Here is a 57,671-nt window from a genome sequence, read left to right on the forward strand (position 1 = left end):
CCGATCGGTGAAGCAATGGTGGCGTGCGCCATCGCAGATCATTATCTCAGACATCGCGGCCAGACCGGCCGTATCTAAGCAAAGGGACGCCCATATGGCCTACAATCAAAAACGGGTCGTCGATGCCCTACGCGCCTTCGAACGCGGTGAAATCGTGGTTGTCATGGACGATGACGGCCGCGAGAACGAAGGCGATCTGATCGTCGCCGCAGTTCACTGTACGCCCGAGAAGATGGCCTTCATCGTTCGCCATACTTCAGGCATAGTCTGCACGCCGATGACCCGCGAGCACGCAAAACGTCTGAATCTCGCGCCGATGGTTGCCGACAACGATGCTCCACATTCGACTGCATTTACTGTCACTGTCGACTACAAACATGGCACGACCACCGGTATTTCAGCGGAAGATCGCACGTTGACAGCCAGAAACCTTGCCAATCCAAATGCAGGTGCCATCGATTTCGTGCGTCCCGGTCATATTTTTCCGCTGGTGGCCCGTGAAGGGGGCGTACTGATGCGTTCCGGCCATACCGAGGCCGCTGTTGATCTTTGCAAGCTGGCCGGGCTGCCGCCTGTCGGTGTGATCTGCGAGTTGGTGAACGACGACGGTTCGGTCATGCGCGGCCCCCAGGTTGCAAGCTTTGCCGAAACTCATAAGCTGCATCAGGTAACAGTTGCCGATCTCATTGCCTATCGCCAGCGCAAGGAGACCCTGATCGAACGAATTGGTGAGTACGAGATCGATACCTGCGCCGGACGTGCCAAGGCAATAACCTACGCACTGCCTTGGGAGCCGATGCACCATGCCGCGATCGTCTATGGCGATATTCGGGATGGCGAGGATGTTCCTGTTCGCCTGCAGCGTGAAGATGTGCTGAGCGACGTATTCGGTGCCCGCAACACGCTTGACAGCATCATGAAGCGCATCGCCGAGGAAAAGCGCGGAGTTATTGTCTACCTGCGCGAAGGATCGGTCGGTGTTGGCCGGGATGACGACCGCAATCGTGCAGCATTGCAGGAGCGCGAAGTCCACGCGGAAGCGCGCGTGCGCGAAGAGGAATGGCGTCAGATTGGGCTTGGTGCCCAGATATTGAAGGATCTTGGCATCACGTCGATCCGTCTGTTGTCGTCGCGCGAACGGCACTATGTCGGGCTCGAAGGCTTTGGTATCCAGATCACCAAGACCGATATTATCTGAAGACCGGCTCTCGCTTGTTGCGAAGGCCGCTTCAAAATAGCAAGGAATGGTCGTTGGATTTGCTATAATCTCGCTGGATAGGTTCATCCAGCGAGGAGACTGCCATGACCGCTCCCCACCCTTCCAAAACACATATCGGCAATCATGAACTGCATCCTGAGACGCTGATGCTCAACTACGGCTACGACCCGGAACTGTCCGAGGGAGCTGTCAAACCACCGGTGTTCTTGACCTCGACCTTCGTATTCAAGTCCGCTGAAGAAGGCCGGGATTTCTTCGATTTTGTCTCTGGACGCAAAGAACCGCCGGCCGGTACGGCGGCTGGTCTGGTCTACTCGCGTTTTAATCATCCCAATAGCGAAATCGTTGAGGACCGGCTGGCTGTCTATGAGCGGACGGAAAGCTGTGCGGTTTTTTCCTCGGGAATGTCGGCGATTGCCACGACACTGTTTGCCTTCGTCCGTCCTGGCGACTCGATCCTGCACTCGCAGCCGCTCTATGGCGGCACCGAAACGCTGCTCGCCAAGACGTTCCTCAACATGGGCATTACAGCGGTCGGCTTCGCTGATGGTGTGAACGAAGCTTCGGTACAAGCTGCCGCTGACCAGGCGATGCAGAAGGGCCGGGTCTCCGTGATCCTGATCGAAACGCCCGCCAATCCAACGAACAGCCTGGTTGATGTGGCAATGATCCGCCGTATCGCCGAGGCAATTGGGGAAAAGCAGGGTCACCGTCCGATTATCGCCTGCGACAACACTTTGCTTGGACCGGTATTCCAGCGGCCCATCGAACATGGCGCGGATATCTCCCTGTATTCGCTGACAAAATATGTTGGCGGCCACTCCGATTTGATTGCCGGAGCGGCGCTCGGATCAAGAGCCGTGATGAAACAGGTCAAAGCGCTGCGTGGCGCGATCGGCACGCAACTCGATCCGCATTCCTGCTGGATGCTCGGGCGCTCTCTCGAAACGCTTAGCATCCGCATGGAAAAGGCCGACAATAATGCCTTGGCAATTGCCAATTTCCTTCGCGATCATCCGAAGGTCGAGAAAATACACTATCTGCCATATCACGATGCATCTTCACCCCTGGGTAAAACGTTTGCCGCACAATGCACCGGAGCTGGCTCGACTTTCTCATTCGACATCGTGGGTGGACAACCGGCCGCCTTCAAATTCCTCAATGCATTGCAGATATTGAAACTGGCCGTGAGCCTTGGGGGTACGGAATCGCTGGCCAGCCATCCAGCGACAATGACTCATTCGGGCGTCCCCATCGACGTGCGCCAGCGCATTGGCGTGCTGGATTCAACAATCAGGTTGTCGATCGGTATCGAACATCCGGATGACTTGATTGCCGATCTGACCCAAGCCCTGAGCATAGCTTGACCGTCAATATGTGCGGTAAAATTCGCTGACTTGTCACTTGTGCAACAGCGGGTAGCTGGTGCAATTTGAACGTGACCGCCTGGTCACGCTCATGCCCTTTTGCTGTTGCAGAAAGCTTTCATGGTAACCCGTCTTTATTCGCACCCGATTTATCTGGAACATCTGACACCTCCAGGGCATCCTGAACGGCCGGATCGATTGCGCGCGCTCAATAAGGTGCTGGAGGATAGCACGTTCGATGCACTGGATCGCGTCCAGGCACCAATGGGCGACGAAACAACGATCCTTTATGCGCATCCCCAAACGTTTATTGAACGTGTTCGGGATACCATACCTGAAGAAGGGCTGACCCGAGTCGATTCGGATACGACTGTGAGCCCTAAAAGCTGGGAAGCGGTGTTGACCGCAATCGGCGCCGCCAATGCCGCTGTAGATGACGTGTTTTCTGGCGTCGCGGACAATGTCTTCGTAGCTTCACGGCCCCCCGGCCACCACGCAGAGCGGGACAAAGCCATGGGCTTTTGTCTCTTCAACAGCGCCGCGATCGCCGCCAGGCACGCGCAGAGGTCTCATGGGGTCGAACGCGTTGCAATCGTCGATTGGGACGTGCATCACGGCAATGGCACGCAGGACATTTTCTGGGATGATCCGTCGGTGCTTTATTGTTCGACGCATCAGATGCCGCTCTATCCCGGTACCGGAGCCAAGGATGAAACTGGTGCTGGTAATATCATCAATGCGCCTCTTAGCCCACAGACTGGCAGCGACCATTTCAGAGAAGCCTTCAATACGCGTATTCTCCCTGCTATCGATGAATTTCGGCCGGAGCTGATTATTGTTTCTGCCGGCTTCGATGCCCATCACCGTGACCCGCTGGCGGAAATAAATCTGAACGAGAACGATTTTGACTGGGCGACTGGCGCCCTGATGGAAAGAGCTGGGAGCTATGCGTCAAACCGCCTTGTCAGCCTTCTGGAAGGCGGCTACGACCTCAGGGGTATGTCGCTCTCGGCGGGCGCGCACATAAGACGATTGATGGGAGGATGAAACATGGCCGATGTACAGAACAATTCCGATATCGCTGCCATGAGCTTCGAGCAGGCCCTCGATCAGCTGGAAAAAATAGTCGATGACCTGGAACGTGGTGATGTGCCGCTTGAACAGTCGATCCGGATCTATGAGCGGGGCGAAGCTCTCAAGAAACATTGCGATACTCTCTTGAGCGCCGCTGAAGACAAGGTGCAGAAAATCCGTCTTGGCCGTAACGGTGAACCTGTCGGCACAGAATCGCTCGATCCCGAGTGACGCACAGCAGCGCTGTTCAGCATCGCGATGAGCCGCTATGCTAGCGCCCTGACCCCTTCGGAGTAGCGCGCATGAGTTTTTCCCCCTGCCCAGATCCCAAGATAGGTGACTTGGTAGCAATCGATGCAATCGAGACGCTGATTATCCCGCGCACCAGCGATATTGGCGGCCTCGAAGTTAGGCGTGCCTTGCCGAGCGCCAAGCGCCGCCTTGTTGGTCCCTTTATTTTCTTCGACCGGATGGGCCCGGCGATCCTTCGCCCGACTGATGCCCTTGATGTGCGACCGCATCCGCATATCGGCCTTTCGACCGTGACCTATCTTTTCGACGGGAACATACGCCACCGCGACAGCCTCGGCACGGAGATGGTCATCAAACCTGGCGACGTCAATCTCATGACGGCGGGCCGCGGAATCGTTCACTCAGAACGTTCACCGGAGGAGCTGCGGACCGAGCCGTTGCCGATTTCGGGGCTGCAGACCTGGCTCGCGCTGCCAGATCATCTGGAGGAAATCAACCCGGCCTTTGCCAATACAGGCGTAGGTGAACTGCCGGTCCTGCGGGACGCAGGCATGGAGGCACGGATCGTCATGGGCAAGTTCCATGGCGCCGGTTCTCCCGTCAAACAGCACGCGGAAACGCTTTACGTAGACATTCGGCTTGATCCCGGAAGCCATATTCAGTTGCCTGCCAATATTGCTGAGGAGCGGGCCATCTATACGCTGGACGGCTCGGTAGAAGTTGCAGGCGAGAACTTCCCGGCGGATCGTCTACTGGTGTTCCGCGCCGGTGACGAGATCATTGTCCATGCAGCGCAAGGCGCACACTTCATGCTGTTTGGAGGTGCTGCTCTGCCATCCAAGCGCTATATCTGGTGGAATTTCGTCTCTTCATCCCAAGAGCGGATCGAGCAGGCGAAAGAAGAATGGCGCACGGGCCGTTTCGATATCGTTCCTGGAGACGAGGAAGAATTCATACCGCTGCCCGAAAATCGACCCATGGAGCGGTAAGCTCCGCTTCTTGCTGGTCGGCTGGTTTTCCTTTAGGGAACGGTAAGAATTGAGCTTGGAATTGGAACCTGCGCTTTGGCCAAGAATTTTGAAACACCCCTGCTTGATCGCGTTAAAGTTCCTTTGGATTTGCGCCAACTGCCGGAATCCGATCTGCCTCAACTGACGCAGGAACTGCGCATCGAACTGATCGATGCGGTTTCGACCACGGGCGGCCATCTCGGCGCCGGGCTTGGTGTCGTTGAACTAACCGTTGCACTCCATCATGTTTTCGATACGCCGCATGACCGGATCATCTGGGACGTCGGCCATCAGGCTTATCCGCACAAGATATTAACCGGCCGGCGGGACCGTATCCGCACTCTGCGGCAGGAAGGCGGGCTTTCCGGATTTACCAAGCGCAGCGAAAGCGAGTACGACCCCTTCGGCGCTGCCCATTCGTCCACGTCCATTTCCGCAGGCCTCGGAATGGCGGTTGCCAGCGATCTTTCTGGCACGAAGCGCAACGTGATTTCGGTGATAGGCGACGGCGCGATGTCGGCAGGCATGGCCTATGAGGCGATGAACAATGCTGGAGCTCTCGATGCTCGTCTCATTGTCATTCTCAACGATAACGATATGTCGATTGCACCTCCTACTGGCGCTATGAGCGCTTACCTGGCGCGCCTTGTTTCCGGGCGCGCTTACCGTTCATTTCGCGAAACCGCCAAGCAGCTTGCCAAAAAACTACCGAAATTCCTGCAGGAAAAGGCGCGCCTTTCGGAAGAATATGCCCGCGGGTTCTGGACCGGCGGAACCATGTTCGAAGAGCTCGGCTTCTACTATGTCGGACCGATCGATGGACACAATCTCGATCATCTGCTGCCCGTATTGAAGAATGTCCGGGATACGATGAACGGCCCGGTTCTGATCCATGTCGTTACCCAGAAGGGTAAGGGTTACGCTCCGGCGGAAGCGGCCGCGGACAAGTATCATGGTGTCAACAAATTCGACGTCATTACCGGAGCACAGGCGAAACCGCCCGCCAACGCGCCAAGTTATACGAAGGTCTTTGCCACGAGCCTGATCGAGGAAGCGCGCCACGACGACAGGATCGTTGCCATAACAGCAGCGATGCCGGGCGGAACCGGGCTAGACCTTTTTGGAGAGGTTTTTCCCGAACGTACCTTCGATGTCGGTATCGCGGAACAGCACGCCGTAACATTCGCAGCAGGTCTGGCAAGCGAAGGGTTAAAGCCGTTTGCCGCGATCTATTCGACGTTTCTCCAACGTGGTTATGACCAGGTGGTGCATGATGTCTCTCTGCAGAACTTGCCGGTACGTTTTCCCATAGATCGGGCTGGGCTGGTTGGTGCTGACGGCGCGACCCATGCAGGCTCTTTCGATACGGGGTTCCTGGCTGCGTTGCCGGGCTTCGTCGTCATGGCCGCATCTGATGAGGCCGAGTTGCGCCATATGGTGCGAACGGCGGCCGAGTATGATGAAGGGCCGATCTCGTTTCGCTATCCTCGCGGTGACGGTGTCGGTATCGATTTGCCTGAGCGGGGACAGGTTCTACAGATTGGCAAAGGCCGGGTTCTCCGTGAAGGGTCGACGATTGCATTGCTCTCTCTTGGCACCCGCCTGCAAGAATGTTTGGCTGCCGCAGAAGAGTTGGATGCAGCGGGACTTTCGACAACCGTTGCCGATGCACGATTTGCCAAGCCATTGGACGAGGATTTGATTCGTCGTCTGGCGCGTGAGCACGAGGTCTTCATTACGGTGGAAGAGGGTGCAATCGGGGGCTTCGCCTCCCACGTTCTACATTTCCTCAGCCGGGACGGCCTCCTGGACAACGGGCTCCGTGTTCGCACGTTGACGTTGCCAGACCTCTACCTCGACCATGCCAAACCGGAAGCGCTTTACGTGCGTGCCGGTCTAGATAGTACCGGCATCGTCCGAACGGTGTTTGCTGCGCTTGGGCGCGACCATATGGTTGCACCCGTCCGTGCATGAGACAGGCCGATGCGTCTAGATCAGCTTCTGGTGGCAAGGGGGCTGTTTGCCACCCGATCTCGAGCACGTGATGCCATTTTACGCGGAACCGTGCGGGTGGATGGCGCTGTCGTCACCAAACCCGGTGCAATCACCGGCGAAAGAGTCTTGGTCAGCGTTGATGACCCGGCAAGCCCCTATGTGTCGCGCGCTGCTCTGAAGCTTATTGCCGGTCTTGATCATTTTGCCATCGATGTGAAAGGTTGCACTGCTCTCGACATTGGTGCGTCGACGGGTGGGTTCACGCAGGTCCTGCTGGAAAGAGGCGTAGACCACGTCATTGCCGTCGACGTTGGCCATGGCCAGTTGCACGACAGTTTGCGCCGCAATGCGCGCGTCAGCAACATCGAGACTTTGAATGCGCGGGATCTCTTGCGCAAACATCTGAGCGGGAAATCGGTCGATCTCGTCGTCTCCGACGTCAGCTTCATTTCATTAAAACTTGCGCTGCCACCGGCCCTGGATCTGGCAGAGCCCGGCAGCCGCTGCGTTCTGCTAGTCAAGCCGCAGTTCGAGGCCGGGCGCGAAGCCATCGGGAAAGGTGGCATTTTGCGCGATCCGAAGGATGGTGAACGCGTCGCAAATGATCTAAGGAACTGGTTGGATGGATTGCCGGGCTGGAAAGCCCTTGGGTACTGCCCTTCGCCCATAGAGGGCGGCGATGGCAATCGCGAGTTTCTGCTGACCGGCCTGAAAGCCACGACTGAGAAGTAAAATCTTATGAGTACCCGAGTAACGATCGAACGGATGGGCGCCGGCGGCGACGGCATAGCCTCCACTTCGGCGGGAAGCGCCTATGTGCCGTTTTCGTTGCCCGGCGAGATTGCCAATGTGGCGCTGGAGAATGGCCGTGCTACGCTTGTGGCGCTGTTGCAACCGTCACCCGAGCGAATTGCGCCCGCCTGCCGCCACTTTGAGGAGTGCGGAGGGTGCACTTTGCAGCATTGGCAGGACAGCGCGTACCGTGATTGGAAAAGATCACTCGTCCACGACGCGCTCGCGGGCAGGGGGTTTGCGTTCACGCTCGATCCGCTTGTGCCGTGTACGCCGCAGACCCGGCGCCGTGCAGTCTTTGCCGTCCGCACGAGTGAGAGGGGTGCCGTACTCGGTTTCAACAAACATCTCAGTCACGAACTGATAGATATTGTGGAATGTCCAGTAACAGTGCCGGAAATCGTTTCGCGTCTTGGCGACCTCCGGGAACTGGTTGCGGTTCTTGGTGGCGGCATGAAACCCTTCAAGCTGACAGTCACGTCGACGGCTTCAGGCCTGGATATCATGGCGTCAGGATGTGGCGCACCCGACGCCGCCAAACGTCAGGCGCTGACGGCGCTGGTTGTCAAAAAGGATTTTGCCCGACTGAGCTTTGAAGGCGAAATCATCGTCGAGCCACGAAAGCCAATGGTTCATTTTGGCAAAGTTCCAGTAATGCTGCCCGCCGGTGGATTTCTCCAGGCGACCCTGGAGGCTGAGATCGCCATGTCTGCATTGGTGACTGGGCATCTGGCCAAGGCCAAGAAGACGATCGACCTCTTCAGTGGGTCGGGCACCTTCACATTCAGGATGGCAGAGAAATCAGCAGTCCATGCCGTCGAGGGCGACCAGGCCGCGGTTGATGCGATGGATCGCAGCGTCCGGCATGTTCAGGGTCTCAAACCGGTTACGGTGGAGCGGCGTGATTTGTTCCGGCGGCCTTTCCTGGCAAGAGAACTCAAGCCGTATGCTGGTCTCGTCTTTGACCCGCCGCGTGCTGGCGCAGAAGCACAGGCAATCGAAATCGCGAAATCCACCGTGCCGAAAGTTGTGGCGATCTCGTGCAATCCCATCACCCTCGGTCGCGACCTGAGCATCCTCGTCAAAAGTGGTTATAAAATCGACCGCGTCGTGCCAATCGATCAGTTTCTCTGGTCATCGCACGTGGAAGTTGTGGCTTTGCTCAGCAAAAAATAGCGACCTACGGTTAGACCGCCGTCCCGCCTACGGTCATCTGATCCATACGCAGATGTGGTTGGCCGACACCCACGGGCACCCATTGACCGCCCTTGCCGCAATTGCCGATGCCCGTATCGAGCTGCAGGTCGTTGCCGATCATTGAGATGCGTTGCATCGCGTCGGGCCCATTGCCGATCAGCATGGCGCCCTTGATGGGTGCACCGATCTTGCCATTCTCGATCATGTAGGCCTCCGTACAGCCAAACACGAATTTGCCGGAGGTGATGTCCACCTGGCCACCACCGAAGGAAACGGCATAGATTCCGTTCTTAACCGAGGCGATGATTTCTTCGGGCGTCTTGTCGCCGCCAAGCATATATGTGTTGGTCATGCGCGGCATCGGTGCATGGGCGTAAGATTCGCGCCGTCCGTTGCCGGTTGGCTCCATGCCCATCAGGCGTGCGTTTTGCCGATCCTGCATGTAACCGACCAGAATGCCATCATCGATCAACACAGTCTTGTTGGTTGGCATGCCCTCGTCGTCGACAGTCAGTGAGCCCCGCCGTTCGGAGATGGTGCCGTCATCAACCACGGTAACGCCCTTCGATGCCACCTTCTGGCCGAGCAAACCGGCAAAGGCAGACGTTTTCTTCCGGTTGAAATCGCCTTCAAGACCGTGGCCAACCGCTTCGTGAAGCATCACGCCTGGCCAGCCACTGGAAAGGACGATGTCGAATGTGCCAGCGGGGGCGGGGATTGCTTCGAGATTTACCAGTGCCTGTCGAAGCGCTTCATCGGCAGCATATTGCCATTTATCTGCGACGATGAATTCGCCGAAGCCCTTGCGGCCGCCGGCACCATACGTACCGCTTTCCTGCCGGTCACCATCGCCGACTACAACCGACACGTTGAGCCGAACCATCGGGCGAACATCGCGCACAAAATGTCCATCAGCACGCAGAATTTCCACCTGCTGCCATGAAGCCGCAAGCGAGACCGAAACCTGCCGCACCTTCGGATCCTTTGCCCGAAGATAGCCATCAATCTCCTGAAGGAGTTTCACTTTCGCCTCAAAACTGGGAGAGCCAAGCGGATTTTCGTCGCTGTAGAGACTGCGGTTTGTTCCGGGTGGTGCGGCGGTATAAGTTCCGGCGTAGCCAGTCCTTACCGCCGAAGCTGCATCCGAGGCACGCTTCAAGGCGCCTAGAGACAACTCGCCCGCATGCGCATAACCGACCGAATCACCGGCCACGGCGCGCAGGCCAAAACCTTGATCCTGGTTGAATGAACCGTTTTTAAGCCGGCCATTGTCAAAGGCGAGCCCCTCTGATTCTCTGTATTCGATGAAGAGTTCGCCATCATCCGCCCCGTCGAGACTCTGCTTGACGGTTTCGAGGATTTTGTCGCGCGGCGCATCAAAACTGTCGATGAGACTTTTCATGGGAATGGGTCCGGTTCAAATGGTGTGAACGGGATGTAGGCCTTCACAGCCCTTTCGACAACCGCAAACTCCCTCGAAACTTATGGAAGTGCGTCAAAACCCTCGCCAAACCCATTAAGTTCGACCGGAATGCCGATGCCTTCCTCCGGTGTCTGGAAGACGATGAATGTCGCCGCCTTGCCGGTCTTTAGCGTCTGGACAAGCTGATCTTCCAGGATGACCTCGGCATAGCAACCATCCTCGAAGCAACGAACGAAGTAAGCGCGGCCGATATCCTTACCGTCCACATTGAGGCCAAGGCCGTTGGGCAGGAGTACACCGAGGGGGGCAAGGACGCGCAAGATCTTGGCCTTGTTGTCCGCAGTTTTCAACACGACGACGGAGAGGCCCATTTCCGGACGATCCGCCGCGACGACGTTCTGAATCAGCGCGCATTGTTCCGATTTGGCACCTGCCGGCGTGTCGCAGAGAATCGACCATGCGCCATGGGTGGACTTGACTGTGCCGCTCTGCTGCGCAGCCATTGCGGCACCCGCAACGGCAGTCATTGACAGGGCAAGCAGACCGGCAGCGATGCTGCGTAGCGCGAAAAAGGACATGTAGACTCCAAAGCGAATCATCCAGACGTTAAACCGCTCCGCCCCGGATGAAAAGAATGCCGCTCAAACGCTCCCCAGCATAGCGCGGCTAATGAGATGTGGTGTAGCCGAAAAATGGCCGGATTGTGAGCCCAATGGCCCTGTATGCCGCAAAACAGCTGCAAGAACGAAAAAACTGCTGCTTCGAGCGGTCTGGGGCTTGCGGCTGGAAAGCCGCGCGCAAAAATGCCGCATGAGATCACGTTCGCCTTCCTTGCGATGTAAGCTAATGTGTGGTTTGAACGCGCCATACATCGGGCCATCACGCTGCCCAGTCTTATTCTATGGAATCAATGCTTCATTCGGGAGATTTCTAGGTGAAGAAGAATATTGTCACGCTGATGGGTATCCTGAGTGGCCTGCTCGGTGCCGGCACTGCTTATGCAGCCCAGCCGGAGCCTTGGCAAATGACTTTCCAACCAGCCGCCTCTGCCATTATGGAGCAGATCGAATGGTTTGAACGCTATACATTGTGGTTCATCGTTCCCATTACGCTTTTCGTGATGGCGCTGCTGGCCTGGGTGATGTATCGCTATCGTGCCAGTGCCAATCCGGTGCCGTCAAAAACCAGCCACAATACGGCGGTTGAGATTATCTGGACCGTAGGCCCCGTCGTCATTCTTCTCTTCCTGGCAATTCCCTCCTTCCAGTTGCTGACGGCGCAGTATTCGCCCGAAGAGCCGAAGCTGACGATCAAGGCCACTGGCTATCAATGGTATTGGGGTTACGAATATCAGGCGGGCGAAGCCCCAGTTTCATTCGACTCCGTCATGTTGAAAGAGACTGACCGTGCTGCGACCGGGAAGGAAGACAAAAATGCCTACCCGCGCCTGCTGGCGGTCGACAATGAAATGGTCGTCCCTGTCGATACGACCGTACGTCTGCTCGTCACCGGTGCTGACGTCATCCACTCGTTCTCCATGCCTGCCTTTGGCGTGAAGATGGATGCCGTTGCTGGCCGCAGCAACGAGACTTGGTTCAAGGCGAACAAGGAAGGCATGTACTACGGCCAGTGCTCGCAGATTTGCGGCAAGGATCACGCCTTCATGCCGATCGCGATCCATGTCGTTTCACAGGATCAGTACAATGCGTGGTTTGCTGCCGCCGGGAAAGATCTTCCGGGTGCCTACAAGACGCTGACCGCAGCAATTGACGCAGACAAGAATGTAAGCGTGGCTGGCAACTAAGCCGGCTTTACGCGATTTATTGAGGAACGGGAGCACTTTGATGGCAGGTTCTGCAGCTCACGAAGCACACGACGCCCACAAGCCTACAGGCTGGACGCGTTGGGTTTATTCGACCAATCACAAGGACATCGGTACGCTGTATCTGATCTTCGCGATCATAGCGGGCCTTATCGGTGGTTCGCTTTCGATCGCCATGCGCGCCGAGTTGCAACAGCCGGGCATTCAGATTTTCCACGGTCTGGCTTCCATGGTTTACGGCTTTGAAGGCGATGCGGCTATCGACGCCGGCAAGCAGATGTACAACGTGTTTTCGACCGCGCATGGTCTGATCATGATCTTCTTCATGGTCATGCCTGCACTGATCGGTGGTTTCGCCAACTGGATGGTTCCGATCATGATCGGTGCCCCGGACATGGCCTTCCCGCGCATGAATAACATTTCGTTCTGGCTTCTTCCGCCTGCACTCCTCTTGTTGATACTGTCGATGTTCGTTCCGGGTCCTGCCGGTGGCTTCGGCACGGGCGGTGGCTGGACGATCTATCCGCCATACTCGACATCAGGTCAGCCTGGCCCGGCGATGGATTTTGCCATTCTCGCGCTTCACATCGCCGGCGCGTCGTCGATCCTTGGTGCCATCAATTTCATTACTACGATCTTCAATATGCGCGCTCCAGGCATGACATTGCACAAGATGCCGCTGTTTGCCTGGTCGGTTTTGATCACTGCATTCCTGCTGTTGCTGGCGCTCCCGGTTTTGGCGGGTGGTATCACGATGCTTCTGACCGACCGCAACTTCGGCACGGCGTTCTTCGCGCCCGAAGGTGGCGGTGATCCAATCCTGTTCCAGCACCTGTTCTGGTTCTTCGGTCACCCTGAAGTTTACATCATGATTCTGCCGGCGTTTGGCATCATCAGTCACATCGTCTCGACATTCTCGCGTAAACCGATCTTCGGCTATCTCGGAATGGCCTACGCCATGGTTGCTATTGGTGTCGTCGGGTTTATCGTTTGGGCGCACCACATGTACACCGTGGGTCTGTCACTCGATACGCAGCGCTATTTCGTCTTCGCTACGATGGTCATCGCGGTTCCGACTGGCGTCAAGATCTTCTCCTGGATCGCCACAATGTGGGGTGGATCTATCGAGTTCAAGCCACCAATGGTCTGGGCGATCGGCTTTATCTTCCTCTTCACCGTTGGTGGTGTGACGGGCGTTCAGTTGGCAAATGCCGGTCTCGATCGTTCATTGCATGACACCTACTATGTGATTGCGCATTTCCACTACGTGCTGTCGCTGGGCGCAGTGTTCGGCATCTTCGCCGGCTGGTACTACTGGTTCCCGAAAATGACGGGCTACATGTACAATCATAAAATTGCCCACACGCACTTCTGGGTGATGTTCATTGGCGTCAATCTGGTTTTCTTCCCGCAGCATTTCCTTGGTCTCGCCGGCATGCCGCGCCGCTACATCGATTACCCGGATGCTTTTGCAGGCTGGAACGAAGTTTCGTCGATCGGTTCGTACATCTCAGGTGTTGGCGTTTTGATCTTCCTCTTCGGCGTATTCGAGGCATTCGCCAAGAAACGGGAGGCTGGAGCCAATCCTTGGGGTGCGGGCGCAACGACACTCGAATGGCAGCTGTCATCTCCCCCGCCATTCCACCAGTGGGAACAGCTCCCGCGCATCAAGTAAATACTGCAATGCCGGGACTACCACAGGTCCCGGCATTGTATAAAACAAGACGGATCAAATGGCACTAATTGAGAAAAACGCAAACCTTGATGCGAGCATTGGCCTCTCGGAAGCCAATGCGTCGGATTATATTGCGCTGCTCAAGCCACGCGTTATGTCCTTGGTCGTTTTTACCGGCTTTGTTGGAATGATGGCCGCCCCCGGCCAGATCAATCCTGTCTTGGCGGCGATTGCCATCCTCTGCATTGCCGTCGGGGCAGGTGCTTCAGGTGCGCTCAACATGTGGTACGATGCCGACATCGACGCCATTATGAAGCGCACCTCCAAGCGGCCGATCCCGGCCGGACGTATCTCGCGGGGCGAGGTGTTGACATTTGGTCTCCTGCTGTCGGCGTTTTCAGTCGTAACGCTTGGCCTCTTCGTCAATTTTCTCTCGGCATTTCTGCTGGCATTCACCATCTTCTTCTATGCTGTCATTTATACGATGTGGCTGAAGCGTTCGACGCCGCAGAACATCGTTATCGGAGGCGCAGCGGGTGCGTTTCCGCCCATGATCGGCTGGGCGGCGGTCACGAATTCTGTAAGCATGGAAAGCGTCGTCCTTTTTCTTATTATCTTCCTGTGGACGCCGCCGCATTTCTGGGCCCTGTCGCTCTTCATGTCGGATGACTATGAGAAGGCGAAAATCCCGATGATGCCTAATGTGGCGGGAGCCGCGTCGACGAAGTTTCAGATTTTTCTCTATACTTTGCTGGTAGCACCAGTTGGTGTCCTCCCGTGGATCATGGGATTTGCGGGACCAGGATATGGCCTGTTTGCCATTGCAATGGGCGGCGCCTTTCTTGCTTCGGCCTTCGCTGTGTGGCGTGCTCCAGTTGGCGACGCAATGTTGAAGCCTGCCAAGAAGATGTTCGCTTTCTCCATTTTCTATCTTTTCAGTTTATACGCGGTGCTCCTCGGCGAGATTCTCGTTCGTAAGGCATTTCTGGTGACTGGTGTTTGATATGAGCAATGAACTTGTAACGCTTACGGACAAGCAGAAGCGGGCACAGCGTAGCCGCTCCTTGGCGCTCGCGCTGGCGTTGGCCGCGTTTGTCATCGTTGTCTATGTCGGGACATGGGCCAAAATCGGGGCCAATCACTCTTCACAGATGGCACCCGTAACGAGGCCCGTGCAATGAGCGGCGGTGTACAGAAGCGCAAGGTTTCCGACCGGACGATTGCGATTTCTTGCCTGGCCTTCTTCTTTGGCATGGTTGGTATGGCATTTGCCGCCGTCCCGCTCTACGCCATGTTCTGCCAGGTTACCGGATATGGTGGCACGACCCAGCGCGTCGAACAAATGTCGGATACAATTCTCGACAAAAAAATCACCGTGCGGTTCGACGCCAATACATCCGGTGGTTTGCCTTGGCAGTTCGAGCCTGTTCAGCGGGAAGTCACGATGAATATCGGCGAAACCAAGCTGATCAAATACGAAGCGAAGAACATCCTCGATAAGCCGACTGCAGGGCGTGCGTCATTCAACGTGACACCGCAAGCCGCAGGTGCTTACTTCAACAAGGTCGAGTGCTTCTGCTTCACGGATACGGTCCTGAAGCCAGGGGACGATCTGGAAATGCCGGTCGTCTTTTTTGTCGATCCGGACATCGTCAATGCGCCTGAGCTGAAGGGCGTCAACACGATCACTTTGTCCTACACATTCTTCCCGATCCCTATGCCAGCACCCGTTGCTGCCAATACCGAGGTCAAGAAGAATGGTACATCGGGACAACTCTAAACTGCGCCGGCTTAGCCGGTGTCAAAACCAATGAACAGACCTTGCGAGGGTTAGAATGGCCGAGACGCACCAAAAGAACCACGATTACCACATCATCGATCCCAGCCCATGGCCATTTCTTGGCTCGGTTGGGGCGTTTGTTCTTGCGATCGGCGGCATCGCTTTCATGCGTTACCACGCGGGCGGCGAGCTTGTCCTTTTTCGCGCCAATCTCACAAACCCCTGGATCCTGCTTATAGGCGTGATGATTGTTCTCTATACGATGTACGGCTGGTGGTCCGACACAATCAAGGAAAGCAAGGAAGGTCATCACACCCGCGTTGTGTCGCTGCATCTGCGCTACGGAATGATCATGTTCATCGCCTCGGAAGTGATGTTCTTCGTTGCCTGGTTCTGGGCCTTCTTCGATGCCAGTCTTTTTCCCGGAGAAGCAGCGCAAGTAGCGCGGACCGCATTCACCGGCGGCGTATGGCCCCCGAAAGGTATTGAAGTTCTCGACCCCTTGCATCTGCCGCTTTACAATACGGTCATCCTGCTTTTGTCCGGCACGACCGTTACATGGGCGCACCATGCTCTGATCCACAATGATCGCAAAGGTTTGATCACCGGCCTGACGCTGACTGTCCTGCTTGGTCTGCTCTTCTCGTCGGTGCAGGCCTACGAATACATTCACGCTCCGTTTGCGTTCAAGGATTCGATCTACGGTGCAACGTTCTTCATGGCGACGGGTTTTCATGGTTTCCACGTCATCATCGGAACCATCTTCCTCGCTGTATGCTTGCTTCGTTCGCTCCGTGGCGACTTTACACCGACCAAACATTTCGGCTTCGAGGCTGCCGCCTGGTATTGGCACTTCGTTGACGTGGTTTGGCTTTTCCTGTTCTTCTCGATCTATGTATGGGCATCCTGGGGTGCTCCGATAGCAGTGGAATAAGCAAACCGGTCCAAAAATTTGCGGGCGGTCGTGGAAACACGGCCGCTCTCACTTTTTCAGCACAATCCTGCGCAAGCATCCGATAGAGTGATTTGAAGCTATTGGCTTCTACCTCCAGCATTGAGCGCACATGACAATGAGTGAAGATACGGCACTATATCCGCCAGTCGATCCGGTCACGGCTGGTATAAAGGCGCGCTGCCCCCGCTGTGGACAGGGTAAATTGTTCGATGGCTTTCTCGCACCGGCGAAGCGCTGTTCCAACTGTGGGTTGGACTATTCGTTCATCGACACGGGCGAAGGCCCTGCAGTTCTGGTGATGCTCTTGATCGGGTTCATTGTGGTCGGCCTTGCCCTCTGGATGGAGGTGACGCTCGATCCACCATTGTGGCTGCATTTTATCCTGTGGATACCCTTGGCTCTCGTGCTCTGCCTCACGGCGCTCCGCTGGATGAAGGGCATCCTGATAGCCTTGCAGTACAAGCATAAAGCCGCAGAGGGCCGGCTGGATACGCTGGATAGCCATGACTGACCGCTTGACAACACAACCAAATAACCGCTTCCCGTGGATAAAGGTCGTTCTTGGTGCTATCGTTTTCGCAGTCTTGATCGCCCTCGGGACCTGGCAGGTCGAACGCCTATACTGGAAGGAAGGCCTGCTGGCGGAGATAGATGCTCGAACGCATGCTAAGCCCGCATCACTTGCCGAAATCGAGAAAGTGTGGGCGATTGAAAAAGATGTCGACTACCGGACGGTGACAGTGACCGGCCGGCTGCTGAATGATCGTGAGCGTCACTATTTCGCGACCTACGACGGCACTTCGGGGTTTTATGTCTATACACCGCTTTTGCTTGACGATGGTCGAGCGGTCTTTGTCAATCGTGGCTTCGTTCCTTATGACAAGAAGAACTCCGTGACACGGCCCCAAGGCGAAGTTGAGGACCAGGTCGTGGTGACCGGCCTTGCGCGCAATCCGCTTTATGAAAAGCCTTCGTCCATCGTGCCGAATAACGACCTCATGACCAATATTTACTATTGGAAAGACCTGCCAACGATGGCGGGGCAGTCGGGCATTGCGCTTGGCAAGCTGGTTCCTTTTTTCATCGATGCCGACAAAACGCCAAATCCCGGGGGCCTACCGGTCGGCGGCGTAACGATCATCGATCTGCCAAACAGCCACCTCCAATACGCGGTAACCTGGTACGGCCTCGCCGCGACACTGCTTGTGGTCGCGGGAATTTCGCTTTGGCAACGAAACCATCCCAAAAATCCAAACGAGTCCGAGGTCAGCCAATCTGAGGCTTCGGACTTGACTTCGCGCTGATTGCCGCCCAATTCCAACAGCACTGCAACGCTTCGATGAGACACGACACAATGGCCGACAAGAAACCACTGACAATCCGCCTGTGCGGACCGCGCGGATTTTGCGCCGGTGTGGACCGCGCCATTCAGATCGTCGTTTTGGCATTGAAGAAATATGGGGCACCTGTCTACGTCCGCCATGAGATCGTGCATAACCGTTACGTCGTCGAAGGCTTGCAGGCTCGGGGAGCGGTTTTTGTCGAGGAGCTTGACGAAATTCCTCCCGAACATCGCAATCAGCCTGTGGTCTTTTCCGCGCACGGGGTGCCGAAGTCGGTCCCATCCGACGCGGAAAGCAAGAACCTTTTCTATCTGGATGCAACATGCCCGCTGGTTTCCAAGGTTCATAAGCAGGCGATGCGCCACCAGCGGCTCGGCCGCCATGTCATCCTCGTCGGTCACTCAGGCCATCCGGAAGTCATCGGTACGATGGGTCAATTGCCCGAAGGTGCGGTGACGCTGATCGAAACCATCGCCGATGCTGAGACCTATGTCCCCGAGGATCCCGCTAACCTCGGCTTTGTGACGCAGACAACACTTTCCGTCGACGATACTGCCGGAATCATCGCGACCCTGCAGCGTCGCTTCCCCGCGCTGACGGCACCAGCGGCAGAATCGATCTGCTACGCCACCACGAACCGCCAGGACGCTGTGAAAGCCGCGGCTCCAGGCTGCGACCTTTTTCTTGTCGTGGGAGCGCCGAACTCTTCCAATTCAAAGCGACTGGTTGAGGTCGCCGAACGGTCAGGGGCCTTACAATCCCTGCTGGTTCAACGAGCCGGCGACATCGACTGGAGCAGGGTCGGCAACATTTCGGTGGTCGGATTGTCCGCCGGCGCTTCAGCTCCGGAGATCATCGTCGACGAAATCATCCAGTCCTTTTCGGAGCGGTATGTCGTGTCGATCGAACTCGCGGAAACAACCATCGAGACCGAAAATTTCCATGTAATGCGCGACCTCCGCGATGTGGAACTGACGAGCGCCGATATGGCATTCGTCAACGGCAGCCGGTAAGAGCTAGCATATGGCCGTTTATACCGACATCAATGAAATCGACTTGGCGCATTTCCTAAAGGACTACGATATCGGCGAGCTGCTTTCATATAAGGGCATTGCCGAGGGCGTCGAAAACTCCAACTATCTGCTGCATACGAGCACCGGATCATACATTCTGACGCTGTACGAGAAACGTGTGAACAGCAACGATCTGCCGTTCTTTCTCGGTTTGATGCGCCATCTGGCGGGCAAGGGAATACGCTGTCCTCTGCCAGTGAACCAGAAGTCTGGATCAAGCATCGGCGAACTGGCTGGTCGGCCTGCTGCGATCGTAACTTTTCTCGAAGGCATGTGGATGCGCCGCCCGACCGTGCAACATTGCTTTGCCTTGGGCGAGGCAATGGCGAGGATGCACGTTGCGGGAGAGGATTTCCCCATGCGCCGCCCCAATGCGCTATCTGTAGAAGGCTGGCGGCCCCTATGGGATAATTCCAAGGCCAGTGCTGGTCGGGTTGAACCAGGCCTTGCCGAGGAGACCGAGGCAGATCTTGCCTTCTTCGAGTCAAACTGGCCGTCGCACTTGCCCTCGGGCGTGATCCATGCCGACCTTTTTCCAGACAACGTCTTCTTTTTGGGGAACAAGCTTTCAGGGCTAATCGATTTCTATTTCGCCTGTACCGATCTGCTTGCCTACGATGTGGCCGTTTGCCTGAACGCCTGGTGCTTTGAAAAGGATCATTCTTTCAATCTAACCAAGGGCACAGCCTTGCTTCGAGGTTACAATTCTGTTCGCCCGCTCTCGGTGGATGAAGCCGTAAGCTTGCCTGTCCTGGCGCGGGGTTCGGCACTGCGTTTCATGCTCACAAGATTGTATGATTGGCTCAACACGCCGGAAGGCAGCCTCGTCGTCAAAAAAGATCCGATGGAATATATCCGCCGGATGCGCTTTCACCGCCAGATCACGTCGGCAGAAGAATACGGGCTCATCCTGGAAGGGTCGAAAGTGTGAAGGAGATTCAAGCTTTTACCGATGGCGCTTGCTCCGGCAATCCAGGCCCGGGAGGCTGGGGTGCGGTTCTACGATGGAACGGCAATGAAAAGGAACTTTCGGGTGGAGAGGCGGACACGACCAACAACCGTATGGAGTTAATGGCGGCAATCTCGGCATTGAACGCCCTGAAGGAGCCTTGCCAGGTCGATCTTTACACGGATTCTGTCTATGTTCGCGACGGTATTTCTGGCTGGATTGAAGGCTGGAAGCGCAACGGCTGGAAGACTGCCGCCAAGAAGCCTGTGAAGAACGCGGAACTCTGGCAGGCGCTGGATGAGGCGCGCAAGCGTCACAAAGTGGTCTGGCATTGGGTCAAAGGGCATGCGGGCCATCCGGAGAACGAGCGTGCCGACGAACTCGCTCGTGCGGGTATGGCTCCTTTTAAACAAAAGCGAATACCGCAAGTTTAAGGATTACCATGACGGCGCGATTCCGCGCGATTGGCAGAACGCCTCCCATCAGAGAGGGGTTGTTTGGATTTGCACCCAGACTTATCCCCACTCCGATACGAGTTTGTCCTAAAGCTGATTGAGAATGGTAGCCGCGCTTGAGGTTACAGCCTGCCCGGGAGACTCTTCGATGTTGAGTTGCTTCACCACGCCGTCCTCAACGAGCATTGAATACCGCTTGGAGCGTATACCCATATTACCGGCGCCAAGATCGACATCGAGACCGACCGCCTTGGTGAAGGTGGCATTACCGTCGGAGAGATACTGAATTTTGCCCTCGCCATTCGTCGCCTTGGCCCAGGCGCCCATGACGTGCGGGTCATTGACGGCGACGACGACAATTGCGTCGATACCCTTCGCCAGAATTGCATCTCTGTTTTCAAGATAGCCCGGCAGATGGTTCATGCTGCAGGTCGGCGTAAATGCACCAGGAACAGCAAAGAGAACAATTCTCTTGCCCTTGAACAGCGCATCGGAGCGGACTTCGCTGACGCCCTCGTCCGATTTCGTCTTGAATACAGCGTCCGGCAAACGCTCGCCCACCTTGATCGTCATGAATAGCTCCCTTTGAGATGATGATATGCGCCCTTCCGCACATAGGGTGCGGGTTTGCAAAAGTCGAGAATTTTGATCGTTATTCCTGCACGTTAATCTTGCCGGAGACGGCCCTGTCCCCTTGAACCAGCGTGTAGTTGAGAGGGGGCATCTTTTTGTCCTTCCCGGAAATGATCCGCACGGAAAAAACGGCACTATTTGCCTGCCGGTCCTTCAGTTTCGACATACCGAACGTAACGATTCCGTCACCCGCGACGAAAATGTCGGTGTTTGGATCATCGGAGGGCAGGTCAACCGTCAGCCTCACACGATCATCATCGCGTATCGCGCTACGCGCCCCGAATGTCGCCGATGCTTCGCCCGGCAGCTGTTCGAAGGCCGAATCTATAAGCGTTTTGGTCAGGGGGTCGGTCGGTTTCGTGTTGTCGACGGTAAAATTAAACTCCGCTTTAACAGGGATGCAGATCGTCTCGCAAATCCCAAGAAATGCGTGGCCCTTCAAATGGGCAGGCTTGGCAGGGTCCGCTAGCATAAGCGTGAGCGGCAGGGAGACTGGTTTCTTGTATCCTGCCCAGTGGGTATTGCCGTCGTCGAAGCGATGCGGCGTTGGAAACGCAAGCGCATAGCTTTTGATATTGGTGCTTCCAGTGAGATCGAGCTCTGGCGGCACACCCGCATCACCAGGTTCTCGCCAATAGGTTTTCCAGCCCGGATCAAGATTAATTTCTATCGCCCCGCGGATTTCGGGCGATGGCTGGGCGGGGTTGTCGATGACGAGCCTGACATTCCCGCCGGGCGTCTTCGTCCATTCGGAATTTGCATGCGCCGGAGCAGCAAACGCAATCACGGCCGCAAAAAAGAGCAGTTGTGTTTTCATTTTTGGACCTTTACAGGCCTTTTGGGCACTATCAAGGATGTGACTGATTTTGCGCATCATTTCTGTGTGAGAAGTAATCCGGTAATGCGTGCGCGGCCGATGGATTTAAGTATCATTTACAATTCGTTACCCAAAGCCGTTGTCATTTACAGAATCCTTGGTACCTTTATTCTCATGGAGATTTTCAGAGACGCCAACAAAGAGACCGGATTTCTGAATGGACAGTTCCTTCTCGCCATGCCGGGAATGGACGACAGCCGGTTTGCGCGTTCGGTCATCTATGTTTGTGCGCATTCTGAAAAGGGCGCTATGGGCCTGATTATCAACCGTGTCCAGGACATGGAGTTTTCGGATATCCTTGTTCAACTCGGCGTTCTCGATGAGCAACAGGCAATCATGATGCCTGAGAGGACGCGTGATTTTCTGGTGCGCAACGGGGGACCGGTCGAAATGCGGCGAGGCTTTGTCCTGCATTCTGATGACTATCTCACCGATTCAACCATGCCGGTCGCAGAAGAAATTTGCCTGACGGGAACTGTGGATATACTGCGGGCCATCTCTGGCGGCCGTGGACCGCGCAAAGCCCTGATGACTTTGGGTTATTCCGGCTGGGCTTCCGGTCAACTCGAGACCGAGATTGCCAATAACGGCTGGCTCACCTGCAAGGCGTCGCAGGAGTTGCTTTTCGATACGGATATCGACAGCAAATACGATCGGATTCTCGCCTATATGGGCGTTGATCCCTCGCGGCTGGCCACTGTCGCCGGCCACGCCTAGGAATAATCCACCCTCAAAGGCCTTATTACGACGCTTTCGACTGCTGGAACTGCTCGCGCAATAGCTTCGTCGCGACGTCCAGGGTGAGCGGCGGGCTGAACATGAAACTTTGCGCATACTCGCATCCCATCTGGCGGAGTTGCAGCGCGTCGCTCTCGTTCTCGATGCCTTCTGTCACAACCGACAATCCCAGATCATGCGCCATGCTGATCATGGAACGAAGCAGTGTCACCTTCTGCGGTTGATCTGCCTTCAGGAAGGACCGGTCAATTTTGATCATGTCGAACGGGAAGGAGGTCAGATAGGACAGCGAAGAATACCCGGTGCCGAAATCATCGAGCGACACACCGACGCCCATCGCCTTGATGCTGGAGAGCACGTAGTTGGAGCGCTCCGGATTCTCCATCATCAGGGATTCCGTGAGTTCCAGTTTCAGGCTCGCGGGCTCGATCTGGGTTTGCAGGAGCACCGACCGGACATCATCGATCAGGTCCTGCCGGATCAGCTGGCTGCTTGAGATATTGACTGAAACAAAGAGAGGCGAGGCGCCGAGATTGCGCTGCCAATTGACGAGGTCTTCCGCCGCTTTCTGCATTGCGAAGAGACCCAGCTGCACGATAAGGCCCGAACTTTCGGCAATCGGAATGAACTCCGACGGCGGAATAGAGCCGCGGCGCGGGTGATCCCAGCGCATCAGGGCTTCAAATCCGGCAATACTGTTGTCTTCCAGACGCATGATCGGCTGATAGGCCATGTGAATTTCGCGTCGTTCGAGCGCGCGGCGCAGATCGGATTCCAGCTGAAGCCGGTCACTGCCCACAGCACGGAAGGCGGGACGGAACGGTTCTATGCGATCGCCACCGAAGCGCTTTGCCTGGAACATGGCCAGCTCGGCATCCTTGACCAGGTCTTCTGGCGAGGCGGCGCTGCCGCTGGTCCACGTAATCAGGCCAAGCGATGCGGTCAGCACGATCTCGCGTTTGGAAAAGGCAATCGGCGCCCGGATAGCCTGTTTCACCGCTTCGGCGAAGGCGGCAATTTTGGCGGGCTCGCTCTCAGAAACGAGAATGAGACCAAATTGATCGGCGGCCAGACGGCTGAGCGTGTCCTGCGGCCGCAACAGGCGGTGCAGACGACGGGAAATGGTTAGAAGAAATGTATCGCCCGCCGACATGCCAAGGCCGTCATTCACCTGCTTGAACCGGTCAATGTCGATAATAAACACGGTCGGGCGGATTCTGCTCTCGGTCTGCGCCATGGTGATGACTGAGCCCAGGCGATCCAGGAAGAGTTCGCGGTTCGGCAGGCCTGTCAGATTATCATGCACAGCATCGTGCAGCAGGCGTTCTTCCGCCTTTTTTTGCTCGGTGACATCGATCAGCGTGCCGACGCACCGGACAATTTCACCATCGGAACCGATGACAGGGCGAGCCTTTAGCGAAAACCAGTAGTAGTGGCCGTCATTGGCGCGCAGGCGGAATGTTTGTGAAATACGGCCACGCCTGTTTTCGAGAATAACGTCCAGGGTGGTGCGGAAGCGATCGCGGTCGTCCGCATGCAGGCTCGGCAACCAGTTGCGCACGGCGCCGTGCAGAGAACTCGCCGAAGCTCCAAGGAAATTGGTAAGGTCCGGCGTGGTAACGACGCGATCACGCGGCACATCCCAATCCCAGACTATATCGCCGGAACCGATAATGGCGAGTGCTTGCCGCTCCACATCGGAAAACAGGCCCTGTTGCAGCGCGCCGCCGGAAAATGCGTGCTGCATGACGGTGAAGCCGATGAGGAGAACGATGAGAACGAGGCCGCCGGCAAGGGCCGGCTGAATGATATCATTAGCCAGAATTCCCGATACGGTGAGCCAGCTGCCCATCAACCAGACGAGCAGAAGGATCCATGTCGGTATCAGCATGATGGCGCGATCATAACTCCGGAAGGAGAAGAAACCGATCAGGACGATGCCCGAAATGATGGTCAGGGCGAAGGAGAAGCGGGCGATACCGGCGGCGATCGGCGGGTCGAATATGGCAACGCCGGAGACGATCCCCAACCCGAGAATCCATGTCAGCGCGCCATAGCTGAAATTGTCATGCCATCGGTTGAGATTGAGATATGTGAAAAGGAAGATCACCAGCGTCGCCGCAAGCGCTACCTCGGTCCCGGCTCGCCACATCTGTTCATTGCCTGGCGTGATCTCTATCAGCTTGTTCCAGAAGCCGAAATCGACGCAAATATAGGCCAGCACCGCCCACGCGAGCGCGGCTGTTGCAGGAAAAAGCGACGTACCCTTGACGACAAACAGAATGGTCAAGAACAACGCGAGCAAGCCAGCGATTCCGAGAAGAATGCCGCGGTAGAGTGTATAGGAATTGACTGTGTCCTTATAGGCATTCGGCTCCCAAACGTACACCTGAGGCAGGTTGGGTGACGCCAGTTCGGCAACAAGCGTGATCACGGCTCCGGGGTTGAGCGTAATCAGGAAAATATCAGCATCTTCGCTGGCTTGCCGGTCCAGCGCGAAACCCTCGCTCGGCGTAATGGATGCGATGCGGGTCGAGCCGAGATCGGGCCAGATGAAACCAGATCCGACGAGGCGAAAGTGTGGCGCTACGATCAGCCGGTCGATCTGCTCGTCCGTCGGGTTGGCAAGGGAAAAGGCGGCCCAGTCGCCGGTAGAACGCTTGTCGTTTGCCTGTACCTCGATGCGGCGAACGATACCGTCGGTACCGGGTGCAGTGGAAATCTGGAAAGTCTCGCCTTGGTTCCGGTACACTTCGACGGCTTTTGACAGATCAAGCGCTGTGCTTTCCTTGGTGATCTTGATTGTCTCGAACGCGTTCGCGGCCGACTGCATCGATATCAACAAAATGACGAGCGCAAAAACCCGCGATAAGCCTTTCAGCATTCGTCCCGTCAATAATTCCACTGATACAACCTTTATTTCCCTAGCGCCGTACATCGCCTTCGATCATCGAGAAGAGCAGATGATCTTGCCACATACCATTTATCTTTAAGTATGAGCGTAGAAGTCCTTCCCTCTGAAATCCGGCTTTTTCGAGAAGGCGGATCGATCTTTCGTTGCTTGGAATACAGGCCGCTTCCAGCCGGTGCAACCTCACCTTGGTAAAAGCATAGGGAATAAGTAGGCCTAGTGCTTCATGCATGAAACCCTGTCCGGCAAACGGCTCGCCGATCCAGTAACCGATCATACCATTCTGACCGACACCACGGCGGATATTGCCGAGCGTAATGCCTCCAAGCAGGCGCGAATCCTTGTTCCGAAATAGAAAGAAGGGATGTGCTGTGCCAGCTGCCGCCTCTTCGTCGTAGTGGCGAATTCTGTGGCGAAAAGCGCCGCGCTCCAGATCGTCGGCCGCCCACAAAGGCTCCCACGGTGAGAGAAACTCTCGACTCTGCGCGCGAAGCGTGGACCACGCGCGGTAATCGGAAAGCTGCGGCGGACGCAGATAGAGCCGCTCGCCCTGCAGGGGCGGCGCAGCGCTTTTCAGGAAGGGCAGGGCGATCATGGCCTTGCCTTGCCGTCAGACCGCGATTTTTCGGGGACTTGCTGTTGCAGAAGTAAGCCCCTGACGGACATCGGCGAATTTCATCAGCGAACCAACCGGACCGACGGCGGCGATGGTCGGCGTCGTATCGAGGAAGAGGCGGCCCGCCAGATCCGTCAGGCGCTCTGTCGTGATCTTCGACAAACGCTCGACCAGTTCTTCGGTCGAGACTGCGTGCCCGTAGAGTAGCATCTGCCGTGCAATCTGTCCGGCCCTGCTCGCGGCACTTTCGTGTGACATCAGCAGACTGGCACGATATTGCGCACGAGCCCGGTTCAACTCTTCCTGACTGGTGTTACGCGCGGCTTCATGCAGCTCATTGATGATGACCGGAACGAGCTTCTTGAGGTGGTTGCGCCCGGTTGCGGCGTGAATTCCAAAAATGCCGGTATCGGAAAAACCCCAGTGGAACGCATAGACCGAATAACACAGTCCGCGTTTCTCACGCACTTCCTGGAAAAGACGGGAAGACATCCCGCCCCCGAGGATCATGGCCAGCAATTGCGAAGCATAGAAATCGCGAACGTGGTAGGCTCGTCCCTCGAAGCCGATGACGACCTGTGCGTCCATCAAGTCGCGTTGCTCGCGGAAATCGCCGCCAACATAATGCGACAGATCGGGTTCAGGTGCTGTCGATTTGGCACGAAAGGAACCGAGACGCTTCTCGACTTCGCGTACGAATTCATCGTGTTTCACACCGCCAGCGGCGACAACGACCATGCGCTCGGCGCTGTATTGTTCATCCATGTAGCGCCGCAGATCGGCCGAAGAAAAGGATTGTACGGTTTCCGGTGTGCCAAGAATTGTCCGGCCGATCGTCTGGTCTTGAAACGCTGCTTCCGTGAAGCGGTCAAAGACCACGTCGTCAGGCGTGTCGTGAGCTGCCCCGATTTCCTGCATGACAACATTTTTTTCGCGCTCAAGTTCGTCGGCGTCGAACTTCGAACCGGTCATGATATCGCTGAGGATATCGATTGCCAGAGGCATGTCGTCTCGCAAGACGCGCGCATAGTACGACGTTGTTTCAACACTGGTGGCCGCGTTGATCTCGCCGCCTACATCTTCAATGTCGGCCGCAATCTTCCAGGCGGAACGATTTTCAGTTCCCTTGAAAGCCATGTGTTCAAGAAGATGAGCAATACCGTGCTGATGGTTGGCTTCATTCCTCGACCCCGCCTTGACCCAGATGCCAAGCGCTACACTCTCCACATGCGGCATTGTCTCTGTCGCAATCGTCAAACCGTTGGAGAGGCGACTGATTTCAACGCCCATTCATTGCTCCTTACCCGCCGCTCTTGAATGTCGGCGCACATACTCTTCCACACTTTTAAGGTCGTTGGGAAGTACCGTGTACTGTTCTTTTCGTTGCATGAGGTCGCCCAGCCAGAGCGGAAGGTCAGGATGAATGCCGCTTGCCGCCTCGACGGCCTCGGGAAATTTTGCCGGATGAGCAGTGGCAAGCACAACGCTTGGCGTTTCCTGCCCGGCCTTCTCCCGCGCAACTTTCAGTCCGATGGCCGAATGCGGATCAAGAAGATAGCCGGACTGCTTCAGGACATTTGCGATGGCCTCGGCCGTTTCCGCCCGGGTGGAGCGCCCCGCCGCAAATTCAGCGCGGATTGCGGCAAGCACAGTGTCGGAAATCGCGAAGCTGCCCGATTGTTTCAACCCACCCATCAATCGGCGCACTGCGCCGGCGTCCCTGCCGTGTGCTTCAAAAAGCAGGCGTTCGAAGTTGGAAGACACCTGTATGTCCATGGAAGGCGATGTCGTGTGGAGTACGCCTCGCGTTTCATAAATTCCCGTTTCGATCGTTCGGGTCAAAATGTCGTTATCGTTGGTCGCAATGATAAGCTGGTCAATCGGAAGGCCCATGCGCTTGGCAACGTAGCCTGCAAAAATATCGCCGAAATTGCCAGTCGGAACGGTGAAGGATACCTGGCGCTCGGGGCTTCCGAGTGAAACCGCAGCCGTGAAATAGTAGACGATCTGCGGCATGATCCGCGCCCAGTTGATCGAATTGACCCCCGATAGAGCGAGGGAATCGCGGAAGGCCAAATCGTTGAACATACCTTTGACCAGCGACTGGCAATCATCGAAATTCCCTTCGACCGCCAGCGCGTGGACATTCGATGCCGCCGATGTAGTCATCTGCCGCTGCTGCACAGGAGAAACCCGGTTGTGCGGAAAGAGGATGAAGATATCCGTGCGGTCCCGATTGGCAAATGCCTCAATGGCTGCTCCGCCCGTATCGCCGGACGTTGCACCGACAATGGTGGCACGCTCATTACGCTTGGTCAGGATGTAATCCATCAGTCGCGCCAGCAGCTGCATCGCCACGTCCTTGAAGGCGAGGGTTGGTCCATGGAAAAGCTCGAGAACAAACTCGTTGTGGCGCGTCTGCACCAACGGGCAGACGGCGTCATGGCGGAATGTACCGTAGGCCTCATGCACCATTTTCTCGAAATCAGCCTGGTCTATGTCGCCGGCGGTAAAAGGCGTCAGCACCTGAATGGCGACTTCGGCATAAGTTTTGCCGCGCAGCGAGCGGATTTCGCTTGCGGAAAACTGTGGAAACTGCTCCGGGAGATAGAGCCCGCCGTCGCGGGCAAGACCGGACAAAAGCGCATCGGAAAAGCCCAAAACCGGCGCTTCTCCCCGGGTACTCACATATTTCATCTCGGTCGCCTCATCTGTTTTGCCCAACAGTGCTGTCACTGCCCTTGTCAAAAAAGGCTGTAATGCCCCGTCGCATTATTTCCTTACCGTTGGTATAGAACACGCTCGTTCGTCAAGGTTCGTTCTTCAAGGAAAGTCTGTTCATGAAGTCAGAAGCACAAAAATCTCTGCCCTTCTATCAACTTTGCGTCCCGGTTTGTGCAATGATCTTTGCTATGGGTCTGGCAGGATGCTCTACCAGCGGCAGCAAGAGCGACGACCCGAATAGTGAGAAGGCGCTTGCCACCGCAGAAGCGCAAAAACGCATAACAGCTTCCGAATTAACAGCGTTCTGTCCCACGGTGACGATCCGCGAAGGGACCTCGGTCCTGACGAACTACGGGAAATCGGACAAGACGCCTGAGAACCTGATCTATCAAGCTTCGATCTCGAACCAAACACGGTCGTGCCAGTCAAGCGACGGTACCATGACCATGAATGTGGCCGTTTCCGGCAAGGTCGTACCCGGTCCGAAATTCACCCCCGGCACAATTACAGTGCCTATCCGCGTCGCGGTCATTCAGGGGACAAATGTGCTGTACTCGACACTGCACAAACAGGCGATTTCCGCTTCGGACGGCAGTGCCGCCACACAGTTCGTTTTCAACGATCCCAATGTGAGTTTCCCAAAGCCAACGGCACAGAACATTCAGGTCTTTATTGGTTTCGACGAAGGGCCTGCAAGCACAGCGTCGAAATCACAGCCGAAAACACAGTGAAGGCTGGCGCCATGCCAGCCTCCTCTAGATACTGATCCCAGTCAGACTGCTTCGGACCACACCGTCATTGCTTCGATAACGGCCGGCAGATCCCGATGACGGCTGATGACTGTTTCGGCACCCGCATCGGTCAGCTTGTCGGCATGGCCGGGATAGGTATGGGCGCCGCCGGTAAAACCAATTACCCGCATGCCCGCAGTCCTTGCAGCGTGAATGCCGTGGCTCGAATCTTCGATAACGATACAGCGCGCCGGATCAACGTTGAATTGCTTTGCTGCGAACAAGAACACGTTTGGATCCGGCTTTGCCTTCTGTGTACCGACTTCGCGCGCCGAGAAGATATGCGGCGCGAAAAGATCATAGAGCGTGCTTTGTTCGAGCATCATCTTCAGTGAAGAGCTGATCGAATTTGAGGCGACGCATTTCTGATATTTCAAAGCTGCGATGACCTCTTCGGCACCCTCGATGACGTTGAGTTCATTGCGCAGCTTGTGGTCCATCTGCCGCGCCGATTCTTCGATCAGCTGGGCCGAAATCGGAATGCCGGATTCCTTTTCCACCTGAAGCAGAATATCCGTCCAGGTCAGCCCGGCAAAGCGTTCGGCGATGTCTTCCGGTTCAATAGGGTAGCCAGACTGGGTCAGCAGCTGAGATTCGACTTCGGCGGCAAGAATTTCTGAATCGACGAGCACGCCATCGCAGTCGAAAATAATAAGCTGAGGTTCCATTAGTCATACCTGTTCGTAAAAGTAGCGCCGCAACAGCAGCGGCTCCGGTCGTTTTGGGGACGTCGGGCATCGACTACACGTTTATGGCCATCGGGTCAAAGACAAGCACCGATTTCGTTCGCGCTTAACGCGATATTTACCGTGTGCGGTAACCATACCGTTATGTAAAGCGTCTCCAGTAATCGAGTATCAAATGTCCGTAGTACGTCTCGTGAATGATCTGCCACAGGCAGCGCCCCAAACCTCCTGGATCGACACCATTCTCAAAGGCGACTGCGTCGCCGCGCTCAACCGTTTGCCCGATCAATCGATCGATATCATCTTCGCCGACCCACCCTACAACCTTCAGCTTGAGGGGGATCTGCATCGCCCGGATCAATCAAAGGTGGACGCGGTCAACGATCATTGGGACCAGTTCGAAAGCTTCCAGGCGTATGACGCGTTTACGCGCGCCTGGCTTCTCGCATGCCGCCGCGTGCTGAAGCCGAACGGTACAATCTGGGTCATAGGCTCCTATCACAATATTTTTCGCGTCGGCGCGACCATGCAGGATCTCGGATTCTGGATGCTCAACGACATCATCTGGCGCAAGAACAACCCGATGCCGAATTTTCGAGGGCGCCGGTTCCAGAACGCCCACGAGACAATGATATGGGCGTCGCGCGATCAGAAATCAAAAGGCTACACGTTCAACTACGAAGCCATGAAGGCTGCCAACGACGATCTTCAGATGCGCTCCGATTGGCTTTTCCCGATTTGCACCGGCTCGGAGCGTCTTAAAGATGAGAATGGCGACAAGATACACCCAACCCAAAAGCCTGAAGCCTTGCTGGCCCGGATTCTCATGGCTTCATCGAAACCAGGGGATGTCATTCTCGATCCGTTCTTTGGATCGGGAACCACCGGTGCCGTCGCCAAACGGCTCGGACGGCATTTTGTCGGCATCGAACGGGAACAGAAATATATCGATGCTGCGACGGCTCGCATCGCTGCGGTGGACCCACTAGCTGGCGCCGACCTCACCGTTATGACCAGTAAACGCGCGGAACCGCGTGTCGCATTCGGCAGCATCATTGAATCCGGTATGTTGAAGCCGGGCGCGGTTCTGAGCGACATTCGCAAGCGCCATGCTGCCATCGTACGTGCAGATGGTACCGTGACGGCGGGCGGTGATGCAGGATCAATCCACCGCATGGGCGCGAAAGCGCAGGGGCTCGATGCCTGCAACGGCTGGACCTTCTGGCACTTCGAAGACGAAGGCGTGCTCAAGCCAATCGACGAGCTGCGCAAACAGGTGCGATCGGGCATGGCTTCCGCAGGCGGCTAGATGATTCATGCGAACGGCCTGCAAATGGCCGTTTTCTGGCCTCTGGCGCTCACGTAGCAGTATGCACGCTACGCTCCGGTGCGCGAAAATCGCCATTTTGGCCGCGTTGTAGAATGAATCTCAATATGCCCGCGGCGCACGTGATGTACGCCTCGGGCATTTCGCTTTTTAGCAGGGATCAGATGCGGATTCCAAGGTTGTTGAGATCGACCTTGAGCGTTTCAGGATCGATGAATTGCACCGATTGCCAACCTGCGGCCTTGGCACCGGCAACGTTCTTGGCGCTGTCGTCGATGAATAGCGTCGCAGAGGCGTCAAGGTCAAAGGTAGCGGCGTGGTGATCGTAGATCGCCTTGTCGGGCTTGATCAGACCGATATCGCCAGAAATCGTAACGCCGCGGCTTTCCGTCAGGAACGGGTATCGCTCCCAGGCCTCGCGTAGGGTGTCCGAGGCGAAATTGGTAAGCATCGTCACATCGTGGCCATCGGCGATCAGCTTGCGCATGATCTCGACGCTGCCATCAATCGAATGCGGAACCATCATGTGCCAGTTCTGCCGGAACGCTCGGATATGGTGCTCGCGGTCGGGAAAATCGGCGATCAGTAGAGCCTCGGCTTCATGCCACTTCCGTCCCCGATCCTGCTCGATATTCCACTCGTGCGTGCAGACATTGTCGAAGAACCATTTACGCTCATGGGCATCGGGAATGACATCCAGGTAGGCGGCATGCGGATCGTAGTGAATAAGAACCATGCCAATGTCGAAAACGATATGCTTGACCTGCGTCATTCTAATTTTTTCTCCTTTTGAACGCATCCGGAATGGCCGCAGCAATGGCCTTTTTCATGACCGTGGGCAAGGCTTCGCCTCCCAATTTATCAACCTTGACCCACCACCCGCCGGCGGCGACGTCTTTTTGTACGTCATGGACTTTGTAGATTTTAAGACGCAATTCGAAATGGGTAAAAACGTGGGTGACGTTGCCAGTGACGATCCAGTCTGCGGGAAAGGGGGCAGCATGCAATTCGGTTTCGCCATTCAGGCGTGCCGTCCATGCTGTCGTCGGAACTTCCGCCATGCCGCCGAGCAATCCCGTCTCTGCACGGCCACGTAAAAACACCTCATCGTTCGAAATAGCCACGAAGGCAGCCCCAACGCGAACAGGCTTCTCTTTCTTGGGTACCTTGACGGGAAAGAATTCCGGATCGGCGGTTAGCAACGCCCGGCAATCGTTGCTAAGCGGGCAAATGACACATGCCGGCCGCCTCGGCGTGCAGATCGTCGCTCCGAGATCCATCATGGCCTGCGCGAAATCCCCTGGTCTCTCATCAGGTGTAAGCCCCTGCATGTACGTGCGAATCTCCGGCTTGGCGAACGGCAGAGGCTTACCGAGAGCGTAGAGCCGCGTGATGACGCGCTCCACATTGCCGTCGACAACGGCCATGGGCAGATCGAATGCGATCGAGGCGATCGCCGCCGCCGTATAATCGCCGATACCGGGCAGCGACTTCAAACTGGCGAGATCGCGCGGAAAATGCCCGCCATATTCTGCACAGATGATATCGGCACATTTCTTCAGGTTTCGCGCGCGCGAATAATAACCAAGGCCAGCCCACGCGCGCAAAACGTCATCCTGGCTCGCGGCAGCCAAATCCACGACTGTCGGCCATTTTTCTATGAAAACGCGGAAATAGGATTTGACGGCTTCGACCGTCGTTTGTTGCAGCATGATTTCGGAAAGCCAAATCCGATAGGGATCGGCAGTTATGCCTGCGAGACGCTCGCGCGGCGAAATGCGCCATGGTAGAGTCCGATGATGGGAATCATACCATAGCAGCAGGCGGGTGGTTATCGGTTGCATCAATTCCAAACTACGCTACACGAAGCCTTGACGGTTCTTATAAAAACGGTTGCAAGCATGAATCTCATAATCATTCGGAACCTTAAATGCTTCCAGATCAATTAGCCAAAGCAGTGATGCTCCCCACGAGGGGGCATTTTATCGGAATCGACCGCAACAATCGTCTCTTTACATTTGTGTTTGCGCTGTTTCCTGGTCTGCTGGCAAGCGGAACTTCCGTGATCTTGGTCTGCGCCTTTTTATGGGCAATCGTCTCACTCGCAGCAAAACGCTTCCGGTTCGAGATGAGCAGAACCGACAAGATCGTCGCCTGGTGTCTGACCTTCTACGTTCTCGTGACCATATTTTCAGTGGTTGTGCATCCCAATGCATCGAAGGGCGTTACTTTCATCTTCAAGATGATTCCCTTCCTTGCGATTTGGGCTGTTCTGCCGCGGCTTCGAGCGAGCCTTCCCGGTCGTCTTGTCCCCTTTTTGATCACCGGTGCCGGCATTGGCATGATCGGTTCGCTTATATTCAGCATCGTCCAGATCGCCTTTCTGTCGCCCCGCGCCGAAGGGGGCGCTGGCAACGCCGCAGTGTTCGGACTGTTTACAGTGTTGTTTGGCAGCATTTCACTGCTCAATGCACATTCAGACAGCAAGGCCGAGCGATTTATTGCAATTGCTGGTTTTGCCTGTGGTCTTGTATGCGCATTTCTGTCCGGTACGCGCTCAGCCTGGCTGGTCATGCCGATAAACTTTGCCATCTTATATTGGTACTTGCGGGGACAAACCCTGCCGACGGTCACCAACGTCGTGAAGGTGGTTGGTACTGTCATAATCGTTGGCGTCATCGCCATTGCGGCAATGAAGGTGACAGAGCGCTATCACGCGCTCGAAAGCGATATCGTGCAGCTGGATCGTCAGCCAGACAGTATCAATTCGCTCAATGCCCGGCTGATGTTGTGGTCGGCCGCCAAGCGGGCTTTTCTGGCATCGCCACTGATCGGCTATGGTCCGCAAAATCGCATGTCCCGGGTCAACGAGATCCTGAATTTGCCTCCTGACAAGAAAATGTCCTTTACTCACGTTCACAACGGTCTTTTGAATGCCGCCGTCGACAGCGGCATATTGGGTGTGCTGTCGGTGGTAGGCCTTCTTGCTGCTCCCATAATCGCCGCACGCAGGAAGGAGCCCGGGCCGGGCAGGGATCTTGCAATCGCTATCTCCCTATTGCTGGTGAGCAGTTATGTGATTACGGGCATGCTGGGTATCATGTTCGGTCATGATGCGACGGACGCGGTTTTCATTTATCTGACGCTGATGATCTGTTGGATATCTGGCACCTCGCCTTATCTGTCGATACCGCAGTTGGCCGCCCAATCCGAAGCCGACAAGCTTGCTTTGAGCGATTTGGACCAAAAGCTTGCCATGGCTAAGAGTGCCTAGAATGATGTTGGGAAATTTATGAAAGCCATTGTTACCGGAGCAGCTGGTTTTATCGGATTTCACGTTGCGCGACGGCTCGCCAGTGAAGGCATTGATGTTATCGGGATCGACAATCTCAACGACTATTATCCCGTGGCGCTCAAGGAAGCCCGGCTCTCAGCGCTGGATGGTCTTTCCAATATCCGTTTTGCTCGTGGCAACATAGCCGATCCCCAAGGGCTTTCCACTGCGATTGACGAGGATATGGACGCCGACATCATCGTTCATCTCGCAGCACAGGCGGGCGTACGCTACTCGGTCGAAAACCCGGCGGCCTATGTCGATGCCAACGTACATGGTCAGGTGACTGTATTCGAGCAGGCGCTGAAAATGCCGAAGCGGCCTCCTGTGGTTTACGCGAGTTCCTCATCGGTCTACGGCGCCAATACCAAGGTGCCGTTCTCCGAAAGCGATCCCGTCGATCATCCTGTCTCGGTCTACGCCGCGACCAAACGCTCGGCAGAGCTTCTTGCTCACTCTTATCGGCACGTACACAGGATTGCTTCGACAGGTCTGCGGTTCTTCACGGTATATGGTCCGTACGGTCGCCCTGACATGGCCCCCTGGCTTTTTACAGATGCGATTTTGCAAGGCAAGCCGATCAAGGTTTACAATCACGGCCACATGCAGCGAGATTTCACGTTCATTGATGACATCGTCAGCGGTGTTTATGGAGCCGTAAATCGTATTCTTGCCCATCCCGAAGCAACCGCGCCAGTCTACAATCTCGGCAACAACAAGCCGGTCGCTTTGATGCGTTTTATCGAAATCATCGAACAGGCCTGTGGTCGAGAGGCGATCAAACAATTTGAACCGATGCCCCCCGCAGATGTTAAATCCACGTATGCGGATATAGACCTTGCATCACGAGACCTTGGTTTTTCGCCTGGCACCAAGCTTGAAGAAGGTATTCCTTTGTTCGTTGAATGGTTCCGCGGCTATAATGGCCGCTGATACTTCTCTCAAACCGGTGCGACAGCCCAATGAGCGATGATCGCAGTAAAAAAGGCTTTCGACCGCTTGCCGACCCAGCTGCAGGAATTCTCGATCCTGTGTTGCGAAAACGCGCGGGGATAACGATCGAACTTGTTCAGGCTTGGGAAGAGGTCGTTGGGCCAGCCCTGGGCGCGCAATCAAGACCGCTGAAACTTCTTTGGCCGCGCCGGGCACATGAAAATGACCCGTTCCAGCCGGCAACCTTGGTCGTCGCTTGTCAAGGTTTTACGGCCATGCGAATTCAACACGAAACGGGCGAAATCATCAGCCGCATCAACGCATTTCTGGGCTTTGCAGCTGTCGGCAGAATCAAGATTGAACAGAAGCCGGTGGAACAGCCGGTTAAAAAACGCCGGGCCCTGCCGCCTGTGGATGCGGCAACAGCCGACAAGATCAGCCGCTCCGTCGAACCGATAGAGGATGATGATCTACGCGAGGCGCTGCAACGGCTGGGGCAGAGTATTCATGCCGACAAGTTGAGACGATAATTTTAATCATATGAATTCATTGATGGCGCATCACGAAAAATTCAAAGACAGAACGCATACTGTGCCTTAAAGAAACTGGCATGAACCACTAACAAGTCAAAGACTTGTAATTGCATAACCAACACCGGAGACAGGTGATCTTATGACTGAATTGCTGACACGCAGAAAAATTCTGACGCTCGCCGCTGTTTCCACGGCCGCCATCGCTATGGCCGCTGGCACAGAGGCTTGGGCACAAGACGCTACTCCTGTCCCAAATGCATCCGATGTAAAGGTTCCGCCAGCAGCAGGGACAGTCGATGAGGCGAAGCTGCTTGCGCCCGGCACCTTGAAGGACATCGTGATGGGCAAGGCCGAAGCGCCCGTGACGATCATTGAATACGCATCAATGACTTGCCCGCACTGCGCGCATTTCTCAACAACGACCCTGCCCACGATCAAGGAAAAATACATCGATACGGGTAAGGCCAAGCTCATCCTGCGCGAATTCCCGTTTGATCCACGCGCCGCGGCTGCCTTCATGCTGGCCCGTTGTGCTCCTGAAGAGCGCTACTACCCGCTGGTCGAGGTTCTGTTCAAACAGCAGGAACAGTGGGCAGGAGCGGCAAATGCAGAAGAACCTTTGCTGCAAATCTCCAAATTGGCTGGTTTTACACAGGAGTCCTTCAAGGCTTGCTTGACGAACCAAAAACTTCTGGATGATGTGAATGCTGTGCGTGAGCGCGGCGCCAATGAATTTGGAGTGAACGCTACTCCAACATTCTTCATCAATGGCACCAGATACTCGGGAGCCCTTTCGGTTGACGAAATGTCAGCGATTATTGACGGACTGCTTAAGTAACCGCCACCCGGTTTCCGGCGGGCGCTTCGTCGCGTCCGCCATCCGATCTTTTGCACGTGCGGTGTTTGTCGGAAAGGGCATCTGATGCGCTTTACCAAGCTCCGCCTGCTCGGCTTCAAATCGTTCGTAGAACCCGCAGAATTCGTCATTGAAAGCGGCTTGACGGGCGTCGTCGGTCCTAATGGCTGCGGCAAGTCCAATCTCGTTGAAGCGCTGCGCTGGGTGATGGGCGAAAGCTCGTACAAGAACATGCGCGCTTCCGGCATGGACGATGTTATCTTTTCCGGATCGGGAACGCGGCCGTCACGAAATACCGCAGAAGTCACGCTCTTCCTGGACAATCAGGACCGTAGCGCGCCGTCCGCATTCAACAATGCCGACGAGCTTCAGGTTTCGAGGCGCATCGAGCGCGAGGCCGGCTCGGTTTATCGCATCAACGGCAAGGATGCGCGCGCCAAGGACGTTCAATTGCTGTTTGCCGATCAGTCGACGGGCGCGCGGTCGCCTTCGATGGTCGGGCAGGGTCGTATCGGCGAGCTCATCCAGGCAAAACCGCAGGCACGTCGGGCTTTACTGGAAGAGGCCGCGGGGATCTCCGGCTTGCATACCCGTCGCCATGAGGCTGAACTGCGTTTACGGGCAGCGGAACAGAACCTTGAGCGGCTCGAGGATGTCGTCGGTGAGCTTGAAACGCAGATCGAAAGCCTGAAGCGGCAGTCGCGTCAGGCCAATCGCTTTAAGAGCCTGTCCGCCGATATACGCCGTTCGGAAGCTATTCTTCTGCATCTGAAATGGTCCGTTGCCAAAGCGCAGGAGGGCGAGGCCCAATCGGCGCTTTCAGCGGCGACGGTTGGCGTCGGCGATCAGGCACAAAAGCAGATGAACGCCGCCAAGGAACAAGCGATCGGCGCACATAAGTTACCCGAGTTGCGCGAGGCGGAGGCCAAGGCGGCGGCGATTTTGCAGCGTTTGACCATAGCGCGGTCGCAGCTCAATGAGGAAGCTGAGCGGATGCGGGCGCGCCAGAACGAACTGGAAAAGCGCCTCGTTCAGTTTACGGCCGATATCGCGCGCGAAGAACAGATGGTGCGCGATAACGCCGATGTGCTGGCACGTCTCGACACAGAGGAACATTCGCTCACCCAAGAAAACGCCAATGCCGGTGAACGCGAGATCGAAACACGTGCAGAATTCGAGCGCGCCGATGCCAAGCTGAAGGAAAGCGAGACCGCACTGGCCAAGGTTACTGCCGAGCGCGCAGAAGCCTCGGCAGAACGTGCGCAGGTTGAGCGGAACCTGCGCGAGAGTGCCGAGCGGCGCGAGCGCCTCATGCGTCAGATGAGCGATGTGGAACGCGACCTGTCGGCCGTCGCGGCCCAAATCGGCGCGCTGGCCGATCCTGTTGAAAAGCAGGGTCTGGTGGAAACCGCTGAAGCAGCACTTGAGCAGGCCGAAGAATCTGCGCTCGCCGCCGAAGCAGCCGTGGAAACCGCGCGCCGGCGGGAGGCGGCGCTTCGCCAGCCGCTGCAGGAAGCGCGCAGCGATCTGGGTCGTATAGAGACGGAAGCAAATACGCTCGCCAAGATGATCAACCTTGGCGGGTCAGACCTTTTTCCGGCGGTCGTGGAGGCGCTGAAAGTCGAGAAGGGTTATGAAGTAGCCCTTGGCGCCGCCTTGGGTGAGGATCTTGACGCACCTACGGACAGAAGCGCTCCTGTCTTCTGGGGTGAAGTAGACGGTTCGGAGGACCCGGCATTGCCGGCAGGTCTTCAATCCCTGGCGGAATTTGTCCGGGCACCGCGCCAACTGACGCGCCGTCTTGCCCAGATCGGTATTGTCTCAGAAGCAGACGGAGTGCGGCTCCAATCTGCGCTGAAACCGGGTCAGCGGCTGGTCAGTCGCGACGGGGCGTTGTGGCGCTGGGATGGCTATACGGCGAGCGCCGACGCACCGACACCTGCCGCTCAACGCCTTGCCCAGAAGAACCGTTTGGCCGAACTCGATCTTGAAGTGGTCGAGGCAACGAAAATTCTGCGTGCTGCAGAAGCTGGGATAGCCGCCGCCGAAGCAGCCGTACGGCAATCCGTTGAATTTGAGCGAACTGCACGCGATCAATGGCGTGGCATGCAGCGTTCCGTCACCGATGCACGCGAAGCCTTGGCTGCTGCCGAACGCGCAGCGGGGCAATTGTCAAGTCGCCGCGCCGCACTCGAAGAGGGCAAAGCCCGCCTTGCCGAAAACCTTGAGGAAACCCAGGAGCAATTCCTGGAGGCGGAAACCCGGCTGTCGGGTGCTGCCGACCTTGATGAAGTCAATGTCCGGCTGGCCAATTTGATGAGCGAAGTGACGCTTGACCGCGCCGCACTGGCGGAAGCCCGCGCGATTCATGATGGTCTGCGCCGCGAAGCCGAAAACCGTATGCGTCGCCTCGAAGCGATTGGTCACGAACGCAAAAGCTGGGTCAACCGCGCTGACAATGCCAACCGCCAGATCACATCGCTTTCCGAACGCCGCCTGGAGGCGGAGCGCGAGGCGGAGAATCTTGCCGACGCGCCTGACGAGCTTGCCGAGCGCAATCGGACCTTGCTTTCGCAATTGTCCGAGGCAGAGGCTCTACGCAAGGACGCAGCCGACAAGCTTGCCGTTGCGGAAAACAGGCAACGGGAATTGGACCAGCTTGCAACCGATGCCATTCAAGCTTTGGCCACAGCGCGCGAAGGCAGGGCGCGCGCCGAAGAACGGCTCGCTGCCGCGCAAGAACGCCGCAAGGATGCCGAAACCCGTATTGCCGAGGCGCTGAATTGCGCCCCGCATGAGGTAATGAAGCTGACGGGGCTCGGCCCTGATGATCCGCTGCCGGATGTCGAGGCAACGGAGCGCAATCTGGAGCGTCTGAAGATCGAGCGCGAACGTCTGGGGGCGGTCAACCTGCGGGCGGAGGAAGAACAAGACGAACTCTCCGCGCGACTTGAGACGATCATCAGCGAGCGCGAGGATATCATCGAGGCGGTCAAGAAATTGCGCCAGGCGATCCAGAGTTTGAACCGGGAGGGACGCGAACGGCTACTGGCCGCGTTCGAAGTGGTCAACGTCCAGTTTCAACGCCTTTTCACACATCTCTTTGGTGGCGGCACCGCAGAGCTGCAATTGATCGAGTCCGACGATCCGCTGGAAGCGGGCCTTGAAATCCTTGCTCGCCCGCCTGGCAAGAAGCCGCAGACGATGACCCTCTTGTCGGGCGGCGAACAGGCGCTGACCGCAATGGCTTTGATCTTTGCGGTGTTCCTCACAAATCCGGCACCGATCTGCGTTCTCGACGAAGTCGATGCGCCGCTGGATGATCATAATGTCGAGCGTTTCTGCAATCTGATGGACGAAATGGCAGCTTCCACGGATACACGGTTTGTCGTCATTACCCACAATCCCATCACCATGGCGCGTATGAACCGTCTCTTCGGCGTGACCATGGCCGAACAGGGCGTGAGCCAGCTGGTCTCCGTCGACCTTCAGACGGCAGAGCAGCTGCGCGAGGCAAGCTGATCGACCGTAAATGACGAAGGATTTCAAAGCTTAATGCGGATTTACTCTGCTAATCGATTTGAATGTTGCGATGCAGCATTTTTTAATGGTGCTTGACGAATTGATCGCGTAGACCTCTCCTGTGTTTCAGCGGCAAGGGAGGCTGCAAATGGTGAAATGGGTCTACACATTCGGCGACGGCAAGGCGGAAGGATCCGCGGGCGATCGCAATCTGTTAGGTGGAAAAGGCGCAAATCTTGCCGAGATGTGCTCGCTAGGCCTGCCGGTTCCACCGGGATTCACCATTACCACAGATGTTTGCAGCTGGTACTACGACAATGGCCGCAAATATCCGGACACGCTCGAAACGGATATAAAAAAGGCACTCTCCCATATTGCAGAGATAACGGGCCGCAACTTTGGCGATATGGAAAAACCGTTGCTGGTCTCCGTGCGCTCTGGAGCGCGTGCGTCGATGCCAGGTATGATGGACACGGTGCTCAACCTTGGCCTCAACGACGAGACAGTGGAGGCAATCGCCCGCGAGACCGGCGATGCAAGGTTTGCCTATGACAGTTACCGCCGCTTCATCCAGATGTATTCCGACGTCGTCATGGGCCTTGATCATTCGGTTTTCGAGGAGATTCTTGAAGACACCAAAGCCAATCTCGGCCATGAGGTCGACACAGCGCTGACTGCCGATGACTGGAAAAACGTCATTGCGTTGTATAAGGCGAAGATTGAAGAAGAGCTTGATGAGCCCTTCCCACAGGATCCGGAAAAACAGCTGTGGGGCGCAATCAGTGCCGTGTTTTCCAGCTGGATGAATGCCCGCGCGATTACCTACCGGCGGCTTCACAACATTCCCGAGAGCTGGGGTACTGCCGTCAGCGTCCAGGCGATGGTGTTCGGCAATATGGGTGACCGCTCGGCGACCGGGGTTGCCTTCACCCGCAATCCATCCACCGGCGAAAAGAAACTCTACGGCGAATTCCTGGTCAACGCGCAAGGCGAAGATGTCGTTGCCGGTATTCGCACCCCGCAGAACATCACCGAAGACGCGCGTATTGCTGCGGGGTCCGACAAGCCCTCGCTGGAAAAGATAATGCCTGCGGCCTTTGCCGAATTCTGTGCAGTTTCGGAACGGCTCGAGAAGCATTACACCGACATGCAGGATCTCGAATTCACCATCGAGAACGGCAAACTGTGGATGCTGCAGACGCGATCCGGCAAGCGGACCGCCAAGGCAGCATTGAAGATCGCGGTTGAAATGGCCGAAGAAGGCCTGATCTCGCGCGAGGAAGCGGTTTTGCGCATCGACCCCGCTTCGCTGGACCAATTGCTGCACCCGACGATCGATCCAGGTGCGGAGCGCGATATAATCGGAACAGGCCTTCCGGCATCTCCGGGGGCCGCCACAGGCGAAATCGTTTTTTCGTCGGAAGACGCCGAGCAGCTGAAGGCCGAGGGGCGCAAAGCGATTCTGGTTCGTATCGAGACCAGTCCGGAAGACATTCACGGAATGCATGCCGCAGAGGCGATCTTGACCACGCGTGGCGGCATGACCAGCCACGCGGCAGTGGTTGCACGCGGCATGGGTAAGCCCTGCGTGTCAGGAGCAGGCTCGCTGCGTGTCGACTACCGCAACGAAACACTGCTCGCCATGGGGGTCGTTTTGAAGAAGGGCGATGTCATCACCATCGATGGCGGAACCGGCCAGGTGCTGAAGGGCGCAGTGCCGATGCGACAGCCGGAACTTTCCGGGGATTTCGGCAGGATCATGGAATGGGCTGACAAGACGCGGCGCATGAAAGTGCGCGCCAATGCGGAAACGCCTGTCGATGCACGCACGGCTCGCTCATTTGGAGCTGAAGGTATTGGACTGTGCCGCACCGAGCATATGTTTTTCGAAGGCGAACGCATCGTCGCCATGCGTGAAATGATCTTGGCCGACAACGAGAAGGGCCGCCGTGCCGCGCTCGGCAAATTGCTGCCGATGCAGCGATCCGATTTCGTGGAATTGTTTGAAATAATGCATGGTCTGCCGGTCACAATTCGCCTGCTTGACCCGCCATTGCATGAATTCCTGCCGAAAACCGAGGAAGAAATCGCCGAAGTAGCTGCGGCCATGAATGTCGATGCCGAAAAGCTGCGCGAACGGACCGACAGCTTGCACGAAACCAACCCGATGCTCGGCCATCGCGGCTGCCGTCTTGCCATCTCCTATCCGGAAATCGCGGAAATGCAGGCGCGGGCAATTTTCGAGGCTGCCGTGGAAGCGGCGAATTCGACAGGCGCGCCTGTCGAACCGGAAATCATGGTGCCGCTTGTCGGGTTGCGCGCCGAACTCGATTTCGTCAAGGCCCGGATAGATGCGGTTGCGGCCGATGTGATGAAAGAGGCTGATATCAAGATCAATTATCTGGTTGGAACGATGATCGAGCTGCCGCGCGCCGCGATCCGTGCCCACTCCATTGCCGAAGTTGCCGAGTTTTTCTCGTTCGGCACCAATGACTTGACCCAGACGACATTCGGCATCTCGCGCGACGATGCCTCGTCCTTTCTGATGAGCTATCAGGTGAAGGGCATCATCGAGCAGGATCCGTTTGTAACGATCGACATTGACGGTGTTGGCGAACTGGTACGGATCGGCGCCGACAAGGGCAGGGCCGCGCGGCCCGGAATCAAGCTGGGCATATGCGGCGAACATGGCGGTGATCCGGCTTCCATCCACTTCTGCGAGGAAGTCGGGCTCGACTATGTTTCCTGCTCGCCCTTCCGCGTTCCGATCGCCCGGCTTGCGGCAGCACAGGCGTCGGCAAAGGCGAAGAATGCTTAGGTCCTGACCTAAATAAAGTCTGCCATAAATATGCTTCGTTTCGCGCGCCTTGTCCGCGCGAAACTCCTCAATTCATGGCGAACATCGTGCGCTCAACGTCTGCAATCATCACTGCAATTGTTTTCTGCGCTTCCCTCGGCGTGGCAGCCGCCAAGGAACATCCCCACTTCGTAGAACCCAAGCTTTTCATCTCGAAAGGCGGCGATGCGACACCGCAGGTCGCCTTGACGCTGGATGCCTGTTCCGGCCAGACAGATCAGCGCATCCTCAATGCGTTGGTTGAAAATCATATTCCGGCGACAATCTTCGTCACCGGCCGCTGGCTCAAGCACAATGCTGCTTCCGTTGCGATTATGAAAGCCCATCCGGACCTGTTTGAGCTGGAAAATCATGGACTTAATCATATTCCGGCCATAGACGACCAACCCAAGATGTTCGGCCTGAAAACGGCAGGATCTCTGTCTACTATCCGCACGGAGATCGACGGCGGTGCGAATGCGATGACTGCAGCGGCGCTGACGAAGCCAGTTTGGTACCGCGACGCAACGGCACGCTACAGCGACGATGCGATAGCCCTCGTCCATCAGATGGGATATCGGGTGGCCGGTTATTCCCTGAATGCCGACATGGGTGCCTCGTTGTTGGCCGGCCAGGTCAAGAAGCGCATCGCAGCCGCCAAGGATGGCGACGTGATCATTGCTCACGTGAACCAGCCGACGCGAGCAGCAGGAGAGGGAGTTGTCGAAGGCATTCTGGCTCTGAAGCAAAAAGGCTTCCGTTTTACACGTCTTGAGGACGTGCAGGAGAGCGAGCAGCCGCTGCGACCAGGCGTTTAACGGCAACATTCGGGTCATTTACGTAGGCGTTAAGGTGGCGCAAAAAGTCGAAATTACCCTGCAATAACAAACGAAGGGGCGGCTCAAGGCCTGCCCCTATCTTAACCTATTGAAATCATAGCGCCCGCAGTCCGTTCTTCGACACGTAAGCCTCGGTGTCGGCCAACGCCAATTCGAAGCGACTGAAGAGTTCGCTCAGTTCGTCCATGGTGATGATCATCGGCGGGCAGAAGGCGATCGTGTCGCCAAGCGCGCGAAGTATGGCGCCATGTCCCTCCAGGAACTTTGCAAGATTTGAACCCACGCCGTGCGCCGGATCGAAGGAGCGTTTCGTCGCTTTGTCAGCAACCAATTCCACAGCTCCAACAAGTCCGCAGGAACGAACCTCACCTACGAGAGGATGATCTTTGATTTTAGCAAGGCGGGCTTCAAAGGTGGAGGTCAGGCCGCGGACATACTCGACAATATTCCGCCGCTGGTAAATTTCGATCGCCTTCACGCCGAGCGCGCACCCCACCGGATGACCGCCATAGGTGAAGCCATGGCCGAAACTGCCGAGCTGGGCGCTGTGGTCGACATAGGCTTGATAGACGTCCTCGGGAACAAGCACGGCACCGAGCGGCGCGTAGGCCGCTGTCAGCTGTTTGGCGGCGGAAATTGTCGTTGGTGTCATGCCGACGCTCTGGCTCCCCCACCAGTTGCCGGTACGGCCGAAACCGTTGATGACTTCGTCGGCGATGATGAGAATATCATGCTCGCGCAAGATCGGTTCGATGGCGGCGAAGTAGCCCGAAGGTGGAACGATGACGCCGCCAGCACCCATGACAGGTTCGGCGATAAAGGCGGCAATCGTTTCCGGTCCTTCGCGTTCGATCATATCTTTCAATGACTTGGCAAGACGGGCGACAAACTCGGCCTCGCTTTCGCCCTCAAGGCCGAAACGGTAATAATGCGGGCAATCCGTATGCAGCACGCGGTCCACGGGCAAGTCCCAACCCTTGTGGTTTCCGGGCAGTCCGGTCAGCGATGCGGCCATGACCGTGACGCCATGATAGGCTTTGACGCGGGAGATGATCTTCTTTTTTTCCGGCCGGCCAAGCGCGTTGTTATAGTACCAGGCAAGCTTGACCTGTGTATCGTTTGCCTCGGAACCGGACGATGTATAGAACACCTTCGAAATCGGCACCGGTGCGATTTCCTTAAGCTTTTCAGCAAGTTCGATAGCAGGCTCCATACCCTTGCCGCCGAAGAGATGGTAATAGGGCAGGGTGCGCATCTGCTCGTTGGCAGCCTCGATCATCTCTTCGTCGCCGAAGCCGAGACCCGCACACCACAGGCCTGACATGCCCTCGATATATTCCTTGCCTTGCGTGTCGTAGAGATAGACGCCTTTGCCATGCCCCATAACCAGCGGCCCGGTTTCTGCAAGCTTGTGGAGGGGAGTATAGGGGTGCAGGATCGCGTTGATATCGCGCTGCTGGACATTGGTAAGGGGATGGCCATTCGCCATTTGATAACTCCGGCTTTGAAAGATTTGTGACCTTAGTCAGACTCGTTTGAAAGTGCAAAGCGCGGGGTGCCAAAAAAGCGCTTGCAACTTTGCTAACCAAAATTTCAACTCAGGGTGCAGAAAACCATTCCGGAATCGGCCATTCATGTACAGGAATCGCCAAGTCTTGTGTCATTTTCGCATATTTGCGTAAGACCTTGCCCGAATAGACGAGCGCCGCACTAAGTCTGAAAACGCTTTATGAGCGCGGCAAAATCCATCCCGAGTTTGCTTGGCGGAGCGGTCTCAGGCTGATCCGTGGTCACGGTCAAACTCGTTCCATCATTGCCGAGCATGACGAACACCGTCTGGTCGGTCGTACCGTCCGACACGGAGATGGCAGCAATCCGCTGCTGGTCGCTGTTTTCCGGTGCTCTGATATTGAAGACCACTTCACCGTTGACAAGATCGGCCGCCTTCTGCAGCGCTCCCTCGAAACCGTCGGCGACAATGTCCTGGGCACCGAGCGCAAGCTCGATTTCTACAACCTCAAGCGAAACCGCTTTGCCAGCCTCAGGCATATTGTCAGGCCTCGTTATCTTCATGTTTGAAATGCGGTTTGCATTTCCGCCCTCTGTTTTCCCGAAACGATTGTCCCAAATCAGGACGGTGATCATGTCAGCACTGTGACACCTGATCCACTCATAAAGTGTAAACGACTTAAATGCAGGTGGGGGTTGAATGTAATTCCATCCGGGAATTGTCATCCAGATTTCATGCTCACTCTATATCTGATGAGCTGAGACAAGCATTTCGCAGACAACATACTTACATAATTTTATCCAAAATAATTCATCAAATCAATAGTTTGACTTAGAGACCATCCATGGACCGCCGGCGTGATTTCATCAAGATGGAAAATCGTTCCTTCGATCATTATTGGGCGGGTGCATAGCCCGAAATCCGGTGCTTTCAAATATTGATATTTAGAATTTACAACTTTTACTTTGGAGTACTCATTTTGAAAAAGAATACATTTCTAGCATTTCCGTTGATTCTGCTTTCCGCGTGTCATGGGTCGGATACGAATTCGGACAGGGTTGCCAAATCGACTTTCGATGAGGTGACAGCAAAGCTCGAACAGGCGAACAAAACCAATGACGAACTGACCAAGAAGAATCAGGACCTTGCTGGGCAGCTCAGTACTGCGAACGGGAGCATTGCCGGACTTACCAGCGAACGCGATGCCAGTTTGAAGAAAGTCGCGGATCTGAACACCAGCATCGAAGCTGAAAAGCAGAACTATCTAACTTTGAAGTCAGACTATGATGCGTTGCATCTAAAATACCAGAATGCGCTGAGCACCGGCAAGATCGGACCTGACGGCAAGACCGGGTTCGAAGACGAACTCAAGGAGAAGGCGGATCTGCTGAAAGCTTCCGAGGATAAACTCAACAAGATGATATCGGAGCGCGACGCCGCAATCTCCGATCGCGACCGGTTAAACACGGCGTTGAAAGAGCTCATGGAAAGAGTTTGTAGATAACGTTTGCCGCACGGTCAGGTGGCGCTCCCCAACCCCCTTTCATGCCCAACATTCATTGTTCAAAAATTTCAGGTACTCACCATGGATAGACGCGATTTCATCAAGATGCTTGGCATTGCCGGCACCAGCGCCACAGCCTATGCGGCTTGTTCCGCCTATATGCAGGAGGCGCTGGCACAATCCACGACGATCGAAGAGTTGCTGACCAGCGCCGCCGAGTGCCCAGGCGGCAAGCTTGCCGACATCGAACATGTGGTGATCCTGATGCAGGAGAACCGCTCCTTCGATCATTATTTCGGGACGCTGCGTGGCGTGCGCGGCTTTGGCGATCCGCGGCCATTGCGATTACGTAATGGCAAACCGGTATGGGAACAATCGGATGGGGCAAGACCTTACCGCCTTCCCAAGAAGCAAGCCCATGAATCCGGCATCGACGCGGAAAAGATCCCGGCTGACAGCGCCGGGAGCGTCTTCCTCGATGATCCGTCGCATAGCTACGAAACCGGCCGCCAAGCCTGGAACGACGGTTTGATGGACAAGTGGAAAGAATACAAGAACTACGTATCCTTCGCCCACTATACCGAAGCCGATATTCCGCTTTACTTCAAACTGGCAAAAGCCTTTACGCTCTGCGATGCCTATTTCTGCTCGCATAACGGCGCGACAGATTCCAATCGGAGCTATTTTTGGAGCGGGACGTGCAATGGCTTGGCATCCAACGAATTCTTCAGCAGCAGAAAAGGTCCGAGGCCAGACTGGAATACCTATCCCGAGAAGCTGGAAGCCCTGAAAATCGACTGGAAATTCTATCAGGACGGGCTGACCTGGACGTCCAATGATGCATTCGCCGGAAACTACGGTGACAACACGCTCGAGTTTTTCAAGGCGTATGAAGACGAGACGACTGCACTTTACAAGAAGAACCAGCGCGTCAATTCGGTTTTGCGCACGGATGCCAACAAACCGTCGCAGTTCGAACAGGACATTATCGACGACAAATTGCCGGAAGTATCCTGGATCGTGCCGCCGGAAGCGTTCACCGAACATCCGAAGTATCCACCGCATTTCGGCGAATATTATGTGCACGAGATTTTGCGGGCATTTGCCGCCAACAAGAAGGTCTGGCACAAGACCCTTTTCCTCATCACCTACGATGAAAATGGCGGTTTCTTCGATCACGTCCTGCCGCCAGTCCCTCCGTTGAACGCCAATCTGGGCCAGGTGTCAGCCGGAATCAAATTGACTCCCCCCGGTGTGCCTCGCGATTTCAACGCCGAGTATCCGGACAAGGTGGCCGATGACCCCAAGGAAGACGCAAAATACAAAGATATCAAACCGACAATTCCGCTCGGGATGGGTTCGCGCGTGCCGATGCTGGTCATCTCGCCCTGGAGTGCCGGCGGCTTGGTCAATTCGGAGACTTTCGACCACACGTCTGTCATTCGCTTTCTCGACAAATGGCTGATTGCCCGGGGCAAACAAGCTGCAGACGCGCCGGCCTTTCCCACCATCTCCTCCTGGCGCCAGGCGATTGCCGGCGATCTGACCAGCACATTCGATTTTAGCCGGACGCGGACCGCAGGACTCGACCAACTGACTGCGCCCGGTGAAAAAGCGACAATGCTTACGGAAGTCGACCGAACGAGTGCAAGGGCGGCGGCTGGCGGTGGTTATTTCACACCGGGGATCGCCGACGTAAAGGCCGACGCTTATGCGGACAAGCCGATCGGTAGCAAACAGGATAAAGCACGCTGTGAAATCCTCCCCATCGGCTATGATTTTCAGGTGTGTTTTCGCTTCGGTACCCATAGTGACGGCAAGAAGCGCGTCGAATGGGTGATCCGCAACAGAGGGCCTCTCGGGGCGGCATTTTATGTCACCCCATATTCAAGGACGGATGCGCCATGGTACTACAGCGTCGAAGGCGTGAAATCTGGCGCAGAGCCCATCGAAGTCACGGACTACGCCCAGATTGAAAATGGCACCTACGAGCACGCCATTCACGGCCCCAACGGCTATCTGTTCGAGTTTTCCGGCAATTCGCTGGACGCGCAGCAAACGCAGCTTCCGAACATCATCGAGATGAAATCGGCGGATGACGGCAAGAAGCTGCAGATCGTGTTTGAGAAATGGCAAACGGCGAGCGGCAAGCTGAAACTCATCGATGCCTATTCAGGTGCCGAACAGGTGATCGACAATGCGAAGGAAGTCAGTGGAACGACAACGGTCGAGATCGCGACCAAGGATGGCTGGTACGATGTGGCCGTTGTCGATGGCGTCAACGCCAATAATTTTCTGCGCCGCATTGCCGGGCATCTCGAAAACGGCAAGATCAGCAAGAGCGATCCTGCCATCGGCCTGGAATACGATCCGTTGAAGCGGGTCTATATCGGGATGATGGCGTAGGAAGTTCGCAACCACTGCAGGTGTGTGGTTCGCTTGTCGACCACACACCACCGCCGGCAGTTCAAATGCTTGTCTCCGCGTGAAATTGCGATTAGCTGTGACGCTGTCAGCAGCAATCAGGAATCTCATGCGACCGCACATTCGACGCCGCCGATCGATTTCCGCCAGATGGTCGGTACGCATTGCGTTCCTTGGCCTCATTCTGTTTGTTCTTTCGGGACTTGGCCATCGGTTCGAACGGATAGAAACGCCGGAATTTCTCTGGCTGCTCGCCATAGTTGCCGGCCTCGCACTGCTGGCGTTGTTGCTCAGCCTAAAGGGTTTCACCAGCGTCTGGCGCCGAGGCGACATGGGCTTTCCCAGTGCCTTCTGGGGCATGGTAATCGCGTTTGTGGTGCTGGCGCCATTCGTGACCACGCTCTACCAGGCTGTGATGCTGCCGCGGATCTACGACGTTTCGACCGATGTCACCGATCCGCCCGAACTGTTTGCGGCCGGGCAAAGGACAGAGCGCATGAACCCCGTCGTGAATGACGAGGACAGTCGCGCGCTTCAATCCAGCGCGTATCCGCAGGTGACGGGCCGCCGCTATGATGGCTCGCCTGATCGCATTCTGACCGCAATCAACAAGGTCATTGCCGCCAATGGCTGGACGGTTGCTGCCCAAAAGGGCGAGCCGGGCGTTGACGAGGAAATCCTGCTCGAAGTGGTGGCGCGAACCTTTTTGCTCGGTTTCACCAGCGATGCGGTCATCCGCCTTTCCGATGAGGGCGAGACCACCTATGTCGATATGCGCTCGGTCTCCCGCTACGGCATCCATGATCTCGGCGAGAATGCCGACCGCATCACGACATTCATGACTGCGCTCGATGCCGAAGTGCAGAGTGCGCAGCCGGAAGAAGAAACGACCGAACCGGCGCAGTAGGTTGCTTCGCTCTCTCCGCGGGGGATAGATAAGCAGCATCGACCGTTGGTGCGCTTACGCTTCACACCCAATAAGCACCGTCGATCGCCGCGCTACCTTCGGTCCTCACGAGGCCACGCGCGACCATATCCTCAAGATGCGCCAGCACTGACAGCGCCGCCGCGCCGTGCAAGCGCGGGTCGGTCTCGCGGTAGATCACCTTGACCATGGCCGGAATGGTGCGGTCGCCTGCTTTCACCCGTTCCAGAATAGCGCGCTCGCGCATTTTCCTGTGCGCTTTCAGGCCACGCATGAAGGTTTTCGGCTTGGTAACCGGGCCGCCGTGGCCAGGAAAAAACACCTTGTCGTGGCGCTTCAGCAGCCGGTCCAGCGACGCCATATAGTCGGACATCGAGCCATCGGGTGGCGCGACGATGGAGGTCGCCCAAGCCATGATGTGATCTGCGGAAAACAGGATATCCGTACCTTCGAGCGCGAAGACGACGTGATTGGCCGTGTGCCCGGGAGTATGGATGCTTCGCAGCGCCCAACCGTCGCCTTCGATCAGCGAATTGTCGGCGGCACATATGTCCGGCATGAACTCCGTGTCACCGCTCGCATCGAGAAAGTTGATCTCTCCCGTGTGCAACGGGCGGGAGGAGCGGTGCGGTCCTTCTGCCACCAGAATCGCGCCGAGCTCTTCCTTCAACACGGTTGCCAGGGGCGAATGATCGCGGTGGGTGTGGCTGACGAAGATGTGGCTGACCGGGCGCCCGCCGATGGTACGCAGGAGCGTCGTCTTGTGCGCTTCGTCGATGGGACCTGGATCGATCAGCGCCAGGGTATCGTTGCCGATCAGGTAGGAGTTCGTGCCGTGGAAGGTAAAGGGACTGGGATTGTTGACGGTGATACGCTGTATATTCGGCGCAATATCGATGGCTTCGCCATAGTGCGGCGCAAATACCTTGTCGAAAACGAGGTTCATTGATCGGGATTTACCTTTTGTGCGGCTTTCGACGTATTGCAGTGCGGCATGATCCTCAATATACATTTTTCATGAAATGGTGAAAGCTTGAGGCGTGAATTTGTAGGGTTCACGAACTTCCGGAGGATAAGAACATGATTGCTGCCCAGACTCGTTCTCTTGCCGAGACGTTCCAGCCGGAAGGCCAGCTCGCCAAAGCCGTGTGGTTCGTTTCGCTCGCCCTCGTGGGCACTGCGTTGATGACGCTCGCCGCCAAGACCAAGGTCGACATGGTCTTTGTCAACGTGACGATGCAGACGTTTGCGGTGTTCGCCATATCGGCAGCTTATGGTTCGCGGCTTGCCGTTGCGACGATGGCGCTTTACCTGCTCGAGGGTGCACTCGGCATGCCGGTATTCACCGGAACACCGGAAAAGGGCATCGGGCTTGCCTATATGGTCGGACCGACGGGCGGCTATCTCCTGTCGTATATCGCTGCCGCCTGGATTGTTGGTCGCGCTGCCGACAACGGCTTTACTCGCAACCCGATTGTCCTTGGCCTCGCCATGCTGGCCGCCGAGGTGGTTATCCTTGGCATGGGCTTCCTGTGGATGGCCTATCTCTTCGGCTTCGAAAAGGCGCTCGCCTATGGCGTCGGTGTTTTCATTGTAGGCGATATGCTGAAGCTTGCATTGGCCGCAGCGGTTGTTCCAGCGGTTGGATCATTGCTCAAGCGCCGGTGATACCGGCGATTGATTGATTGATGGGCTGCCGTATTGGAGATTCTGACCAACGTTCAAAATGAGCGGACGAAGCTGACCGCGACGTGGCTCAATGGAGCCTCTGTTGCACTTTACGCTGTGGGTGGATTAGCGCCCATGACATCAAGTATTTACAGTTCAATCGGGCCAAGCTTGCTTATCGCAGTTGGCGCGAGCATTTGTATTCTGGGGGCCATTGCACTACATTGATAGCGAGACAGACGCTGAAAGGGTTAAAACCGTGACATTGGAACAGTTTATGCTCTTTATGATTATGCCAGTAGGTGGGCTCCTGATGGGTGCTTTTGCGTTGTTTATTACGCGCAAGGATCGTTCAAATCACAATAAGCCACGCCACCTTCACCGATAAGCTACATTCCTTGCCAGAATATCCCCGCAATCTGATTGGCTATGGCCGTAATCCGCCTGATCCGAAATGGCCGGGTGGCGCGAAGCTCGCTGTGCAATTCGTTGTCAACTATGAGGAGGGCGGAGAAAGCTCGATCCTCGACAATGATCCGGCATCCGAATGCCTGCTGTCGGAAATAGTCGGGGCGCAACCTTGGCCGGGCCAGCGCAATCTCAACATGGAATCGATCTATGAATATGGGTCGCGCGCCGGTTTCTGGCGGCTGTGGCGCATGTTCACGCGCCGTAATCTGCCCGTGACAGTCTACGGCGTGACACTCGCCATGGCGCGCAATCCGGAAGCGGTGGCAGCCATGAAAGAGGCCGATTGGGAAATCGCCAGCCATGGCTTGCGATGGCTTGAATACAAGGATTTTCCCGAAGAACTCGAACGCCAGCATATTCACGAGGCCGTGCGCCTGCATACGGAGATCACCGGCTCGCGGCCGCTTGGAATCTATCAGGGCAAGCCTTCCGACAACACGCTGAAGCTTGTCCTGGAAGAGGGCGGGTTTGTCTATTCCGCCGATAGCTACGCTGACGAACTGCCTTACTGGGTGCAAGGTCCGAAGGGACCGCACCTGATTGTGCCCTATACGCTCGACGCCAATGACATGCGCTTTGCGACGCCGCAGGGTTTCAACTCCGGCGATCAGTTCTTCACTTACCTGAAGGATACGTTCGATTGCCTGCTTGGCGAGGGCAAGGACGGCGCGCCAAAGATGATGTCGGTGGGGTTACATTGCCGGTTGGTAGGGCGCCCGGGACGGGCGGCGGCGCTGGAGCGGTTTCTGGATTACATCCAGCACCACGAGGACGTGTGGATCACACGCCGCATAGATATTGCAAGGCACTGGCATGAAAATCACAGGCCTTGATGTCCGACCGCTAACCAAGCCAGCGTTTGCGCGGTTCGGCGATGTGATCGAGACGCAAGGCGCGGAATTGCGCCTGATCAATGGTGGCACGACCGAGCGCTACCACGATCTTGCCAATATCGACCTGGCGGGCGAAGGCGCGCGGGTGCTGATCAATATCTTCCGGGGCAAGTCCTTTGCGCTGCCTGTCGATATCAGCATGCTGGAGCGTCATCCACTTGGCAGCCAGGCGTTCATACCGCTGCAGAACCGGCCATTTCTGGTTGTGGTGGCTGAGGACGACGGCGGTAAGCCGGGAACGCCTGCCGCCTTTCTGTGCCAGGGCAACCAGGGCGTCAACTACGCCCGCAATGCCTGGCATCACCCGCTGATTTCATTGGACGAAACGTCGGACTTCCTCGTCGTCGATCGTGGCGGCGCAGGTAATAACCTCGAAGAGTACTTTTTTGAGGGTGTGATCTACAGAATTGAAAAACGTCAGGTCGTGAACTCATAAAGGCCAAATGTCGTTGACCGGGAGGTCGAAATCCATGCAATCACCATAAGCGAAATCCTCCCTGAAATTCAAACTGAACAATTACTGGCCGAGACGGATAGACAACATTGCGGCCTCCCGGTCGTCGTCCCCCTTGACGCCCAAGCCCAGCCGGTTGAAGCTGGCAACATGTCACAAACGATACGTTTTTTTCTGAATGGTCAAAAGCAGAAGGCCTCGGTTCGGCCGGATACGACGGTACTGGACTGGCTGCGCAGCGGTCCGCGGCTGACCGGCACCAAGGAGGGCTGCGCCGAGGGCGATTGTGGCGCCTGCTCGGTGCTGATTGGCGACCCTGCGGGCGACGCCGTGCACTACCAGGCCGCCAACAGTTGCATTCTCGCCATGGGCCAGATCGATGGTCGCGCCGTCGTGACGGTCGAAGGTTTGAAGACGGAGCAGCTGCACCCGGTACAGGCGGCGATGGCGGAAAACGGTTCGTCCCAGTGCGGCTTTTGCACACCGGGCATCGTGATTTCTCTGGCCGGTCTTGCAGCGCAAAGAAGCGCTGCGGGAGCCGGTCTTGCAGTGCGCAAAGCCGAAGTCACGGATTCCGACATCCACGATGCGCTGGCCGGCAATCTGTGCCGTTGTACCGGCTACCGACCGATCGTCGAGGCCGCGCGCAAGGCCGGAAATGCGCCGATTGCGGGCCCGCACGTTGCCGCCTTTGCGCAGATCGAACCACGCACGACGATTTCGGCATCCGGTTCGACATTTCATCAACCCCAGTCGCTCAACGATCTGCTGCAACTGCGCAAGGAGAGGCCCGATGCGATATTGCTTGGCGGCGGCACCGATCTTGGCGTCGCGCTGGCGGATTATCATTCCGACTGGAGCGAGGTGATTTCGCTCGCCCGTGTCCGCGAACTGCGTGCCGTGCGCGAGACCGAACATCATTTGAGCTTTGGCGCGGCGGTAACGTGGGAAGAGGTTCTCGCTAGCGTCATTGAATATTACCCCTCCTTTGCGATCTTGATCCGCCGTTTTGGTTCGACCCAGATTCGCTCCATGGGAACCATCGGCGGCAATATCGGCACCGCAAGCCCGATCGGCGACGGCCCGCCGGCGTTGATTGCGCTCGGAGCCGAGATTGAACTTGCTTCGCTGAATGGCCACCGATTCCTGGCGCTCGAAGATTTCTTCCTCGACTATCGCAAGACCGAACTGCGCGCCGACGAGGTGATTGCGTCCGTATCGATCCCGAAGCCCGTGGAGGGCCAGGCGTTCCGCGTCTACAAGATTTCCAAGCGCTACGATCAGGATATATCGACTGTCTGTGGGGCATTTTCCATTGTCCGCGAAGAGGGTCAGGTGCGCAGGGCCCGCATCGCGTTCGGCGGCATGGCGGCAACGCCGCAGCGCGCCGCAAAGGCTGAACAAACCCTGGTCGGCGGTCTATTTGACCAGGCAGCCGTCGACGCCTGCGCCGATGCGATCGCCGTGCAGTTTAAACCACTGAGCGATTGGCGCGGCAGTGCCGAATATCGTTCGCAGGTTGCCGCGAACCTCGCCGAACGATTTTGGCGTGATGTTGCCGGCGAGACGGTGGCGGTCATGTCGCTATGAAGAGAGTGAGATACAGTCATATTGAAGCGTTCTGCTGGCGGGAATTCGTGGACAAGGTCAAGGGGTTTGGCGAGGCCGATGCCTTCCCATCGGACGATGCCGAAGCCCGATGGATTTGGCCCGAATTTACCCGGCCCTTCGGGTTTCCGGCTGGTGGACAACCACTTTGTCAGGGCGTTTCGTCCGATGAACCACATCGGCCTCGCGACCTTCCGCGTGGATTGTCTCACCATCCGGGAAACAGAACGGATTCAATATGACTATATCTCGCTCTGCTGACGCCAAGATCGTCCAGCGCAGCATTGTCGGCAAAGGCATCGCGCATGATTCCGCCGCGCGCCATGTGGCAGGTGAGGCGAACTACATCGACGATATGCCGGAGTTACCTGGCACATTGCATGCGGCCTTCGTCCTTTCGCCGGTGGCGCATGGCCAACTCCACGGCTTCGACGCATCCGAAGCGCTGGCGATGGATGGCGTTGCCGGTGTCTGGGCGGCGAAGGATATACCCGGCCACAATGAAGTCGGGCCAATCCTCCACGGCGAGACACTCTTTGCCGAAGATATTGTCGATCACGAAGGACGGGTGATAGCGGTCGTCGCCGCCCGGGATTTCGAAACGGCCTATCGCGCTGCCAAAAAGGTAAAGCTCGATATCGAGACGCTCGAGCCTGTGCTGGATATCGAAGAGGCGCACCGGCGAAAAAGCTACGTACTGCCATCACAGGAGGTCATCGAGGGCGATGTCGAAACTGCCCTTGCAGGCGCGCCGCATGTCATTGCCGGCAAGCTGCGCATGGGCGGGCAGGACCATTTCTACCTCGAAACCCATATCGCCTATGCCATTCCCGGCGAGAACGGCGAAATGCTGGTGCACTCTTCGACCCAGCACCCGACCGAGGTGCAACATCACGTTGCCGGCATTCTCGGAATACACGCAAACGCTGTGGAATGTCAGGTGCGGCGCATGGGCGGCGGATTTGGTGGCAAGGAAAGTCAGCCGACGATCATTGCCGGAGCTGCCGCGCTCGTCGCCGCCAAGACAGGCAAGCCCTGCAAGATGCGGCTGAAACGCCGCGATGATATGATCGCGACTGGCAAACGCCACGATTACATCGCCAACTGGAAAGCCGGTGTCGACAACAGGGGCCGCATTCTCGGTCTCGACGTGGAATATCTGGCGCGTGCCGGAAATCTGCCGGACCTGACCGGACCGGTGATCACGCGCACGCTGACCCATACGGACAATTCCTATTTTATTCCGAACGCGCGCTTCATCGGCCATGCCTGCAAGACCAATACCGTGTCAAACACGGCGTTTCGCGGCTTTGGTGGTCCGCAGGGGATTATCACCATCGAGGCCGTTATCGATACGGTCGCCCGCGAGTTGAAGCTTGATCCCAATGCGGTCCGGGCGGTCAATTATTATGGCGACGAGACCGGCGACATGACGCCGTATGGCCAGCAGGTCGAGGATAATCGTCTGGTCGAGGTGACGGATGCGGTGCTTGGCTCCGCCGAGTGGGAGCGTCGCCGAGCCGAAATCGACGCGCACAATGCTGCCAATCCTGTTATCCGGCGCGGGTTGGCGATGATGCCGATCAAATTTGGCATCTCGTTCAATCTGACTTCGCTCAATCAGGCGGGCGCGCTGGTCCATGTTTACCTGGACGGGTCGATCTTCCTCAATCATGG

Annotated in this window: 50 protein-coding genes and 2 pseudogenes (2 of these 52 cut by a window edge); 38 read left to right on the top strand and 14 right to left on the bottom strand. The window is 56.4% G+C overall.

From position 1 onward, the window contains the following. From aroC to J2X72_RS11695, 9 genes are all read left to right on the top strand, one after another. Positions 1–78 carry the 3' portion of a chorismate synthase gene (gene aroC, locus J2X72_RS11655; protein ID WP_310072056.1) on the top strand. 1,017 nt of this gene lie to the left of the window's left edge, so the window shows 78 of its 1,095 coding nt (coding positions 1,018–1,095); the start codon falls outside the window, past its left edge; its stop codon occupies positions 76–78. 16 nt (positions 79–94) lie between these two features. Then, a complete protein-coding gene (ribB, locus tag J2X72_RS11660; protein WP_112527301.1) occupies positions 95–1,198 on the top strand; it encodes a 3,4-dihydroxy-2-butanone-4-phosphate synthase in 1,104 nt (367 codons plus the stop codon). Between the two features lie 104 nt (positions 1,199–1,302). Further along, positions 1,303–2,586 carry a cystathionine gamma-synthase family protein gene (locus J2X72_RS11665; protein WP_310072059.1) on the top strand — a complete coding sequence of 428 codons (1,284 nt, stop codon included), beginning with the start codon at positions 1,303–1,305 and terminating at the stop codon, positions 2,584–2,586. Between the two features lie 120 nt (positions 2,587–2,706). Further along, positions 2,707–3,633, top strand: coding sequence for a histone deacetylase family protein (locus tag J2X72_RS11670; protein WP_310072061.1), 927 nt, complete (start codon positions 2,707–2,709; stop codon positions 3,631–3,633). 3 nt (positions 3,634–3,636) lie between these two features. Next, positions 3,637–3,891 carry an exodeoxyribonuclease VII small subunit gene (locus J2X72_RS11675; RefSeq protein WP_209997717.1) on the top strand — a complete coding sequence of 85 codons (255 nt, stop codon included), beginning with the start codon at positions 3,637–3,639 and terminating at the stop codon, positions 3,889–3,891. Between the two features lie 71 nt (positions 3,892–3,962). Beyond that, the gene (locus tag J2X72_RS11680) at positions 3,963–4,901 is read left to right on the top strand and encodes a pirin family protein (protein WP_310072067.1); all 939 of its coding nucleotides are present in this window, start codon (positions 3,963–3,965) and stop codon (positions 4,899–4,901) included. A gap of 75 nt (positions 4,902–4,976) precedes the next feature. Then, positions 4,977–6,896: a 1-deoxy-D-xylulose-5-phosphate synthase gene (dxs, locus tag J2X72_RS11685; protein WP_310072070.1), complete on the top strand. Its 1,920-nt coding sequence runs from the start codon at positions 4,977–4,979 to the stop codon at positions 6,894–6,896. Positions 6,897–6,905: 9 nt separating this feature from the next. After that, positions 6,906–7,649: a TlyA family RNA methyltransferase gene (locus tag J2X72_RS11690; RefSeq protein WP_209997714.1), complete on the top strand. Its 744-nt coding sequence runs from the start codon at positions 6,906–6,908 to the stop codon at positions 7,647–7,649. A gap of 6 nt (positions 7,650–7,655) precedes the next feature. Beyond that, positions 7,656–8,885: a class I SAM-dependent RNA methyltransferase gene (locus J2X72_RS11695; RefSeq protein WP_310072072.1), complete on the top strand. Its 1,230-nt coding sequence runs from the start codon at positions 7,656–7,658 to the stop codon at positions 8,883–8,885. A gap of 10 nt (positions 8,886–8,895) precedes the next feature. On the opposite strand, the gene tldD is transcribed toward J2X72_RS11695, so the two are convergent. Together tldD and J2X72_RS11705 are read right to left on the bottom strand one after the other, a co-directional pair. Then, positions 8,896–10,308 (bottom strand): metalloprotease TldD, encoded by a 1,413-nt coding sequence (tldD, locus tag J2X72_RS11700; RefSeq protein ID WP_310072075.1) that lies wholly within the window; start codon positions 10,306–10,308, stop codon positions 8,896–8,898. A gap of 80 nt (positions 10,309–10,388) precedes the next feature. Further along, positions 10,389–10,823, bottom strand: a pseudogene (locus J2X72_RS11705) (invasion associated locus B family protein); the annotation flags it as partial. Positions 10,824–11,287: 464 nt separating this feature from the next. Here J2X72_RS11705 and coxB point away from each other — a divergent pair. From coxB to rnhA, 11 genes are all read left to right on the top strand, one after another. After that, on the top strand, positions 11,288–12,133 hold the full coding sequence (coxB, locus tag J2X72_RS11710; protein ID WP_209999638.1) for a cytochrome c oxidase subunit II: 846 nt from the start codon (positions 11,288–11,290) through the stop codon (positions 12,131–12,133). A 40-nt stretch (positions 12,134–12,173) separates the two neighbouring features. After that, positions 12,174–13,826, top strand: coding sequence for a cytochrome c oxidase subunit I (gene ctaD / locus J2X72_RS11715; protein WP_114432781.1), 1,653 nt, complete (start codon positions 12,174–12,176; stop codon positions 13,824–13,826). A gap of 58 nt (positions 13,827–13,884) precedes the next feature. Continuing rightward, positions 13,885–14,829 (top strand): heme o synthase, encoded by a 945-nt coding sequence (gene cyoE / locus J2X72_RS11720; protein WP_209997710.1) that lies wholly within the window; start codon positions 13,885–13,887, stop codon positions 14,827–14,829. Between the two features lies 1 nt (position 14,830). After that, the gene (locus J2X72_RS11725; protein WP_310072080.1) at positions 14,831–15,007 is read left to right on the top strand and encodes a hypothetical protein; all 177 of its coding nucleotides are present in this window, start codon (positions 14,831–14,833) and stop codon (positions 15,005–15,007) included. Next, entirely contained in the window at positions 15,004–15,606 is a 603-nt protein-coding gene (locus J2X72_RS11730; RefSeq protein ID WP_310072082.1) for a cytochrome c oxidase assembly protein, read from the top strand. The genes J2X72_RS11725 and J2X72_RS11730 overlap by 4 nt, the downstream gene beginning before the upstream one ends. Before the next feature lie 55 nt (positions 15,607–15,661). After that, positions 15,662–16,540, top strand: coding sequence for a cytochrome c oxidase subunit 3 (locus J2X72_RS11735; protein ID WP_183661206.1), 879 nt, complete (start codon positions 15,662–15,664; stop codon positions 16,538–16,540). A gap of 136 nt (positions 16,541–16,676) precedes the next feature. Continuing rightward, positions 16,677–17,072, top strand: a complete 396-nt coding sequence (locus J2X72_RS11740; RefSeq protein WP_209999636.1) for a DUF983 domain-containing protein — start codon at positions 16,677–16,679, stop codon at positions 17,070–17,072. Then, positions 17,065–17,865, top strand: a complete 801-nt coding sequence (locus J2X72_RS11745; RefSeq protein ID WP_310072084.1) for an SURF1 family protein — start codon at positions 17,065–17,067, stop codon at positions 17,863–17,865. Before J2X72_RS11740 ends, J2X72_RS11745 begins: the two co-directional genes overlap by 8 nt. A gap of 50 nt (positions 17,866–17,915) precedes the next feature. After that, positions 17,916–18,917 carry a 4-hydroxy-3-methylbut-2-enyl diphosphate reductase gene (gene ispH, locus J2X72_RS11750; RefSeq protein ID WP_209997706.1) on the top strand — a complete coding sequence of 334 codons (1,002 nt, stop codon included), beginning with the start codon at positions 17,916–17,918 and terminating at the stop codon, positions 18,915–18,917. 10 nt (positions 18,918–18,927) lie between these two features. Then, positions 18,928–19,908 (top strand): homoserine kinase, encoded by a 981-nt coding sequence (locus J2X72_RS11755; RefSeq protein WP_310072086.1) that lies wholly within the window; start codon positions 18,928–18,930, stop codon positions 19,906–19,908. Continuing rightward, positions 19,905–20,360 carry a ribonuclease HI gene (gene rnhA / locus J2X72_RS11760; RefSeq protein ID WP_209997701.1) on the top strand — a complete coding sequence of 152 codons (456 nt, stop codon included), beginning with the start codon at positions 19,905–19,907 and terminating at the stop codon, positions 20,358–20,360. Before J2X72_RS11755 ends, rnhA begins: the two co-directional genes overlap by 4 nt. A 108-nt stretch (positions 20,361–20,468) precedes the next feature. On the opposite strand, the gene J2X72_RS11765 is transcribed toward rnhA, so the two are convergent. Beyond that, positions 20,469–20,954 carry a peroxiredoxin gene (locus J2X72_RS11765; protein ID WP_209997698.1) on the bottom strand — a complete coding sequence of 162 codons (486 nt, stop codon included), beginning with the start codon at positions 20,952–20,954 and terminating at the stop codon, positions 20,469–20,471. A 79-nt stretch (positions 20,955–21,033) separates the two neighbouring features. Further along, positions 21,034–21,831 (bottom strand): protein-disulfide reductase DsbD domain-containing protein, encoded by a 798-nt coding sequence (locus J2X72_RS11770; protein ID WP_310072089.1) that lies wholly within the window; start codon positions 21,829–21,831, stop codon positions 21,034–21,036. A 174-nt stretch (positions 21,832–22,005) separates the two neighbouring features. Here J2X72_RS11770 and J2X72_RS11775 point away from each other — a divergent pair, with 174 nt between their 5' ends. After that, positions 22,006–22,608 (top strand): YqgE/AlgH family protein, encoded by a 603-nt coding sequence (locus tag J2X72_RS11775; RefSeq protein ID WP_114432193.1) that lies wholly within the window; start codon positions 22,006–22,008, stop codon positions 22,606–22,608. A 25-nt stretch (positions 22,609–22,633) separates the two neighbouring features. Here J2X72_RS11775 and J2X72_RS11780 read toward each other — a convergent pair whose 3' ends face one another. The 4 genes from J2X72_RS11780 to thrC are packed head-to-tail and all read right to left on the bottom strand — an operon-like array spanning position 22,634 to position 28,853. Further along, a complete protein-coding gene (locus J2X72_RS11780) occupies positions 22,634–25,513 on the bottom strand; it encodes an EAL domain-containing protein (protein ID WP_405044700.1) in 2,880 nt (959 codons plus the stop codon). A gap of 40 nt (positions 25,514–25,553) precedes the next feature. Next, entirely contained in the window at positions 25,554–26,135 is a 582-nt protein-coding gene (locus tag J2X72_RS11785; protein ID WP_209997693.1) for a GNAT family N-acetyltransferase, read from the bottom strand. Between the two features lie 15 nt (positions 26,136–26,150). Further along, a complete protein-coding gene (locus J2X72_RS11790; RefSeq protein WP_310072095.1) occupies positions 26,151–27,446 on the bottom strand; it encodes a pitrilysin family protein in 1,296 nt (431 codons plus the stop codon). After that, positions 27,447–28,853, bottom strand: coding sequence for a threonine synthase (gene thrC, locus J2X72_RS11795; RefSeq protein WP_310072097.1), 1,407 nt, complete (start codon positions 28,851–28,853; stop codon positions 27,447–27,449). It abuts the gene before it with no gap. Positions 28,854–28,996: 143 nt separating this feature from the next. Between thrC and J2X72_RS11800 the strand changes: the two genes are divergently transcribed. Next, entirely contained in the window at positions 28,997–29,611 is a 615-nt protein-coding gene (locus J2X72_RS11800; RefSeq protein WP_310072098.1) for a hypothetical protein, read from the top strand. A 41-nt stretch (positions 29,612–29,652) separates the two neighbouring features. On the opposite strand, the gene J2X72_RS11805 is transcribed toward J2X72_RS11800, so the two are convergent. Then, on the bottom strand, positions 29,653–30,339 hold the full coding sequence (locus tag J2X72_RS11805; RefSeq protein ID WP_310072100.1) for an HAD family phosphatase: 687 nt from the start codon (positions 30,337–30,339) through the stop codon (positions 29,653–29,655). 193 nt (positions 30,340–30,532) lie between these two features. Here J2X72_RS11805 and J2X72_RS11810 point away from each other — a divergent pair, with 193 nt between their 5' ends. Then, positions 30,533–31,666 carry a site-specific DNA-methyltransferase gene (locus J2X72_RS11810; protein WP_310072102.1) on the top strand — a complete coding sequence of 378 codons (1,134 nt, stop codon included), beginning with the start codon at positions 30,533–30,535 and terminating at the stop codon, positions 31,664–31,666. A gap of 178 nt (positions 31,667–31,844) precedes the next feature. Here the strand turns inward: J2X72_RS11810 and J2X72_RS11815 are convergent, their stop codons facing one another. Beyond that, positions 31,845–32,456, bottom strand: a complete 612-nt coding sequence (locus J2X72_RS11815; RefSeq protein WP_209997685.1) for an HAD family phosphatase — start codon at positions 32,454–32,456, stop codon at positions 31,845–31,847. 1 nt (position 32,457) lies between these two features. Continuing rightward, a complete protein-coding gene (gene mutY / locus J2X72_RS11820; RefSeq protein WP_310072104.1) occupies positions 32,458–33,528 on the bottom strand; it encodes an A/G-specific adenine glycosylase in 1,071 nt (356 codons plus the stop codon). Positions 33,529–33,614: 86 nt separating this feature from the next. Between mutY and J2X72_RS11825 the strand changes: the two genes are divergently transcribed. The 7 genes from J2X72_RS11825 (at position 33,615) to J2X72_RS11855 (ending at position 44,516) form a co-directional block, all read left to right on the top strand. Then, the gene (locus tag J2X72_RS11825; protein WP_310072106.1) at positions 33,615–34,958 is read left to right on the top strand and encodes an O-antigen ligase family protein; all 1,344 of its coding nucleotides are present in this window, start codon (positions 33,615–33,617) and stop codon (positions 34,956–34,958) included. Positions 34,959–34,976: 18 nt separating this feature from the next. Then, positions 34,977–35,951 (top strand): NAD-dependent epimerase/dehydratase family protein, encoded by a 975-nt coding sequence (locus J2X72_RS11830; RefSeq protein ID WP_310072108.1) that lies wholly within the window; start codon positions 34,977–34,979, stop codon positions 35,949–35,951. Between the two features lie 29 nt (positions 35,952–35,980). Further along, positions 35,981–36,481, top strand: a complete 501-nt coding sequence (locus J2X72_RS11835; RefSeq protein WP_310072110.1) for a DciA family protein — start codon at positions 35,981–35,983, stop codon at positions 36,479–36,481. Positions 36,482–36,623: 142 nt separating this feature from the next. Next, positions 36,624–37,322: a DsbA family protein gene (locus J2X72_RS11840; RefSeq protein ID WP_209997680.1), complete on the top strand. Its 699-nt coding sequence runs from the start codon at positions 36,624–36,626 to the stop codon at positions 37,320–37,322. A gap of 84 nt (positions 37,323–37,406) precedes the next feature. Beyond that, on the top strand, positions 37,407–40,862 hold the full coding sequence (gene smc / locus J2X72_RS11845) for a chromosome segregation protein SMC (RefSeq protein WP_310072112.1): 3,456 nt from the start codon (positions 37,407–37,409) through the stop codon (positions 40,860–40,862). A gap of 148 nt (positions 40,863–41,010) precedes the next feature. Beyond that, positions 41,011–43,680 (top strand): pyruvate, phosphate dikinase, encoded by a 2,670-nt coding sequence (gene ppdK, locus J2X72_RS11850; RefSeq protein WP_310072114.1) that lies wholly within the window; start codon positions 41,011–41,013, stop codon positions 43,678–43,680. A gap of 83 nt (positions 43,681–43,763) precedes the next feature. After that, positions 43,764–44,516 carry a polysaccharide deacetylase family protein gene (locus J2X72_RS11855; RefSeq protein WP_405044701.1) on the top strand — a complete coding sequence of 251 codons (753 nt, stop codon included), beginning with the start codon at positions 43,764–43,766 and terminating at the stop codon, positions 44,514–44,516. A gap of 115 nt (positions 44,517–44,631) precedes the next feature. Here the strand turns inward: J2X72_RS11855 and J2X72_RS11860 are convergent, their stop codons facing one another. Beyond that, positions 44,632–46,026 (bottom strand): aminotransferase, encoded by a 1,395-nt coding sequence (locus J2X72_RS11860; protein WP_310072118.1) that lies wholly within the window; start codon positions 46,024–46,026, stop codon positions 44,632–44,634. A gap of 221 nt (positions 46,027–46,247) precedes the next feature. Continuing rightward, the gene (locus tag J2X72_RS11865) at positions 46,248–46,610 is read right to left on the bottom strand and encodes a hypothetical protein (protein WP_310072120.1); all 363 of its coding nucleotides are present in this window, start codon (positions 46,608–46,610) and stop codon (positions 46,248–46,250) included. A gap of 416 nt (positions 46,611–47,026) precedes the next feature. On the opposite strand from J2X72_RS11865, the gene J2X72_RS11870 reads away from it, so the two are divergent. The 3 genes from J2X72_RS11870 (at position 47,027) to J2X72_RS11880 (ending at position 50,882) form a co-directional block, all read left to right on the top strand. Then, complete coding sequence (locus tag J2X72_RS11870) at positions 47,027–47,551, top strand: hypothetical protein (protein ID WP_310072122.1); 525 nt, start codon at positions 47,027–47,029, stop codon at positions 47,549–47,551. Between the two features lie 81 nt (positions 47,552–47,632). Further along, a complete protein-coding gene (locus tag J2X72_RS11875) occupies positions 47,633–49,957 on the top strand; it encodes a phosphocholine-specific phospholipase C (RefSeq protein WP_310072124.1) in 2,325 nt (774 codons plus the stop codon). Between the two features lie 127 nt (positions 49,958–50,084). Further along, the gene (locus tag J2X72_RS11880; protein WP_310072126.1) at positions 50,085–50,882 is read left to right on the top strand and encodes a DUF1499 domain-containing protein; all 798 of its coding nucleotides are present in this window, start codon (positions 50,085–50,087) and stop codon (positions 50,880–50,882) included. Positions 50,883–50,943: 61 nt separating this feature from the next. Here the strand turns inward: J2X72_RS11880 and J2X72_RS11885 are convergent, their stop codons facing one another. Then, positions 50,944–51,846: an MBL fold metallo-hydrolase gene (locus J2X72_RS11885; protein ID WP_310072128.1), complete on the bottom strand. Its 903-nt coding sequence runs from the start codon at positions 51,844–51,846 to the stop codon at positions 50,944–50,946. 134 nt (positions 51,847–51,980) lie between these two features. On the opposite strand from J2X72_RS11885, the gene J2X72_RS11890 reads away from it, so the two are divergent. From J2X72_RS11890 to xdhB, 5 genes and pseudogenes are all read left to right on the top strand, one after another. Continuing rightward, positions 51,981–52,568: a biotin transporter BioY gene (locus tag J2X72_RS11890; protein WP_209997666.1), complete on the top strand. Its 588-nt coding sequence runs from the start codon at positions 51,981–51,983 to the stop codon at positions 52,566–52,568. 398 nt (positions 52,569–52,966) lie between these two features. After that, positions 52,967–53,869: pseudogene (gene puuE / locus J2X72_RS11895) on the top strand (allantoinase PuuE); the annotation flags it as partial. Next, a complete protein-coding gene (locus J2X72_RS11900; protein ID WP_310072130.1) occupies positions 53,853–54,368 on the top strand; it encodes an ureidoglycolate lyase in 516 nt (171 codons plus the stop codon). The pseudogene puuE and the gene J2X72_RS11900, both read left to right, overlap by 17 nt. A 168-nt stretch (positions 54,369–54,536) precedes the next feature. Beyond that, a complete protein-coding gene (xdhA, locus tag J2X72_RS11905; RefSeq protein WP_310072132.1) occupies positions 54,537–55,976 on the top strand; it encodes a xanthine dehydrogenase small subunit in 1,440 nt (479 codons plus the stop codon). 256 nt (positions 55,977–56,232) lie between these two features. After that, positions 56,233–57,671, top strand: the 5' portion of a protein-coding gene (gene xdhB / locus J2X72_RS11910) for a xanthine dehydrogenase molybdopterin binding subunit (RefSeq protein ID WP_310072134.1). It continues 883 nt past the right edge of the window; 1,439 of the gene's 2,322 nt are visible here — the first part of the coding sequence; the start codon lies at positions 56,233–56,235; the stop codon falls past the right edge of the window.

This window comes from Phyllobacterium sp. 1468, assembly GCF_031455525.1.
Lineage (GTDB): Bacteria > Pseudomonadota > Alphaproteobacteria > Rhizobiales > Rhizobiaceae > Phyllobacterium.

Excerpts from the sequence above, each read along its gene's own strand:
- J2X72_RS11665 (WP_310072059.1), top strand. The coding sequence starts at position 1,303 with ATGACCGCTCCCCACCCTTCCAAAACACATATCGGCAATCATGAACTG.
- tldD (WP_310072075.1), bottom strand. The coding sequence starts at position 10,308 with ATGAAAAGTCTCATCGACAGTTTTGATGCGCCGCGCGACAAAATCCTC.
- J2X72_RS11690 (WP_209997714.1), top strand. The coding sequence starts at position 6,906 with ATGCGTCTAGATCAGCTTCTGGTGGCAAGGGGGCTGTTTGCCACCCGA.
- smc (WP_310072112.1), top strand. The coding sequence starts at position 37,407 with ATGCGCTTTACCAAGCTCCGCCTGCTCGGCTTCAAATCGTTCGTAGAA.
- J2X72_RS11810 (WP_310072102.1), top strand. The coding sequence starts at position 30,533 with ATGTCCGTAGTACGTCTCGTGAATGATCTGCCACAGGCAGCGCCCCAA.
- J2X72_RS11830 (WP_310072108.1), top strand. The coding sequence starts at position 34,977 with ATGAAAGCCATTGTTACCGGAGCAGCTGGTTTTATCGGATTTCACGTT.
- J2X72_RS11875 (WP_310072124.1), top strand. The coding sequence starts at position 47,633 with ATGGATAGACGCGATTTCATCAAGATGCTTGGCATTGCCGGCACCAGC.
- J2X72_RS11670 (WP_310072061.1), top strand. The coding sequence starts at position 2,707 with ATGGTAACCCGTCTTTATTCGCACCCGATTTATCTGGAACATCTGACA.
- J2X72_RS11765 (WP_209997698.1), bottom strand. The coding sequence starts at position 20,954 with ATGACGATCAAGGTGGGCGAGCGTTTGCCGGACGCTGTATTCAAGACG.
- J2X72_RS11890 (WP_209997666.1), top strand. The coding sequence starts at position 51,981 with ATGATTGCTGCCCAGACTCGTTCTCTTGCCGAGACGTTCCAGCCGGAA.
- J2X72_RS11880 (WP_310072126.1), top strand. The coding sequence starts at position 50,085 with ATGCGACCGCACATTCGACGCCGCCGATCGATTTCCGCCAGATGGTCG.
- J2X72_RS11725 (WP_310072080.1), top strand. The coding sequence starts at position 14,831 with ATGAGCAATGAACTTGTAACGCTTACGGACAAGCAGAAGCGGGCACAG.
- ribB (WP_112527301.1), top strand. The coding sequence starts at position 95 with ATGGCCTACAATCAAAAACGGGTCGTCGATGCCCTACGCGCCTTCGAA.
- J2X72_RS11835 (WP_310072110.1), top strand. The coding sequence starts at position 35,981 with ATGAGCGATGATCGCAGTAAAAAAGGCTTTCGACCGCTTGCCGACCCA.
- J2X72_RS11815 (WP_209997685.1), bottom strand. The coding sequence starts at position 32,456 with ATGACGCAGGTCAAGCATATCGTTTTCGACATTGGCATGGTTCTTATT.
- ppdK (WP_310072114.1), top strand. The coding sequence starts at position 41,011 with ATGGTGAAATGGGTCTACACATTCGGCGACGGCAAGGCGGAAGGATCC.
- J2X72_RS11805 (WP_310072100.1), bottom strand. The coding sequence starts at position 30,339 with ATGGAACCTCAGCTTATTATTTTCGACTGCGATGGCGTGCTCGTCGAT.
- J2X72_RS11885 (WP_310072128.1), bottom strand. The coding sequence starts at position 51,846 with ATGAACCTCGTTTTCGACAAGGTATTTGCGCCGCACTATGGCGAAGCC.
- J2X72_RS11675 (WP_209997717.1), top strand. The coding sequence starts at position 3,637 with ATGGCCGATGTACAGAACAATTCCGATATCGCTGCCATGAGCTTCGAG.
- J2X72_RS11740 (WP_209999636.1), top strand. The coding sequence starts at position 16,677 with ATGAGTGAAGATACGGCACTATATCCGCCAGTCGATCCGGTCACGGCT.
- J2X72_RS11840 (WP_209997680.1), top strand. The coding sequence starts at position 36,624 with ATGACTGAATTGCTGACACGCAGAAAAATTCTGACGCTCGCCGCTGTT.
- J2X72_RS11730 (WP_310072082.1), top strand. The coding sequence starts at position 15,004 with ATGAGCGGCGGTGTACAGAAGCGCAAGGTTTCCGACCGGACGATTGCG.
- coxB (WP_209999638.1), top strand. The coding sequence starts at position 11,288 with ATGGGTATCCTGAGTGGCCTGCTCGGTGCCGGCACTGCTTATGCAGCC.
- J2X72_RS11865 (WP_310072120.1), bottom strand. The coding sequence starts at position 46,610 with ATGAAGATAACGAGGCCTGACAATATGCCTGAGGCTGGCAAAGCGGTT.
- J2X72_RS11900 (WP_310072130.1), top strand. The coding sequence starts at position 53,853 with ATGAAAATCACAGGCCTTGATGTCCGACCGCTAACCAAGCCAGCGTTT.
- J2X72_RS11680 (WP_310072067.1), top strand. The coding sequence starts at position 3,963 with ATGAGTTTTTCCCCCTGCCCAGATCCCAAGATAGGTGACTTGGTAGCA.
- mutY (WP_310072104.1), bottom strand. The coding sequence starts at position 33,528 with ATGCAACCGATAACCACCCGCCTGCTGCTATGGTATGATTCCCATCAT.
- J2X72_RS11755 (WP_310072086.1), top strand. The coding sequence starts at position 18,928 with ATGGCCGTTTATACCGACATCAATGAAATCGACTTGGCGCATTTCCTA.
- J2X72_RS11785 (WP_209997693.1), bottom strand. The coding sequence starts at position 26,135 with ATGATCGCCCTGCCCTTCCTGAAAAGCGCTGCGCCGCCCCTGCAGGGC.
- J2X72_RS11695 (WP_310072072.1), top strand. The coding sequence starts at position 7,656 with ATGAGTACCCGAGTAACGATCGAACGGATGGGCGCCGGCGGCGACGGC.
- ctaD (WP_114432781.1), top strand. The coding sequence starts at position 12,174 with ATGGCAGGTTCTGCAGCTCACGAAGCACACGACGCCCACAAGCCTACA.
- xdhA (WP_310072132.1), top strand. The coding sequence starts at position 54,537 with ATGTCACAAACGATACGTTTTTTTCTGAATGGTCAAAAGCAGAAGGCC.
- J2X72_RS11770 (WP_310072089.1), bottom strand. The coding sequence starts at position 21,831 with ATGAAAACACAACTGCTCTTTTTTGCGGCCGTGATTGCGTTTGCTGCT.
- J2X72_RS11825 (WP_310072106.1), top strand. The coding sequence starts at position 33,615 with ATGCTTCCAGATCAATTAGCCAAAGCAGTGATGCTCCCCACGAGGGGG.
- ispH (WP_209997706.1), top strand. The coding sequence starts at position 17,916 with ATGGCCGACAAGAAACCACTGACAATCCGCCTGTGCGGACCGCGCGGA.
- J2X72_RS11780 (WP_405044700.1), bottom strand. The coding sequence starts at position 25,513 with ATGCTGAAAGGCTTATCGCGGGTTTTTGCGCTCGTCATTTTGTTGATA.
- J2X72_RS11800 (WP_310072098.1), top strand. The coding sequence starts at position 28,997 with ATGAAGTCAGAAGCACAAAAATCTCTGCCCTTCTATCAACTTTGCGTC.
- J2X72_RS11860 (WP_310072118.1), bottom strand. The coding sequence starts at position 46,026 with ATGGCGAATGGCCATCCCCTTACCAATGTCCAGCAGCGCGATATCAAC.
- J2X72_RS11735 (WP_183661206.1), top strand. The coding sequence starts at position 15,662 with ATGGCCGAGACGCACCAAAAGAACCACGATTACCACATCATCGATCCC.
- J2X72_RS11775 (WP_114432193.1), top strand. The coding sequence starts at position 22,006 with ATGGAGATTTTCAGAGACGCCAACAAAGAGACCGGATTTCTGAATGGA.
- thrC (WP_310072097.1), bottom strand. The coding sequence starts at position 28,853 with ATGAAATATGTGAGTACCCGGGGAGAAGCGCCGGTTTTGGGCTTTTCC.
- J2X72_RS11745 (WP_310072084.1), top strand. The coding sequence starts at position 17,065 with ATGACTGACCGCTTGACAACACAACCAAATAACCGCTTCCCGTGGATA.
- J2X72_RS11790 (WP_310072095.1), bottom strand. The coding sequence starts at position 27,446 with ATGGGCGTTGAAATCAGTCGCCTCTCCAACGGTTTGACGATTGCGACA.
- cyoE (WP_209997710.1), top strand. The coding sequence starts at position 13,885 with ATGGCACTAATTGAGAAAAACGCAAACCTTGATGCGAGCATTGGCCTC.